The following is a 57,671-nucleotide window of genomic DNA, read 5'->3' as shown; positions in this document are numbered from 1 at the left end:
GCAATAGCGGCAGGCGTTGCAGATCTGCATGACGCGGGCGACTTCGGTTTCATCGCCCGTCAGCAGATCCGTCTGGAGTTCGGCCTGTTTGGCATGCCAGCGCACGGGCTGCTCTGCCATGACGGATGCTGCCTCGCCGTGCTGCGTGGAAAAGGACTGGGCCTCGCGGGCCAGGGCTTCAAGCTGCTTCATGTCGTGCTTCCGCGTTGTGCCGGGCGCGCGCGGCTGCCGCGGCCCGGGTGCCGGCGATGCGGCCGAAGGCCGTGCCGATGGACATGCCCACCCCGGCCGTATAGCCTTTGCCCAGCACGTTGCCGGCCATCATTTCGCCCGCGACGAACAGGTTGTCGCTAGGCACGTCGTTGAACCGGACCGCGGCGGTGTCGTCCACCTTCAGGCCCAGGTAGGTAAAGGTGATGCCGGGCCGCAAGGCATAGCCATAGAACGGCGCCGTGTCGATGGGCCTCGCCCAGTGCGTCTTGGCCGGCGCCAGGCCCTCGGTATGGCAGTCGTCCAGCGCCGTATGGTCGAACTTGCCGACACGGCAGGCCGCGTTGTAGTCGCTCAGGGTTTGCTCGAAGACCACCGGATCCAGGCCCAGCTTCACGGCCAGTTCGGGCAAGGTGTCGGCCTGCACACCGGGAAACACCGGCGGCATGAAGCGGCCCACGGCCTTGGCGTCGATGATGGAATAGGCGATCTGGCCCGGCTGCATGGCCGTCAGGCGGCCCCAAATGGCATAGCGCTTGGGCCAGAAGTCCTCGCCCTCGTCGTAGAAGCGCCGCGCCTCGCGGTTGACCACCACGCCCAGGGACACGCAATCGATGCGCGTGCAGATGCCGCCGTCGTACAGCGGCGCGCGCGCGTCGATGGCCACGCAATGCGACTGCGACGGATCGCCGATGCTGTCCGCGCCGGCGTCCAGCATGAACTTCAGCAGCACACCCATGTTGTAGCGCGTGCCGCGGATCAGGAAATTGTCGGCCGGCCATTCGCCGCGCTCGTTCTGGCCCCAGGCCTCGCGCAGCCACTCGCGGTTGGACTCGAAGCCGCCGGCCGCCAGCACACAGGCGCGCGCCTCGATGCGCTCATCGCCGATGCGCGCCGCCACGAAACGCCCGCCATCCAGCTCCAGCGAGTCGACCGGCGCGTCGTAGCGGATCCGTACGCCCAGCGCCTCGGCGCTGCGGTAGTAGGCGTTGACCAGGGCCTTGCCGCCGCCCATGAAGAACGCGTTGGTGCGCGCCACGTGCAGCGCGCCCGACAGCGGCGGCTGGAAGTTCACGCCATGGCGGCGCATCCAGTCGCGACAGGTGGAGGACTCGCGGATGACCAGCCGCGCCAGATGCTCGTTGGTCAGCCCGCCCGTCACCTTGAGCAGGTCCTGCCAGTATTCTTCCTCGGGATAGGCCTCGACCAGCACGTCCTGCGGCGCATCGTGCATGCAGCGCAGATTGCGCGTGTGCTGCGAATTGCCGCCGCGCCATTCGCGCGGCGCCGCTTCCAGCAGCAGCACGCTGGCGCCGGCCTCGCGCGCCATCAGGGCCGCGCACAGCGCCGCGTTACCCCCTCCCACCACCAAGACGTCGACCATGCCATCGTTCCTCTTCCAAGGAACGAACTGTAGCGAGCGCGAGCGCCCGCCGATATCAGCCAGCCGTCAACAGGTCTTCATGAATCGTGAAGGGCCACCACCGGCCATTTGCCCTCGCGCGCCAGCCTGCGCGACACATCGGCCAGCACCAGGCGCGCGGCCAGCGCCGCGGGCGACAGCTCGTCCTCGGACAGGCTGGCCAAAAGATTGGGGCGGTACAGGTGCGCGTCGTCGATGCGCGCCATGTGCAGTTGGCCCGGCGCGATCCGCGCCATGGCGGAACTGGGCTGGATGGTGGCCACGTGCCCCAGCTGCACCACGTCCATCAGCACCGGCAGACCGTCCACTTCCACCGCCACCAGCGGCGTGCGGCCCGACTGCTGATACGCGTTGTTGACCAGCGCCCGCAGCCCGTGGCGTCCGCTGGGCAGCACCAGCGGCAAATGCGCGATGGCCTCGATCCGCGTGCTCTCGCCCGCAGGCAAACCCGCCATGTCCGGCCGCGCCAGCAGGAACAGCGGCTCGTCCAGCAAGGGCGTCACGCGCAAGCGGCGCGCGGATTCGGCCTGGAACACGATGGCCAGGTCCAGCATGCGGCCATTGAGCATGTCGCTCAGATGGCCCGACAGCGCCTCGACCAGATGCAGGCGGATGTCGGGATAGCGCTCGTTCATGGCCTGCACGAAGGGCGCGCCGAGGATGGCGGCGGTGGTGGAAGGCAGGCCCACGCTGACGTGGCCCGCCAGCCTGGCCTGCTGCGCCGCGTGCACGGCATCGTCGGCGTGGCGCAGCGCCAGTTGCGCCTGGCGGAAGAACGCCAGGCCCGCATCGGTGGGCTCCACGCCGCTGGCGCTGCGCCGCAGCAGCCGCGTCGACAGCTCGCCCTCCAGCCGGCTGATCTGCTGGCTGAGCGCCGACGTCACCATGCCGATGGACTGGGCGGCGCGGCCGATGCTGCCCGCCTCCACGACGCGGACGAAGTAACGCAGTTGGCGCAGTTCCATGGGCGGCCCCGGCTTTCCGTAAGGGATGACAGGGCCGATTGTAGAGGCTGGGCCGCAACGCTTCAGTAGCGCGCGTCCTTCGGCTTCTTGCCCTGCGGCCAGTCCTTGTCCTTGCCGGCGAAGTCGGGGCGCGGCATGTGCGTGAAGTACTCTGCCACGTCCACCGCATCCTGGTCGGACAGCACGCCGCCTTCGCCCCAGCTGCCATGCGTATTCACGCCCATCGGCATGCTGTTGCGGATGAAGGCAGCCGCCTTGTAGGTGCGCGCCAGGCCCGCGCCGATGTTGAAGGACTCTTCGCCCCACAGGGGCGGGAACGCAATGTCGCCGGAACGGTCGCGCTTGCCTTCGCCGTTGGCGCCGTGGCAAGACGCGCATTGGGCCGCGTACAGGCTCTTGCCGCGCACCGGGTCGGGCACCAGCTTGGTGTCTATCGGCCAGGCGTTCTCGATCTGCACCTTTGCGCCGTGCGGCACATCCTGGGCCAGCCACTTCATGTAGGCGATCATGGCCTTCATCTCGGCCGAGTCCTTTTCCAGCGGCTTGCCGTTCATCGAACGCATGAAGCAGCCGTTGATGCGGTCCTCCAGCGTCACCACCCGGTTGGCGCGCGGATTGAACTGCGGGAACGAATTGACCGTGTTGATGTAAGGCGCGCCCAGGGGCTTCTTGCCGCCCTGCACATGGCAGCTGTTGCAGTTCAGGCTGGCGCCCGTGTTCTGCGGCAACAGCCGGCGCGTCTCGGTCAGCAGGCGCTTGCCGTAGTTGATCTGCTCGGCGTTGGGCTGCGCGGCGATCTGGGTGTCGGGCGGGATGGTGTAGTCCGGCAGTCGCTTGCCGTCCTTGTCGAGCACCGGAAAGGTACTGCGCGCGCCTGGTGCCGCGGCCTCGGGTTCGGCCGTGGCGGCCGTCCAGCCGCCCACGGCGACCGCTGCCGCCAGCAGGGCGGCGATCCTGATGTGCTTACTCATGCTTGCCTCCGCCGATGTTCGGCTTCTTGCTGGCCAGGAATTCGCGGATATGCGCGACATCCTTCTCGCCGATCGCGGGCGCCTGGTTGGTCCAACCGGTGCGGATGAAATTGATCACGTCCGTGATATCGCGGTCGCTCAGATGCTTGAAGCCCGGCATCGCGAACGTCATGGCGTCCATGTCGTTGGACGGCATTCTGCCGCCCTCCAGCGTGATCTGGATGATGGATTGCGGGTTCTGCGCGAACACCGCCGAATTGCCGGCCAGCGCCGGGAAGATGCGCGGCATGCCCTGCCCGTCGGCGCGATGGCACACGACGCATTGCTCCATGTAGATGACCGCGCCGCGCGAGTCGTAGCGGCCGTCGCGCAGGGACGCGGTGGTGCCGTCGGCCTTGGGCGGGAAGGCGGCGAGCTTGCCGCCGGCCGCGGGCAATTGCTTCAGGTAGGCCGCGATGCTGGCGAGGTCGCCATCAGTGAAATGGCGGGTGCTGTGCTCGACCACATCGGCCATCGCGCCGAATGCCGCCACCTTGTCGGTGCGGCCGGTCTTCAGGAACAGCTCGATGTCCTGCGCGCTCCAAGATTGCAGGCCCTGGGCCTCGCCGCGCAGGCTCTTGGCGCGCCAGCCGTCGATCACGGCGCCCGACAGGAAGGCGTCGCCGTCCGCCAGGGACAGCGCCTGCTCCTGGTAGGCCAGGCCGCGCGGCGTGTGGCAGGCGCCGCAATGGCCGGGGCCTTCGACCAGATAGGCGCCGCGCACCAGCCTTTCATCGGCGCCGGCCGGGGCCGCGAACTCGCGCTTGCCCGCGAACAGCAGTTGCCACCAGGCCATGGGCCAACGCATGTTCAGCGGCCACGGAATCGTGGAATCCGCGCTAGGTTGGTTGACCGGTTCGACCTGCGACATGAAGTAGGCGTAGAGCGCCTGGACGTCCGCGTCCGGCATGATGGCGTACGAGGGATACGGCATGGCCGGATACAGGGGCGTGCCGTCCTTGCGGATGCCGTGCTGCACCGCGTTCTTGAAATCCGCGTAGCTATAGCCGCCGATGCCCGTCTGCTTGTCGGGCGTGATGTTCGACGAATAGATGGTGCCCACCGGCGTCTGCATCGCCAGGCCGCCCGCGAAGGGCTTGCCATTGGGCACGCTGTGACAGGCCACGCAATCGCCCGTGCGCGCAATGTAGGCGCCGGCTTCGGCCAGCCGCCTGTCGTTGATGTCGACGGACGCCGCCACGTCGGCCTTGCGATTTGCCGTCAGCAGCTGCGCGCCGCCGATGGCCAGGCCCGCAGCCGCCAGCAGACCCACCGCGACCTTGATCCCGATCCTCTTCATTACTGCCCTCCGTTGCACGCTGGGCAGCATGCACGTCGGGGTGTTCGTACGGCCTGTCCAGCTTATGGAGGAAGCTTACGCCTTTCAGTAATAAGTTAATGACCGAAAAGCATATAACTTGCGGGCTTGTTTGATTTGCCGCAAGCCCGCCGGCTGCGGGCTTGCCGAGGCCCGCAGCCGCCCTGACGGCGGCCGCGCGGCCTGCATCGCCTACGCCGGTATCGTCAGGCCCCGGGCCACCGCCGGACGGGCCACGAAGGCTTCCAGCACCCGGGCGACATTCTTGAAGCGCGAGAACTCCACCAGGTCGCCCGCGCCGTAGAAACCCACCAGGTTGCGCACCCAGGGCAGGATAGCGATGTCGGCGATGGTGTACTCGTCGCCCATCACCCAGTCGCGGCCTTCCAGGCGCTGGTCCAGCACGTTCAAGAGGCGCTTGGACTCCTCCGCGTAGCGGTCGCGCGGACGCTTGTCTTCGTAGTCCTTGCCCGCAAACTTGTGGAAGAAGCCCAGCTGGCCGAACATCGGGCCGATGCCGCCCATCTGGAACATGACCCATTGCAGCGTCTCGTAGCGCCCCGCCGTGTCCGCCGGCAGGAACTTGCCCGCCTTGCTGGCCAGGTAGATCAGGATGGCGCCGGACTCGAACAGGCCCAGCGGCTTACCTTCGGGGCCGTTGGGATCGAGGATGGCCGGGATCTTGTTGTTCGGGCTGAGCGACAGGAATTCGGGCGAAAACTGGTCTTTGGCGTCGAAGCTGACCCGGTGGACCTCGTAGGGCAGCCCGGTTTCCTCCAGCAGGATCGACACCTTCACGCCGTTGGGCGTGGGCAGCGAATACAACTGGATGCGGTCGGGGTGCCGGGCGGGCCACTTCTTGGTGATGGGAAAGGCGCTGAGGTCGGTCATGCGGGGGGCTCCAGGGGGAGGGGCGGAAAGGTCGGGGTAATCCTAGCGCAAATCCGGGCGGCCGCGCCGCCCGATGAAATCCCCTAGCGCGAGTACGCGGGATTCGTCGAGGCATCTTGCACATACTCGTCCTCCGGCTCTGGCTGCAGCGTGGCCTCGATTTCCGGCGGAAACGTCGGCACCTTGCTGGTGTGCATCACCGCCCAGCGCATGATGGCGTGTAGAAAATTGAACGGCATCATCAGCAGGGACAGGATGCCAGGACCTTGCGCATCCTCGGCAAAGGCGCGCTGCCTGGATAGGGCGAAGGTCTCCGGCTTGCCGTCGGCCGGCACGCAATGCAAGACCGCGTCCTGCACGGCTTGCGGCCCGTCCTCCATGTAGCGGCGCAGAAACTCCCAATGGGAATAGGCATCTTCGGCCCGGTACGTGACCGAGCTGAACGCGAATGTCTCCCTGACCGTCACGCCATCCGCGTCCAGGATCAGGCCGCGGACATCCCAGGTCCGGTGCTGAAACCCGTCGACCCCTCCTCCAAGCGTGAAGTAGAGCTTGTTCCACTTCGCCGTCAGCACCGTTCCGTCCAGCCGGAACACGTGTACCAGCTTGTGCTTGCGGTCCAAGGCGATGGGATAGTAGGTCCACCGGAACATCTCCTTGCCCGCGACCCATGCGCCCGCCGCCGCCAACGCAGCGCCCATCGCCATGCTGATGAAAGCCGCCGTCCAAAGCCCGTTCTCATTGGGCAGCCCGTCCACCAGGGCCCAAGCCAACTCCCGGATCATGCCCACGCCGAAGGCCACGCCGACAAGCCCCATCAGCGCCAGCATGCCCCGGTAGGCGTACCAGCGGTCCACCAAGACCAGGCCGTTGGAGTTCATCCTCACCACGCAGGAATCGGCCGCCAGCGGCACGTCCAGCCGTTTCTTCTGCTGCAAGCGGTGTTCGCGGTCGAAGTCCCCAAGCGGCCGGTCGTTGGGGAATTTGCGCATCAACCCCGTGTAATCCATTCAACGCTCCAGAACTCGCCGGCTCGGTTGCGGCGCGACCGGTATCAGCCCGTGGATAGGCCTGCGCAATTTCTTCAGGGCATTTCCCTCGTCAGTATCTGAAATAGCGCAGGCCGTAGTCCTTGCCATCGCCCTGCCGCCGCTTTGTTTTGGATATTGCGCGCAGATTGATCCCAGTGGGATTGCTCCAACCGAATCCCTTGAAGATCATTTCCGCGACATGCGCGAAGCCTTCCGTCTTGCGCCCCGCCCGCCAGGCCAGGAAGCCGAACACGACGAGCAAGGCCGGCAACAGGTACATGGCATAAATGCCATAGGCCTCAAGCTGCCCCGCGATGCTGAACTTGCCTTTGAACAAGGCAAACACCGCATCCAGGCACATCATGAATCCAAAAATCACCGCGACGATGATGCCCCAGAACCGGAACGTGGACAGATAGTGGGATCTGCGCCCTTCAAAGCAGTGGGGATACACCGCCACCAAGGAATCCGATTCGCGCCTGACGCCATAGGCGCTCCAGGCGCCCTCGCCACGTTCGGCGACCAGCTCCACGTCGTCCCCTTCTTGAAAGGGGAAGCGCCAGAACCAACCCTGAACGGGTTCGCCGTTCAGTGAAAACTCCACGAAGTCGGCGCTCTCCGAACTATCGATCGAGGCAATCGCGATACCCGCCCCTCCCATGCCTGCCAGCGCGGCGGATACCGCGGACGCTCCGACGTCACCGCCAATCTGGCTCAGGACAAAGTCCCGATTACGACGGGACTTCTTCAGCTCCGTGATCTTTCCAGAGATCTTTCGGACATTTCCATTGAGCTCATTGGTCATTCCATTCCTCACATCAAATCACGTCACATCAGCAAGAGCAGCGACGAAGCCTTCCTCCTGCTTCTTCGGTTCGTCCTGAGGTTTGCCGAAAGTACGACGGCCAAACGCGCTGGTTTCACACCACTCTTCCAGTGCATTCGGCGTGAAGTACCAGACCAGCAGCTGAATACCCACCAACACTATCGCGATCTCCCAGCCCACCAGGATACCAAGCACACGAGCGAATGAAGCTATCGCCATCCGCGACGCAACCACATCCACAGCCACCACCATCACATTCATACCTGCGCGCCGTCCCACGATCTTCAGCAACGAGGCAGAAGTCGATATTGCCGTGATCACCGCGGCCCCGCCTGCGACAAAGCCTATGGCCGACTTGATGCCGACCAGCACCATTAGCGTGTACTGCTTCTTTTCCCTGCGCTCCATGGCTTCGTTGAAATCTATGGATGCACCGATAAAACTCGCGCCGGCGCCCAACATCCCCCCGACCAATTTCCATTTCTGGAATCCGTATGCTTTTTTCCCCGCCAATTGATACGGCACGATAGCGATATCAATCACGGCGGCGCTCAAGGTGGCCGTAGACGCGACCAGCTTTGCATAGGTCGTAGCCGTCTTGTCGGTCGCCGAAATGAGCTTCTTGAAGTTCCAAATTTCAATCAATCCCACCACCACCGTAATGCGCATGGTGGTAGCCCCGTTGCGCCCAGTAGCCGGCCGCATCTTGCCCCACATGTCCCGCAGCACTTTGTGGCTGGGTTCCTTGGCGATGGCCTCGTTGGCTTCCAGGAAAGTGCGCGCAGTCCGCAATCGCTGTAGCGCGACCTGACGCGCCACGCCTTCGGACCGGGCCTGTTCTCTCACCAGCGCCAAGGCGTCGGCGTCGCTGATGCCCGTGGACAACAAAAAGAGATTCTGGACGATCTTCTCACCGACGAAATCGCTTACGCGGTTCAGCTGCAACCAGCGGAAAGCCGTATCGCCCACCGTCATCATCAGCTTGTCGATGCCGGCATTTTTCAAAGCGCGCGGCAATGGCCCCAGCTTTTCCACCTTGCTTTCACCAACCAGGGACACCGCCCTCTTGTAATACCCCGAGAAGGTTTTCAGGTTGCTGAGCACTCGTTCGACGACACCGAGACCCGTAGGCAATGGCGTTTCCTTGCCCTTCACGGCTTCATCGAGGGCGCTCGTCACCGCAGGCTTGAGCTGCTTCTGGTTTGCGGCGATTGCGCGCCAGAACAGGGACTTCCTGTCCCCTGCGTCACGCCGTTCTTCCACCAAGGTTTTGAGATACTGGGCTCCCGCCGCGCTGGATCCGATGCCTTCGATCAGGTCGCCGACCACTTCAATGAACTCGTGGCCGTCATCCTCGACTTCCTCGCTATAGTCCTCCAGCGTATCGAACAGAAGGCCCCATTCCAGCCATTTGATGAGTTCCACTGTCCTGGTATTTGCCAGCGTAGTCGCCATCTCCTGGAACTTCTCGTAGTTGCTCTTGAAGCGATTCAGCTTGTCCCAATCGACATTGTCGGTGTAGCGATCCCAGGCATGCGCGACCTGGTCCTTGCGGTAATTCTCCAGATTCCGAGCGCGCGTCTCGTCCGCCTGCACGATCTCCGCGTCATAGGCGTTGAAATCCGCCTCTGCCTGCGCCCTATTGGCCGCCGGGACATACTGGTCCAGCAGCACGCGACGGCGGCTGTGGTACTCGGCGTCCGTTATCACGCCATTGGACCGCTCGTTCTCCAGCCCGGCGAATGCCTGCTTGCCCTTCATGTCCGGCACGTGCTGACTGATGACCTGGTTGCGGCGCATCACCTCGTAGTGCCGGTTGCCGCCCCGCTGCCCCAGTTGCACGGCCTCGGCCGTGCGCCTTGCGGCGTCGTCGGCCTTATTCTCCAGCGCCGCCTTGGCGCCTTCGATGTTGCTGGCCGCGGTAATCTGCAACGCGCGTTCCTCGCCATACCGCGCCATCGCGCCCAGCGCGTCATTGCAGTATCCGTTGAGCTCGTCGGCGATGCCGATGGCGTCCCACAGCGCCAAGCTCATCGGCCAATAGCTGACGCCCATCGTGGGATCGCCGCATTTATCCAGCATCTGCGCCAGCAAAAGCTCAAGCGTCTTATCCACAAGGCCGCCGAGCGGCCGGTTGCGCGGATACCAGGGCGTCTTCGTGAATTGCTCTTTCAGCGTTGTTTCGTCGAAAGACCCGTCGACATTGCTCAACTTGCGCTGGCGATCGAGGCCGGTGTACGGAAGCCAGGGCGGCTCGCCCGTCAATCCGCTGAACTGGTGGTCGCCGTATTCCAGGATCTTCTTGAAGTTCGACTCGACGGCCAGTATGGATTGGTGATTCTTGGCCTCGCAGCGGCCCTGCGCCCAGACGGCGGGCTCGATCGCCTGCATCCGCGATGCGCGGTGCTCCTGCTTTTCATAGCGAGCGCGGGTCTGCGGGCTCCATTTATGTTCGCTATAGGCCAGCCACACCTTGCCGCACTGTTCCGGCTTCTCTATGACGATGTAATGCATACGCAGCCCATTGTGCCCCTGGTTCGCGCATTTCATCGCGGGCTGCAACCGGGCGCTGTCCGCGTCGTCGCAACGCCAGAGCATGCCGTCGGCCGTCACGGAATAGACTTCCCAGTAGTTGGCGCCCTGCGGGCCTTTCTCGTAGAACAGGTAGAGAAAGCCCATGCGCAGCGTGCGGGTCACGTACTTGTACTGTTCGCTGTCCAGCGGCACATCCTTCACGCGTTCGCCACTTACGCCGTCCAGCGCATGCGCCGGAAACCCCGCCGGCACCACGGCGTAACGCGTCGGCAGTATCGGCAGGCCGCCTGCCTTGCACACATTGCAAGCCGTACTCATTCTTCTTCCCTAACTTGGTGATGCGCCGGGCGCGACTGCCGGCAATCGCGGGCGATCGCCGTCCAGTCCGCCTCGGTCAAATCCATGACGAGCCTGGCAAAGCCGACATCCGGCTCGCGGGCATCCAGTAGCGCGGCCAGCCTGGGATGCTGATCGAATGCAGGGTGCGCCGTAAGCGCGCGGATGGCCATGGCCTCCCAGTCGCGCGGATCCAGCAATCCCCTGGCCGCCCCGCGCCGCACGCATGCCGCCGCCTGCGCCAATGTTTCGTCTGAAATGGCCGCAGCCTGTCCAGCCACCACGCGCCACGCGCGGTTGATGGCGGCAGAGGTCTCAATGCGGCTCCATTGGTCTGAGTCGAACTGAAGCGGACCGATATCCCGAAGGCCGGGCACCGGCTCAGCGCCATTGCCATAGCTTGCCAGGCGCGCCCACCGGTCGACCGTCACCCACAGGTGCATCGGCCCCAGCAATGCCTGGCGCTGCCCTGGAGTCGCCAGGTTCCATACCAGATCCAGCACAGCGGGATCCTGCAAGCGCAACAGGGAGCGGCCTCCGTCCGGCCGCGATTGCAGCATGGCCCGGCCCAGGTGGTGCGCCAAGGCCGCAGCATCCGTTGCGCCAAACATCCAGCCGCCGATGCGGCGCCCCAGGCCCAGCCGCAGGGATTCCGGCGTCCAATCCCGGATCGCCATGCCTGCCGCCACCCGGCTGATATCGGCGTCGCAGGCGCGCGCCAGATCCAGCGAGACGAGCCGAGGCCAAGCCTTGGAATCGACATTCCGATGCGCAAGCCGGACCGAAGTGGTCCGCGCATCGAGTTCATCGGCCAGGCCCAGCCATTCGGAATCTTCCTCAGGCGGCCGCAACAGCGGATCAAGCAGCAAGCAGCAGCGCGACTCCCCATGGGACGCCGCCAGCCGTTGCAGCGCCTCTCCCAGTTGAATGTCCGATGTGAATGGCCCCATATCTGTCCGCCCCTGGCCGCTACAGTTCAACCGCCGCCGCGCCCGAAGCCGCCGCGCTCTGCATTCTCAGCTGGCATCCTTCGAAGTCGCCCTCCGGCAGCCCCAGCTGCAAGGGCGCGCTTTGCGGCCCCGCCCAGTTATGCACACCCGCCTTCAACTCAACCTTCCCCGGCGCGTGCAGCTGGATCCCGCCGCCTTCCACCCGCAAATAGGCGCCGCCCGCGGTCGCCAAGACGCGTTTGGCGGCCTGCACCTTCACGGCAGCTTGCGCCGAGGCAAAGGTCACCGCCTTTTCAGCGGACAGCGTCATCTTGGCGTCCTGGCTATGCAAGCGCAGCTTGCCGCCCGCCGCATGCAGCAGCAGTCCCTGGCCTTGCACCGGGCTGTCGCCAGACGCCTTGCGGCCCAGCGTGAACAACACCGCGCCGCCGACTACCCCTACCGCCAGGTTGGCGCTGCTGATCCAGTTGACGTCCGGCGCCACCTGCGACAGCGTCGCGCCGGCCGCCAGGAATGCGTCGGCGGGTGTGTATTGGCCGATGCCGCTGGGCGCGCTCACCTGGAGCTGCGGTTCGCTGTAGGCGGCAACTGGCTTGCCCTCGGGCGCGTCCTGCTTGGCGTCGATCACCTCCAGGACGTGCTTCAGGGCGTCCTGCGCCGGCAGCGTTTGCGGATCGCCTTCCAACACGGCCTTCTGGCGCGTTGCCGCCTGCGCCAGTTCCTCCGCTGAACGCGTCGCCCGCTCAATCTGCTTGGCCGCTTCCGAGCTGTCCAGCAGCGCGCCCTCGGCGTTCCCGCGCAGGTCGGCGCTGATCAATAGCCCGGAACCGCCGCGCACCGCCACGGCCTCGCGAGTCGACAGTTCCGCACCGTGACCCAGGTCCTGCAGTCTTTCGTTGTCGCGCTGCTGCTTGATATGGCCCAGGTTCAGGCGGCTTTCGGCCTGCGTGGTCGACGCCGTCAGGCGCGACTGTCCGGGCGTGTCGTCATGCACCAGCTGGTTGTAGCCGCCGGTACCCTGGCCGCTGCTGGCCAGCGCCTGCGTCTTGAAGCCGGACATCACCACATTGTGCGCATGGCCGTCGGCGCCGCCCGCGAACCAGGCGGGCGCGTTGCCGGTGGCGTTGGCGGCGCCGCCCTGCACCTGGTTGTGCGCGGCGTCCTCGGCGCCTGCGCCGTTGTAGAGCGCGCCCACCACCACGGGGCGGTCGATGTCGCCGTGCAGGAACTCGACCAGCACTTCCTGGCCGACGCGCGGCACGAAATTCCCGCCCCAGTCGCCGCCCGCCACGGACTCCGCCACCCGCACCCACGTGCCAAGTTCGTCCTTGGCGGGCGCGTTCTCGTCACCCGAAGGATGTTCCAGGCGGCTGCTGGAGGCCTTGCCGCGCTGCCAATGGAACTGGACCTTGACGCGGTGGTCGCGGTCGGTATGCACCGGCGCCTCGGCGCCCACCACCAGCGCGGTCTGCGCGCCGTACACGGTGGGCCGCGGATGCAGGCGCTCGCCGTGCCCGTCGCGCGTGGCCTTGCGGAATTCCGTGTCGATGCCGATGCAGGTAAAGGTATTGCGGTAGAAGTCGGCGTCGGCTGCCTGCGGACCGGTCTCGCCCAGCGCTTCGCGCACGGCGCGGCCCAGGTCCTCGTCGAAGTTGTTGCGGGCCTCGTGCCGCACGGCGATCGCCACATAGGCGGCCCCGCCCTGCTGGTAGTGCCCGGTCAGCTCGAAGCGCTGGCCCGGCGCCAGCGTGCGCACGGTGCCCGCGCCTTCGCAGCTATCCTGACCCGCGCGCAGCGCGGCCAGCGCGATGTGCGCCAGGCGCTCGCCCTGCGCGCTATCCTCGTAGGCGTACTGCCCGGGATAGTCGTTGACGACCAGATCCATTGCGCCCTTCGCGGCGCCGCCATCGACCTGCGCCGCCACCGGCCTGGCCTGGGCGCTGCGGTAGTCCCAGCTGGCCATGCGCACCGCATTGGTCTGCCAGCGCGCGCGCCGGCTCCATTGCTGGATGCTGTCCTCGGTCTCCGTGACGTCGGCGCGCGCAAAGCGCACGCTGGCCTGCGGGCCGGGTTGGAAGGCGCCGTTGTGGTCGGCAATGATCAACGTATGGCTGCCGTCGCCTTCGCCGGCCTCGTGCTCCACCCAGTAGAACAGGCCCTCTTCAGCCAGCAGGCGCTCGACGAAGGCATGATCGGTTTCGCGGTACTGCACGGTGAAGCTGCGCTTGGGGTAGGCGGCGCGGTCCTTCACGACCCAACGCCATTGCGGCGCCAGCCCCTCCTGGTCCTTGTAGTCGCCGAAGATGCTGTCGACGATTTCAATGACCGTCTTGTCCTGATAGGCGAAGCTGTCGCGGCGCGCGCGCAGAAAGGCGAGCCAGGGCTCCAGCGTCAGCCCATAGCGCGCCAGGCCGCCGTTGGCGCCCTGGAACTCGGCCGCCATGATGTAGCCATTCCAGACACGGGGCTGTTCGCGGCCCAGCGCGGTCTGCAGACGCAGCGTCGCCGGCTTGCCCAGCAGTTCAGACAAGGGGATGCCGGCATCGTCCGACAGCGCCGTCAGTTCCAGCCGGAACGCGCCGTCCGACAGGGTTTCCGTGGCGGACAGCGTTTCCGCGACGAGCCGGTTCGCGCCCAGCGGCGTGCGCAGGTCCAGCAAACGGTTGGCCTGGTCTACCGACGCGATCGACATTCGGGAAAGGCCGGCATTATCCATGGGCATGTCGGGCTCCGGCGTCAGGCAAGGCGATAACGGAAATCGCCGTTCTTGCCGGCGGTCACGCGGATGCGGGCGATGGCCTCGCCCTGCGCCATGCGGCCCAGCACCTGTTCAGCGATCTGCGGCAACAGCGTGCCGTTCAGGATGTGGTCGACGTTGCGCGCGCCGGTATCCACCTCGGTGCAGCGCGCCAGCACGGCCTCCACCAGCGCCTCGTCCCATTCGAACACGGCGCGGTGGTTGGCCTGGACGCGCTGCGCGATGCGGCCGAGCTTCAGTGCGATGATGCGGGCCAGCGCGTCGTCGTCCACCGGGTAGTAGGCGATGGTCTTCATGCGGCCCAGGAAGGCGGGCTTGAAGGCCTTGTACAGCTGCGGCGCCAACAGTTCCTGCAAGGCCTCGGGGTCGGGCCGTTCCTCGGCGCTCTTGTTCAGGCAGGCCTGCATGATGGCCGACGATCCGACGTTGGAGGTCAGGATGATGAGCGTGTTGCGGAAATCGATCTCGCGGCCTTCCGCGTCGTCCATCACGCCCTTGTCGAACACCTGGAAGAACAGCTCCAGCACGTCGGGATGGGCTTTTTCGATCTCGTCCAGGAGCACCACGCTGTAGGGCTGGCGGCGCACCGCCTCGGTCAGCACGCCACCCTCGCCGTAGCCCACGTAGCCCGGCGGCGAGCCCTTCAGGCCCGATACGCTGTGGGCCTCCTGGTACTCGCTCATGTTGATGGTGACCAGCTTGCGTTCGCCGCCATACAGCACGTCGGCCACGGCCAGCGCGGTTTCGGTCTTGCCCACGCCCGACGGACCAATGAAGAGGAACACGCCCTTGGGCTTGTTTGGGTCTTCCAGGCCGGCGCGCGCGGTGCGCACGCGTTGCGCAATGGCGTGCAAGGCATGGTCCTGGCCGATGACGCGTTCGGCCAGCAAGGGCTGCAGTTCCAGCACCGTACGGATTTCGTCATTGACCATGCGGCCCAGCGGGATGCCGGTCCAGGCCGACACGATCTCGGCGATGACCTGCGCATCCACGAAGGCCGGCACCAGCGGCGCTTCGCCCTGCAAGGCGCGTAGTTGCTGTTGCAGTTCGGCCAATTGCGCCTGTCCTGGCGTGGCGGCTGGCTCGGCCGCCTTGCCCGAGCGGCGCTTGCCGGCGGGCTCCGGCGCGGCTTCCACGCCCGCCGCCTCCAATTCCTCGCGCAGCGCGTGGATCTGCCTGACCAGCTCGCTTTCCTGCGCCAGCCGCGATTCCGCTTCCGTCAATGCGGCACGCGTGGCGTCCATTTCCTGATCCAGCTCGCGCAGGCGCGCGGATTGCGCCGCGCCCGCCGCGGCTTCGCGGCGCAAGGCGGCGCGCTCGGTCTCAAGGCGCGCGAGGCGATGACGCGCGTCGTCGATCAGCGCCGGCGTAGCGCTGCGGCCCAGGGCCACGCGCGCGCAGGCCGTGTCCAGCACGCTGACGGCCTTGTCCGGCAGTTGGCGGCCGCTGATGTAGCGGTGCGACAAGCGCGCCGCGGCCACGATGGCCTCGTCCAGCACGCGCACGCCAAAATGCTGTTCCATCAGCGGCGCCATGCCGCGCAGCATGCTCGCGGCCAGCTCCTCGCTGGGTTCTTCCACCTTCACGACCTGGAAGCGGCGGGCCAGCGCGGCGTCCTTCTCGAAGTACTTCTTGTACTCGCTCCAGGTGGTGGCGGCGATGGTGCGCAGCTCGCCGCGGGCCAATGCCGGCTTGAGCAGGTTGGCGGCATCGTTCTGCCCCGCCTGCCCGCCCGCGCCTATCATGGTGTGGGCTTCGTCGATGAACAGGATGATGGGCGTGGAGCTCTGCTTGACCTCGTCGATCACGTTCTTCAGGCGGTTCTCGAATTCGCCCTTGACGCTGGCGCCGGCCTGCAAGAGGCCCATATCCAGCGTGCGCAACGCCACGTCCGCCAGCGCCGGCGGCACGTCGCCCGCCACGATGCGCAGCGCCAGCCCCTCGACCACCGCGGTCTTGCCCACGCCAGCCTCGCCGGTCAGGATGGGATTGTTCTGGCGGCGGCGCGTCAGGATGTCGATCATCTGGCGGATCTCGGCATCGCGGCCGATCACCGGATCGATCTTGCCTTCGCGCGCGCGCTCGGTCAGGTTGGCGGTGTATTGGTCCAGCGCCGGCGTCTTGGAGAGGCCGGCAGCGGGAGCCGCGCCATCCTGCCCTGCGTCGCCCGCCGGACTGTCGCCCAACGCCACCGACTGGCCCGCCTCTTCCGAGCCGGCCGTCAACGCGGTGAAATCATGCTTCAGTTCATCCAGCCTGAACGATTCGAACAGACGCGACCCGCGGCGCGCCAACTGGGCCAGGTCGGGCTCGGTCAGCAAGGCTAGCAGCAGATGGCCGGAGCGGATGCGCGTGGTCTGCGTGTCCAGCGAAGCGATCAGCCAGGCATGTTCGAACAACCGCGGCAGATGCGGCGAGAACACCGGCGTGCGCGTGTTGCCATTCTTGAAGCCGCGGATCTCGGCATTCAGGTCCGCTTCCAGCACCGAAGCCTCGATACCGCTGCGCCGCGCCACGATGCTGAAATCGCTGGCGGGCTTTTCCAGCAGCGCCAGGAACAGGTGCTCCAGGTCCACCTCATAGTGCCCCTGGGCCATGCACAGGCTGGCGGCGCGCTCGGCCGCCTGGCGGCAGGTCTGGTTGAGCTTTCCAATCAGGGTCTTCAAGGGTGTGGCCATATTCCAGGTCGTCTAGTCTCAATGGATGGTGTGCAATTCGTAGCTGGCGTCATCGCGGTCCGACGCCACCGGCTCGGTGCAAAGAAAGGAGTTCCAGCCCAGGCGCGCGCCGCCGCCTTCGCCCAGCACGCTGCCGCCCACGTCTTCCTTGGCCATCACCAGCCGCACTTCGTACTCGAAGCTCATGCCGCCGAACATGGTCAGGAGTTTCTCCAGCGCCTGGGCGCGCGCGCCGCCGGGCAGGAAATCGGTGAAAGCGTCCTTGGACAAGGGGCCGATCCACAGCCGGATGCGCATGTCGCGCTGCCAGATGCGGTCGCCGGCCATGGCCGACACGCCCAGCACCGCGCCGGGCATGCCCAGCTGCGTGCGGTTCTGCGGCGGCACGTGATACCAACGCCCGACGAACTGCTCCACCCGCAGCGGCACCTGGAAGTAATCCGCCAGCACGCGCTGCAGGTAGGCCGCCGATACCGGCCGCTGGCGCGCGGCCGCGGCATAGTGCGCCAGCGATTCGTCGAACACCCGGCCCTGCCCTGACTGCAGGCGGTCGCGCAGCGCCGGATGGCCGATGCCGCCCAGCGCCAGCAGCAGCGGCAGATAGTGATGGTCCTGTTCGGTCTCGTGCCGCACGGGCATGCGGTACTTCTTCCAGGCCGCGTAGAACAGCGCCGCCGCCCGGTTTGAGAAGATGTCGAAGAAGGCGCGGGCGCCACGGTCGCGCCGCGAGCTCTCGCGCGTGCTCAGGATCTCGGTGTAGTGCAGCGGCATGGCGCCCTGCGCGCCCAACAGGCCGAAGAAGGCCGGCTCGATCTCCACCCGTCCCAGGTTGCCCGCGGCCAGCGCCGCCAGCCGCGCTTCGGTGTCTTCCAGCGCCTGGCCCTGTTTGTCATAGGCCGTCAGCGCGGCGATCTCGCTGGCGGGAAAGCCCAGCGAAGACGAGTTCAGGAAGCGCAGGTGCGCAGGCACCGCATTGCGCGCGCGGCTGCCTTCCTGCCGCGCGAACCACGATTCCAGCACCCGCACGGCCTGGAAGAACTTGAAGCGCTGCGGCTCGGCCAGCAGCGATTCGATTACGCTAGGATCGCGTCGCCGTTGCATGGAGCGCACCGTAGGATTTCTTCCGCGCCGCGGCGCGACAGCACGACCAGCTGCACGAAGCTGTTGGCATGCACGTATAGGCCAAAAAAGCGGTTGATCACCGCCACGAAGGCATGCAGGCTGGTGCCGACGAAGTTGTCTTCGTTGATGGTCAGCCGGATCTCGATGCCGCGCACGAAGGTTGCGAATGGTTCGCCGGGCATCCAGTGCGTGGCAGGCTTGTAGTCCAGGCCGACCAGCCCTTCTATCTGGCGCGCCGCCACCGCGGAATGCGACAGGTCATACAGCCGCAGCGTCTCTTTCAACGCCGGCAGGCCGCTGTGGACCAGCGACAGGTGGTTCAGCGCCAGATGCGAAATAAGGCGCCAATGCGCCGCCCGCCCCTGCTGGAAGCGATGGGTGTGCGTCGGCCGGCGCAGCATGCGGATCTCGCGCGCGATCGAGCCGCCTTCCAGGAACAAGTCCCCGCCCGGCTGCCCCACCGCCAGATGCGAAGGCAGATCGCGATTGGTGCAGGTCAGTTCCAGGCTCAAGGTCTCGGTCTGCGGCAGCGAGGGATCGAAATCGATGTCGACGATGGACAGTTCCATCTCGTAGCCCGGACTGCGCTCGGCCACCATCGCATTGCGGCGCGCCGTCCAGTAGTGGCCAGCCCCTTCCGGCGTCTCGCCATGGTGCAGCGAATAGAACGGCCGGAACTCCACCACCGAATCGCCCTGCGCGTTCTGCCGCACCTGGCGCACGCGGTCGATCGAATAGATCTCGTAGCCATAGGCGCGGCGCGCGTCGGCCACCACCGGATAGGACGCCTGCGCATGGGTGACGCGGATGGGATCGGCGCGCTGCGCGAACAGGTTGACCACGGGCGTGCAGCCCAACCGGAAATTGTCCGCGGAGGCCGACTCCAGCAGGCGCGCCGTGTTCGAATCCGCGCGCACGCCCTTCAAGGCCAGATGCAAGGTGATTTCACGCACCGGACCCGCCGCGCGCCTGAGCGCCGCGAGATCGATGTCCACGAAATTGAATTTCTCGGAGAACGCGAAGTACTCGGCCAACAGCCGGTAGGCAGGGTGCGAGCTGGCCGGAAAGTCGATCAGGGCTTCGTCCTCGGACAGCCCCACCTCTGCCAGCGGCACGTCCTGCATGCGATTCCAGCGGCCCGGCTGCGTTTCCAGGTAGGCCGCCGCGGTGCGCAGGAACAGGCAATCCCGCAGCGCAGCCACGAACGAGGGCTCGCCGTGCAGGTAGACGCGCAAGCGGTCCACCGCCAGGGTGGAAAAATTCTGGGTTTCAGCCAGGCAGGCCAATGTCAGCGACAGCCGGCCCGTCACGCCCGCAGGCAGGCTGGCCGCGGATGGCGCGTTGGCCGTGGCCGCAAATACGGCCTGGCGGATGCTCACCGGCGCCAAAGTCACGTCGTACGCCGTACGGAAACGGCAGGCCACGCCGCGCACGGGATGCGATTTCAGTTCCGTGCCGCGCGCCATGCGCACCGGCGCGGTCAGCTGCGAGGCCATGCCGCCCATGTCGAACTGCGCCACCGAGCACGACGGGAACGGGCGCAAGTAATGCGGGTACATGACCTCGAACAGCGCTTCCGTGAATTCCGGATAGTCGTCGTCCAGTTTCTTGTTGATGCGCGCGCCCAGCAGCGCGAACGATTCGATCATCCGCTCGACATGCGGATCCTCGCAGGTTTCGCCAGACAGCCCGAGCCGCGCGGCGATCTTGGGATAGCGCTGCGCAAAATCGCGCGACGAACCGCGCAGAAAGCCCAGTTCGCGTTCGTAGTAAGGCAGCAGTTCTTCCATCTTTCCCTTCTTCGCCGGCGGCGTGCCGCCGGCGCCCGCGTGCATGGTTTGTTATCAGGCGGCCGCCGCGGCCTTGGCCCGACCCTTGCTTACCGAGTACTGCAAGGTGGACGGCTGCAGCGTCGCGTCGAACGTGACCGGCTCATGCGCAGGCCCCACGTCCAGCATCGCGGTAATCGCGAAATACAGCACCGAGGTCGCGCGGCTGTCCACCTGCAGCAACACCCGCACGTGCGTCAGGCGCGGCTCATGGCGGGCGATCGCCTGCTCCAGCGACCGGCAGATGAACTCGCGGTCGTAGTGACTGGCCAGGCTCAGGCCGGAAAAATCCGACAAACCGTAGGTCAGGATGGACCGCTGGCAGTTCGGAAAACGCTTGAGCGAGTCTTCGGTGAAGACCATGCGCGTGTTGAGCAGGGCCTCGATGTCGCGCGCGACCGTTTCCTTGATTTCTTCCACCGACAGGCGTCGCAACGCATGCGGTGTCTGCCCGTCGCCGTCGAACAACTTGTCGAACAGGCTGGGTTCGAATCCCTTCATCGCGGCCTCATTGAGCAAAGGCGCCGGACCAGCCGGGAGCCTTTGCCGTTCATGCGGTCAGGTTCAGACCGAGTACGTCTTGTCGTTCTTGGTGAGGCTCCACGCGCCCTGGGCATTCCCGCCCTGGTTGCCGCCCACCTTCTGCTGCGTGTACTTCCACTGCACGGCGGCGTACTTCAGCGAGAACGACTCGTGCGGCAGGCCTTCGCTGACGACTTCCGGCGCCACGCGCGAGATGATCACGTACTTGAGCTTGATTTCCAGGTACTTGACGCGGTTGCCTTCGCCGTCGGCGCGCAGGAAATCGATGGTCACTTCGTCGAACGTCGTGCCGCCGGATGCGTGCTGGTACAGCAGCGGGCTGACCACGTCCAGGTCCTTGGTGAAGACCATCTCGCCATGTTCGGTGCGTTCGGCGGTGTGGCCACCGGAGGTGGAGGCGGTAGCCGAACGCGGCTGGATGATTTCATGGCGCCACGATCCGACTTCGATCCAGTCCGGATGGTCCTTGTCCTGCGACTCGCCCTTGAGCGCGGGGTTGCCGAATTTGACGTAGATGTCCTTCATTAATAGCCTCTCTGGTTAAAAATCGTCGAATCCGACGGTGGTCACGATTTCTGGGCTTGGGCCGGGAGTTCCGCAACCAGGCGCAACGAAATCGAAAGCTCATCGAGCTGAAAATGAGGCCGCAAAAACGCCACGGCCCGGAACACGCCGGGACGTCCCGGCACCTCGGCAACCTGCACCGATGCTTCCCGCAAGGGGAACTGCGCCTTCTGCTCCTGGCTCGCGTTGTCGTCCAGCAGCACGTACTGCGAGACCCAGCGGTTCAGGAAGCTCTCGACAGATTGCGCGGAGGCAAAGCTGCCGATCTTGTCTCGCATCATGGCTTTCAGGTAGTGCGCCACGCGCGATACCGAAAAGATGTACTGCAGCTGCGCCGACAGCACCGCGTTGGCGTTGGCGCTGTCGGTGTTGTACTTCTTGGCCTTTTGCACCGATTGCGCGCCGAAGAACGCGGCGTAGTCCGAGTTCTTGCAATGCACCAGCGGGATCAGGCCGAGGTCGCTCAGTTCCTTTTCGCGCCGGTCGGTGATGGCGATTTCCGTCGGGCACTTCAGGGCGATTTCGCCGTCGTCGGTCTTGAAGGTGTGGGTCGGCAGGTTTTCGACCAGGCCGCCGCCTTCCACGCCGCGGATCGCCGCGCACCAGCCGAAGTCGGCAAAGGCCGCGGTCAGGCGCGCGCCAAAGGCCCAGGCGGCGTTGCACCACAGGTACTTGGCATGGTCGGTGCCGTCCACTTCCTCGACGAAGTTGAAGCCTTCCACCGAGGTGCCTTCCTTCGGGTCATAGGGCAGGCGGCCCAGGAAGCGCGGCATGGTCAGGCCCACGTAACGCGAATCTTCCGAATCGCGGAAGCTGCGCCACTTGGTGTATTCCACGGTGTCGAACACCTTGGCCAGGTCGCGCGGACGGCCCAGGTCGGCAAAGCTGTCCAGGCCCAGCAATTCGGGCGAGGCCGACGCGATGAAAGGCGCGTGCGAGGCCGCGGCCACGTGCGACATCTGCTCGATGAAGTACATGTCCTCGGGTTGGCGCGTGATCTCGAAGTTGCCCAGCAGCGCGCCGAACGGCGAGCCGCCAAACGTGCCGAACTCTTCCTCGTAGACCTTCTTGAACATCAGGCTCTGGTCGAAGTCGATGGCGGTCTGGAAGTCGCGCACCAGATCGCGTTTGGTGACGTTGAGCACCTTGATCTTCAGCATCGGGCCGGTGTTGCTCTCCTGGCACAGGTAATGCAGGCCGCGCCAGGTGCTTTCCAGCTTCTGGAACTCGGCGCCATGCATCACTTCGCTCAGCTGGGCCGAGATCAGGCGGTCCAGCTCGGCCACGCGGGCGTCTAGCATCGCGGACAGGTTGTCCGAGACCACGACGGTGCCCTTCATGACTTCGCGGGCCAGCTCGCCGATGAGGTCCTTGGCGCGGTCGTGTTCCGCCGTGGACTTGGCCACGCGGCTCTGTTCGACGATCTGGTCCAGCAGGCCCGAGTCGGCCTCGGCGGCGGGCGCGGATACGTTCTGCGCGGCGGCGGAATTACTCATTGCTGCCTCCCTTGCCGTTCTTGCCGGCTTCGCTGGTCAGTTGCTGCAGTTTTTCCGTGCTGCTGAGCACTTCGCCCAACAGGTCTTCCAGCTTGTCGTTGCCCGCCAGCTTGTTGCGCAGGTCGGCCAGCTTGGTGCGGATGTCCAGGAGTTCCTTGAGCGGCTCGATCTGCTGCACCACGGCTTCGGGACGGAAGTCTTCAACCGAGCGGAACTTGAGATCCACGCCGAAGGTGCCGCCTTCGTCGGTCAGGCGGTTCTTCACGCGGTAGGCTGCGCGCGGCTCCAGGCCACGCATCACGTCGTCGAAGTTGTCGACGTCGATGTTGACGAACTTGCGGTCCTTCAGGCGCGGCAGCTCGGCTTCGGACTGCGCGCTGAAGTCGCCGACCACGCCCACGACAAACGGCAGTTCCTTCTGCTCGATCGCGTCGCCCTTCTCGACGTCATAGGTCAGCTGCACGCGCGGCGGACGTACTTTCTGGAGTCTTTTCTGAACGCTTTCTTTCTTAGCCATGGGGGCTCCAAGCGAAGTGCATTGTGAAGAGGCCGTGGGCCCGATCAGGGTTTGAGGAGGTTGCCGAACGGATCCGGCGCGCGGCCGGCCGGCGCGGCGCCGGAAGCCGCGGGGGCCGTGGCCGGCGTGGCGGCAGGAGCCGTCGCAGCGTTCGCCGCGGGGTTTGCAGCGGGCGTTGCGGGCGTCGCAGCCTGCGTCGCTGCCGTGTTGGCGGCGGGCTTGGCTTGCTGCGCGGCCGCGCCCTGCGCGTCGTTGCGCCGCGGCTGGCGCGGGCGCGGCGGCTTGTAGCCCTCGGGGAACAGCACGTCCTGGCCCAGGGTTTCACGCATGGCGGCGGCCAGCGCCACCGCATCGGTACGGGCGTTGCCGGCGAGCAGCGCATTGGCGCGCAGGTCGGCCAGCGACTGCATGGCCACGCGCAGGCCGCCCACCGCGCGCACGGTCTTGGCGGTGAAGTCTTCGGGGTCGCGGTTCAGCGCTTCGTCGGCCGCCACGATGGCCTCGCCATACTTCTGCTCGTCGAAGCGGATCTTCGCGATGTAAGACCACGGTTCACCGCGTGCGGGATTGAGCAAAGCGATTTCCTGGAACTCGGCGACCGCCTGATCATTGCCCTTGGCAGCCAAGGTCTGCGTGGCGTGCGTCATCGACTGCTTGTATTCGGCGTCGGTCTGCGGCTTGGGGGACGTGGCGCAGCCCGCGAGGAAGGCCATCATTGCGCCGATGAGGAGAACCCGGGATATGTGCATATTTTTGGTATGTAGGAGGGTGTAACCAAGGCCGCGTATTTCAACAACCTTTTGTTAGCGCAGCACTACAGTGCATTACTTCATGTAACTCCACGCCAAACTTCGCTCATCGTGCCGTGATCTGTATGTTGTCGCAGGCTTCCGGTATAAAGAGCCATGTCAAAACATCTCTATTTTTCTCGGTGCATGGCAGCGGCGGCCATCATCGCGGCAAGCCCCGTAATCAGCGGTTGCGCAGCGGTTTCAGCGATTGGAGCGGTGGCTGGAATGACTGGCGGCGTGATGGATATGACGGGCCTGAAGAAGGACCCGAATGCGCCTGTGGATGTGAAACTGGCGATACACGCAGGAGAAAATTTGAATGCGAGTAGCGGCCAGCCCATGGCTGTGGTTACGAAAATATACTATTTGAAGAATGCCGAGGCATTTCAGCGCGCACCGCTCACGCAATTGGTTGATACTGACGCCGAAAAGGCGGCGTTGGGTGACAGCATCATCGCTGCACGCGAAGTCACACTGACGCCGGGACAGCGCTACGAGCACCTGGAAAAAGTGCCGAAAACCGCTGCCTACATCGCTGTCGCGGGCTTGTTCTACGCGCCCGCGCCGCAGCGCTGGAAATACGTTTTCGAAGTAAAGACCGCCGAGGACAGCGGCATCGTCATGGGCGCCCATGCCTGCGCGATGACCGTGGTCACCGGACAAATAGTGTTGCCGCCGGGCGTGCCCGGCTTCGACCCGGCCCGCCTCGGCTCGGTGCAATGCCCGAACTGAACGCGAGCCAACTGCGTCTAGCCGACCGCGTCTCGCCGACCACGTCTCGCCGCAGTCATGCACGCCCTATCCATATAAGAAGCAAGAGCCAGCAAACGTGAGCCATTCAGCGAAGATACTGTGGGGAGAGGGGCTGTTTCTGCGGCCCCAGCATTTCCAACGCCAAGACGCCTACCACGAGGCCCGCCTCGCGGAAATGAGCCGCGCGCTGCATCCCTACGCATGGGGCCTGCGCGCGGCGCGCTTCGACGCCGCGGCGCTTGCCAACGGCATGCTGCGCGCCACCGAGCTATCCGCGATCTTCCCCGACGGCGAGATCTACAGCGCCCCCCATAACGACGACCTGCCGCCCGCGGTCGCGCTGGACGGACTGGACGGCGCCAGCACGGCGGTGTTCTACCTGGCGCTGCATCCGATGAAGGACATCGGCGGCAACTATCGCGACACGCGCCAGGAACAGGGTTTCGATGCGCGCTATGCGCACCAGGACAGCCCCGCGCCCGATCTCTATACCAACGCCAGCACGGCCGAGCTTGCCTTCCTGCGCAAGAACGTGCGCCTGCTGTCGGAGCACGAGCCGCGCGACGCGCTGCTGACCATTCCTGTAGCGCGCGTGCGCCGCACCGCCAGCGCCGGCTACGAACTGGACACCAGTTTCGTTGCCCCCAGCGTCACGGTGCAGGCGTGCAGCGCGCTGTTCGAGCAGCTGCGCCGGCTGCTGGACGCCCTGCAGGCCAAGGTCAACGCGCTCTATGGATTCCATCGCGAACCGAACAAGAACATCATCGAGTTCCGTTCGGGCGACGTGGCCTCGTTCTGGCTGCTGCACACCTGCAACGAAGCCTATTCGGCGCTCTCGCACCTGTTCCACAACCCGCAGCTGCATCCCGAGCGCCTGTTCCAGGAAATGCTGCGGCTGGCCGGCGCGCTCATGACGTTCTCCAAGGTGCATACGCTGGCGGACCTGCCGGCCTATCAGCACGACGCGCCGGGCGCGGCCTTCGCGCAGTTGGACGAGATCCTGCGCGACCTGCTCGACACCGTCATCTCCACCCGGTACTTCTCCATCGTGCTGGAAGAGCTGCGCCCCTCGTTCCACGTCGGCCGGCTGGATTCCGGCAAGCTCGACGAAACCACCGCGCTCTACCTGTCGGTGTCCGCCGCCACGCCAGCCAGCGAACTGGCCGAGACCGTGCCGCTGCGCTTCAAGGTCGGCGCGCCCGACGACGTGGAAAAGCTGGTGCTCTCTGCCATGCCTGGCGTGCAGCTCGTCTACACGCCGCAGGTTCCGCCCGCCGTGCCCGTCAAGCCGGGCGCCTGCTACTTCACCCTGCAGACCCGCGGCTCGCTGTACGACCGCATGCTGCAGGCGCGCAGCATCGCCATCTATGCCCCCTCGGGCATACCCGACCTGAAACTGGACCTCATCGCCGTCACCCGCTAGAGCCTGCCCATGACCGCCGCCGCGCCCACCCTGATGCCCGGAGCCTCGCTCCCTCCCCGAGCCGCAGATTTCTATGGCTCGCGCCCCGCGAAGTCCCTGCTGGACCTGCTGTACGACGGCTTCCTGATGCTGTTCCTGCTGAAAAGCGGCCAAGAGCCCGTCGACGCCGCCTCGTTCTCGGCGCGCGTGCAGCAGTTCCTGGCGGACTTCGAGCGCAGCGCGAAGAAGATGGACATCCCGGCCGAGGACGTCTACGCCACCAAATACGCGTTCTGCGCCGCGGTGGACGAGACCGTGCTGAACTCCGGCTTTTCCATCCGCGATGCCTGGATGCTGCAGCCGCTGCAACTGACCCTGTTCGGCGAGCAGCTCGCCGGCGAGAACTTCTTTGCGCGCCTGGAAGACCTGCGCGCGCAGGGCGCGCCGCGCCTGCAATCGCTGGAAGTGTTCTATATGTGCCTGCTGCTGGGTTTCCAGGGCAAGTACATGATCGAGGGCCAGGAAAAGCTGGGCTATCTCACGGCGCGGCTGGGCGATGAAATCACGCTGCTGCGCGGCAAGCGCGCGGGCTTCGCGCCGCACTGGCCCCTGCCCGACAAGATCGCCCACACGCTCAAGCGCGACGTGCCGCTGTGGAGCATCGGCGCGTTGTTCGCGCTGCTGGGGCTGCTGGCCTATCTGGGCATGAGCCACTTCCTTAACCGCGACATGCAGACCGCCATGGCTCCGTACCATGACATCGTCAAGATCGGCCCGCGCGCCGCGCACCTGACCATCTCGCTACCCTGACGGCCTCAGGCCGCCCCTCAGCACCATGACCGACCGTTCCCAAGCGCCCGCCGGGTTCAGCAGCCTGGATGTAGCCGCCCTCTCCCAGAACGCCCGCATGCTGCAGGTGCGCACGCCCCTGGATGCGGCGCTCGCGGTAGAGCGCATGAATCTGCGCGAAGGCGTCTCCGAACTGTTTGCCCTGACGCTGGACTGCCTGGCGTCCTCCGCCGAACTGGATGTGCAAGCCCTGCTGGGCCGCGAGATCAGCGTCAGCCTGCTGCTGGCCGACGGCAACAGGCGCCAATGGCATGCGGTGGTGGAAGGCGTGGACGCGCTGGGCGCGGACGGCGGCCTGGCGCGCTACCGGCTGCACGCCGCGCCCTGGCTGGCGGCCCTGGGCCTGCGCCGCGACAGCTTTCTGTACCAGGACAAGTCGGTCACCGACATCCTGAGCGAGATCTTCGCCGACTATCCGCAGGCGGCCTACTCGTTCGACATCGCCGAACCGCCCGCTCCGCGCGCGCTGCGCACGCAGTACCGCGAAACCGACCTGGCCTTCGTGCTACGCCTGCTGGCCGAAGCCGGCTTGAGCTTCCGCTTCGACCACCAGCAGGGCGAACAACAAGACGAGGCCTCGGGCGGCGCGCGGCACCGGCTGGTCGTGTTCGACACGCGCGCGGCGCGGCCGGCCTGCCCCGATGCCGCGCTGCACTTTCACCGCAGCGACGCCACCGAAACCGAGGACAGCATCACGCGCTTCGGCGCGTCCCGCGCGGTACGGCCCAACGCCGTGACGCGCCTGGCCTGGGACGATCGCAAGCTGCTCGCGCACGCAGCGCATGCGCAGTCCGACGTCGCAGCCGGCGCGGTGCCCCGCCTTGAAGACTACGACTACGACGGCCACGGCCGCCATGCCGACGGCGACAGCGCGGAACTGGCGGCCGCGCGCAGCCTGCAGGCGCACGAAGCCCGCATGGTGCGCTTTGACGGCGGCGGCACGGCCCGCCAGATGATGCCCGGCCATGACTTCACGCTGACGCAGCACAGCCGCTACGCCGCGGGCTCTGGCCAGGCCGTCGACGAGATGGGCGGCAACCGCTACACGCTGCTGCACGTCGAACACGAAGCCGCCAACAACCTGGGCAGCCAGGCTGCCCAGGCGCTGGGCGATTCCGATCTGGAACACGGCTCATACCGCAATACCTTCGGCGCCCTGCCCGCGGCCGCGCCGCTTGCGCCCGGCTGGCGCGCCAAGCCCACTGCGCCCGAAGGCCTGGCGGCCGTGGTGGTGGCCGCGCGGGACGCGCCCATTTCCTCGGGCCGCGATCTACGCATCAAGGTGCAATTCCCCTGGCAGCGCGGCGCGCGTCCGCTGCCGGGCGGCCTGGCGCACCGCAGCCATGGCGACGACACCGGCAATGCCCCGGGCGACGACAGTTCCGGCACCTGGCTGCGCGTCGCAGGCGCGCAGGCCGGCCCCAACTGGGGCGCGCACCATCTGCCGCGCAAAGGCACCGAGGTCCTGGTCGAGTTCCTGGACGGCGACATCGACCAGCCCGTGGCCTCGGCGCAGCTGTACAACGACGCCGACCTGCCGCCCTGGTCCGCCGGAGAGGACGCCGACGCCAATCATCCCGGCAGGCTCAGCGGCTGGCACAGCAAGGGCCTGGACGGCGAGGGCCACAGCCAATGGCTGTTCGACGACACGCCCCGGCAGATGCGCACGCGCCTGTCGAGCTCCATCGGCGCCACGCAGCTGGGCCTGGGCTATCTGGTCGAACAGGGCGCGGATGAATCCAATCGCGGCGCATGGCGCGGCACCGGCTTCGAACTGCGTTCGGACGCCTGGACCGTGGTGCGCTCCGGGCAAGGCATGCTGCTGTCCGCCAACGCACGCAAGGATGCACGCTCTACCCAGGCCGACTCGCAGGAAGCGCTGGCGCTGCTGCGCGGCGCGCAGAATGCGGCGCAGCGCCTGGATACCGCCGGCACGCAGCGCCAGGCGCGCGCGCTCGCGGCCACCAGCCAATACGATGCGCTGACCCGCGCCATCGACCCCAAGGGCGACGGCCGCTATCCGGGCAGCGTAGGCGGCCAGCAGGCGATCAAGGCCAGCGGCGGCGAGCGCACCGGCACGGACGCAGTGGAGCGCATCGACGGCGCCCGCATGCTGATCGACGCGCCGTCCTCACTGAACTTCGCCACGCCCGCCTCGGCCATCCTGCACGCCAGCGAAAACCTGCACGTCACGGCGCAAGCCGACGGCCACGTGGCCGCGCGCCAGACCTTTGCCACGGCCTCCGGCCGCTCCACCAGCCTGTTCGTGCAGGACGGCGGCATCCGCGCCGTCGCGGCCGAATCGCCGGTGTCGATCCACGCGCATACCGACATGCTGGAGATGCTGGCCGGCCAGGACATCACCGTCACCTCCACCACCGACAGCATCGAGATCCTGGCGAACCAAAGCATCACCCTGCAGGCCGCTGGCGCCAGCATCGTCATGAATGGCGGCGACATCGTGTTCAAGGGGCCGGGGATGTTCTCGGTCAAGGGCGCATCCCACAACCTGATCGGGCCTGCCAGCGACGCGGCCGCGCTGCCGGCGCTGCCGTCCTCGCAAGTGGGCGATCCCATGCTGGTCACTGCCGAACTGGTGCACCGGCCCAAGGCCAAGCTACAGGCGCAAGCCGGCTCCGGCCAGGCGTTGAATGCGGCTGGCGCGACGGGCGCCGTGGCCGCGGCTCCCGCGACTGCAACCCCCACGGCAGCCGCGGCCGCTGGATCGCAAGGCTCCCTGCTGGGCAGCGCGGGCGCGGCGCTTGCCAGCGGCGCGACTGCCGTATCCAAGAGTCTGTCCGCGGCGGCCGATGGCGCGTCCGGCATGCTGGACCAGGCCAAGAGCATGGCCGGCGAAGCGCTCAAGCCCGTCCAGGAATTGGGCGCGATGGCCGGCAAGACCATGCAGGCAGCGGGCAAGGCGGGCTCGGAGCTGATGTCGGGCGCCATGTCCAAGGCCGGCGGCATGGCGAAGACCGCCATGCAGAATGTGGCTCCGTCGCTGACTGGCGGCGCCACGCCTTCACTGGCGACCGGCGCCACGCAATCCTTGGCCAGCATGGCAACGCCGTCACTGATGGATGGCGGCCTCTCCACCATGAACATGGCACAGGGCGCTGGCGACGCGCTGGCCGGCGCGGTATCCATGCCCCAGGCGCTGACTGACGCGGCGGGCGCCGTGTCCAAGGCCGGCGGCATGGCATCGCAAGCGTCAGACGTGGCCTCGCAGGCATCCAGCCTGACCGCCGACGGCAGCGGCGGCGTGGGGTCCGCCATCGGCCCGGTCATGACCCAGGCGATGGGCGCCATGGGCGGCCGCCCCGCCGCGCTGAGCTCGGCGGTGAATTCGCTGCTGACCATGCCGGACGTCAACCAGGGCAATCTGCCCGCGGTCGCGGGCGCGATACTCAGCACGCCGGGCCTGACCGACTCCGCGATTCCGTCCGTGGTCGGCGCCATCCTGCAATCGCCCACGATATCCAACGTCACGCTGCCCAAGGTGGCGGAGGCGATCATGAACATACCCGCGGTGGCCAACTCGCCCTATCCCGCGATGGCCAAGCGGGTCATGGAAATGGCCGGCGTCGGCCTGCCCGGCCCTGTGGCGAGGCCCGCGGGCGCGCCTGGCGGCCAGGACGCGGGCGGCTCCGCGGCGGCTGGGACGCCAGATGCCGGCGCGCCCACGCCGTCCGCCTACCGGGCCAGAAGCGGCGCCAAGCTCCAGTACGTCAACCTGAAGGAAGAGGACGAGGTCTGGAACGATGGCCAGGCGCTGGACAGCCTGGACCGCCAGACCAACAAGCCCAGGATCCGCGTGCGCTTCAACAAGGCCGGCCAGCATCGCTTCAGCGTCAAGGTCAGCCCGCGTCCGGGCAATGCGGTGTACTCCGCGCGCGAGCAAAGCCGCCAACCGCTGTACCGCGAGCCCAACCAGCGCTCCTACAGCTACGTGACCGACGCCGACGGCACCAAGGTGGTCGACAACATCACCCTGCCGGCCGCGGGCCTGAACACCTATATGTTCGAGGTGGTGAACGACAAGAACCAGATCATCTCCACGGAGCAAGTCGAGACCGCAAGGCGGCTGTATCTCCAGGAGATCATGCTGCCCGGCCCCGAGACGCTGGCGCGCCGCCACGGCTTCCAGCCGACCGCGACGGAATACGCGCGGCATGGCGTGGACGTGGTGCAATTGCCGCCGGTCAGCACGCGCGGCGACGCCAACATGGACGTGTTCACGGACGACGGCTATGAACGCCTGCGCCGGCTGGCTGCGTCCGTCTACCCCGGGTCGCAGGGCCCGGACCACGAGCCCTATACGCTCGTCGTCTGCCACATCGACCGGCTGGCCACGATGCTGCCCGTCCAGCCCATTTACGTGCAAGCCTCGGCCGGTCCCGGCGCGGCCGACAAGCAGGTGCAGTTCGTCAACGCCGACGGCACCCTCAGCTTCCTGTGGTATCACATCGAGCCTGGCGTGGACTGGTACGTCGAATGCCTGTTCGAGTACACCGACCCTGCGGCCGGCATCAGGCAGGTCCCCATCCCCAAGGATCGCATGACCCCGGTGCCTTACGACCCAGCGAATCCCAAGGCCTGCGACAGCCTGAACATCCGCATGGCGGGCCTGGTGCCCGTGCCGACCTCGGGCAAGATCATCCTGAAGGTCCGGTTGCTGGAAAGCTCCGCAGGCGGCGTGGCGTTCCCTGGCACCAACCTGCTTGGCGTGGCGGCGATGAGCCCCTGGGAGCCCAACACGCTGGATTATCTGCAGCAGACGCTGGTGCACGAGATCGGCCACCTGATCGGCATGACGCCCAGCGGCCCCGAGTGGGCGCGGGCCCATCCGGACGAAGCCGACATGGACTCGTCCAAACTCGACAAGGGGCCGTATTTCTATTCCCAGTTCGGCAACCACTGCCACTTCGGCCTGCCCGTCAGCCAGGCCGATCCCAGCCACGTGGGTTCCTGCGTCATGTTCGGCGGCGATTGCGTCAGCATCCGCTTCTGCGCCAGCTGCGCCCAGGCCGTACGCAAGACGGACATGTCCAATGGCTGGCCCTCGTTCTGACGCGCGGCGCCGCCTGGCGCCGGCGCTGGCCCTGCTGCTCGCGGCCGCGCTCGCCATGGCCGCGCCTGGCGCCGCCAGCGCCGCGCGCCCCACCCCTCATCCCCAGAAGACCACGATGAACACCGACTGGATCGACCCGCCTTCGTTCGCCACCGCCCCCATCGGCACGGTGCGCGACCACGCCTGCATTCCGCCCAACCATGGCAGCGACGACCAGCTCAACATCGCCGCGCCGGCGCGCGTGCGCCCGCAGGCTTCCGGCGCGCTGGTCATTCCGGTCTGCGCGCAAGGCATCATCCCCGTATCGCAGAACCAGAAGCTGCCGCGCTTCGTCGCCGTCAATACGCAGACCAAGGCGGTCTATGAAGGCGTGGCCTACGAATACAAGCCGCGCAAGCGCCCCGGCATGGAAGTGGACGAGATCCCCGGCTCGCGTCCGCCCAAGGGCATTCCCATCAGCCCGGGCATCAGCGTCGGCACGCAGTTCAGCACCGACCTTGCAGCGCAGGTGCAGCTGCCCAAGGATCCGGCGGTCTACGAGGTGTATATCGAATCGAACGGCGTGCGCTCGAATACGGTGAAGATCGAAGTGCAGGCGGCCCAGTAAGCGCCCTGCTTGCAGCGGCCGCCTCAGCCGCCAAGCCGGCGCTTCCAGATCGCGCCGCCCCATATCCAGCCCGCCAGGGCCAGCGCCAGCATCGCGATCATGAATTCAACCCGGTGCTCCTGCGGCACTGGATTAAGGTGGGACAAGGTCGGGAAGGGTTCCACGGACAGCAGTTCGGTAGCCGCAAGCGAACTGAAAAACATCGCCAGGACCAGCCCCGTAAAGCGCGGACGCGCGCCGCGCGTCTCCTTGTCGCCCGTAATGAACCACAGCAGACGGATCAGCTGTACCGCCGTCGCGGCGAACGGCAGGCAGATGGCCAATGTCAGGGCGCCCAACGCAAGAAGACCGTAGATCGACATCATGCGTCCACCCTGGCGGCCGCTAAGAGGCGCGGGCCCCGATCATGCGCAGCACCCGGTCCCGGATCGACCGCCCATAGGCCCAGCACCAGACGGCCAGCGCCAGCATCGCAACGGTGAAGTAAGCCCTGGCCTCGATCGGCACCGGATTCATCGCCGAGATCGTCAGAAAAGGTTCATAGCCCACGAAATCGCTGGCGGCCAGGGTGCTGAAGATCAGCGCCAGCACCGGCCCCGTGAAATGCGGCCGCTCGCCGCGCGTGGTCTTGTCGGCCCAGAAGGACCAATGGATGAAACGGCTTAGCTGGATCGTCACCGCAAACAGCGGGATGACGACGGCGAGCATCAGGACGATAAGGGCGACGAGGACTTGAGGCGGAAGCATCGGGGGATTTTAGCGGCACATCAGGCATTGTCCTTTACCCCCTTGCACAACCGGTACCGGACCCACAGGCCGATCACGGACAAAATCAGCGCCGGTCCCAGATAGTAGGGAAGAAAGAACAGGAAATACCCATACCCGCGGTCATAGTTCCGGGCGACGTAGTAGGCGAGCAGAGCAGCCACGGCCGCAAACGCCCAGACGGCTACCATGGCCACGGCAAACCACTTGCGCGACGCCGCGGATCCCAAGGCTCCGAAACGGTTTGGCCGCACATGGGCTGCGATCCCGAGGAGATAGAGTAGGGGCAGCGCAAAACCCAGGGCTTTTGCGGCGTACAGGAACATGTCGGTGGACCACATGACGAATTCACGCAAAACCGTCTCCTACGGATCGAACTTTCCGATGACCCGCTACATCAAGGTTTATCTCTATCCGGGCATCTGACGTGATCATCGATTCGACACCCAATCGTTCCCAGGGAGTTCAGGATCTACGTTGCCAGACGCAAGTCCAAGTGGCGTCGTGGCATAACGCGCCGCGACTTTTCCGTCCGGATAGAAACGCAACTCCAGAACCACCTGTCCAGAGGGGCGCCTAGGTTGCGGCAACGTCACCTGAAACGGATACACACCCTCAGGCGTGGAATCCGGACCCGACGCATAGCGCCACAGCACATTCAAAGGCGCATCTGGCGACTCCGGCTTATATCCAAATGTCTGGGCTTCGGTACCCGCGGCGGCATTCGCGTCGACGATCATACGAAGACCTGTTGTCGTGGAATAAGCCACGTCATAGCGAGTAAAGTTGTACGGATAGACCGTCACAGCGCCTTCAAACGCGCCCCGCTGAACATTCGCCGTGTAACGCCGCTCCACACAGGCGTAAGCCGCCGCTGCCACGGCTATCACCGCCGCGACGCCCAGTGCGACCCATCGGCCGAGTTTCGAACGCCCCGTCTTCACTACGCCCCGATCAGAGATTCCCCGCATTCCTCTATCTCTCGTTGATCAATGAGGTTGCTTTGGCCGCCTTCTTAGGCGTTTCCGTAAACGTGGGCTGTCGCGTATCGTTGCCGTCATCGATGTAGCGGGAGCGGAAAAGCTGCGCATTGTTGGGCAGGCGTTGAATCGCCCAACCATCATCAGGCGGTTCCACCCGATCACACACACAGCCTGCAAAAATCCGCATGGCCTATTTCCTTCCTGCTGTCGCGACTCGTCATTGGCCTGTCACCCAATCATTCCCCGGAAGAGCGGGATCCACATTACTGAATTCCGATACCAGCGGGCGCGTGACATAGCGCGCGGCGGCCTTGCCATCAGGATAGATACGCAATTCCAGCACCACCGCGCCCGGTGGCCGCCGAGGCTGCGGCAGCGTCACAACAAAGGGGTAATCTCCCTCTGCTGTTTCCTGAGGGCCGGAGTCATAGCGCCACGATATCTGCATCGGAGCATCAGGCGCGGCAGGCTTGTAGCCGAATGACTGCAGATTGTTTCCCGTGGCGGAATTCGCTCGTGCGAACCAGCGAAGGCCGGGCATCAACGAATACGCCACGTCGTACTGCGTAAAGTTGTACGAGTAAACGGCCACCGATCCTTCCAACGCACTTCGTTGAATATCTTTTAGCTGGCTTCGCTCTATGTAGACATAAGCCCCTGCGGCCACGGCTATCGCGGCCACGACGCCCAGTGCGACCCACCGCCCGAACTTCGAACGCCTCGCCTTCATGCCGCTTCGTTCAGACATTCCTGATGTCCCGTTTGCTTCACCAAAACCCGCATTAGCGCCAATGACTAGAACGGCAATCCCAATAGCAGCGGATTCGGTGTTGCCATGTTGGAGAAGGTTGCGTCGGCCGCCTTCTTCAGCTTTTCCGTAAACGTGGGCTGCCGCGTATCGTTGCCGTCGTCGATGTAGCGGGAGCGGAAAAGCCGTGCATTGTTGGGCAGGCGTTGAATCGCCCAATCGTCATCGGGCGGGTCCACTGGATCGTGCATGTAACCCGAGAAAATTCGTCTCATCGCCGGCCCTAGACGAGGACGCTCCTCATCCGCCAACGACGATACCTCCATGCAGGCACGCTGATAGTCGTCCGGCGGCGCAATTCGGGCCCGTCCGTAGAACGTTTCCCATCCAGGGTGCTTGTGCATTATTTCAAGACGCGCAAAATCGATCGCGGCTTGCATCGCGGTGATATACAAGTACCCTGGAGCGGAGCCAGTTCTGGCATCATTGAGCAGCGTTCGCAACCAGACCACGTACACCATCCGATGAAGATAGAGTTGCCGCGCAAGCGTCTTGTCGCCTTCCATGCCATTGATCGCGTCCTGCGCATGGCGCATCTCAAGCAGTTGTTGGGATGGATGCACCAACTGTTGCTGATAGCTGCGCAGGTCATTACGCGCTCTTGCGGTCGCGGCGATATCGAAATCGGCGCCGAGGGCCCTGGCATTGACCTTCGTCTGTTCCAGCCCGTCGAATGGCACGCCAGCAAGCCGAGCGATCCTCCACATTTCCTGCAGCGTAACGCGGCCTATTCCTGGATCCCGCTGCTGAAACCCGGGTGGATAGCATCCGGACACATCTGCTCCCAAACCGGGGTACACGCGTTCCTGGCGAGCGGGAGGCGACATCGGCGTATCCATCAAGGGAAGCAATGTCGCGCCGCCCAGCGTATGCACACGCCACCTCAGTTCATGCGCGGAGATGAAGTGTGCAGCCTTGGCCAGCACGCGCGGTAGCTCTTGGTCGTTGGCAGCAGTGTTGCGCAAGAAGCCAAAGTTAATCTTCGAAGCAACAAATCCGACAAAGGAGTTGTCACGATATCCCACCGCGTCGTAAAAGCCCGCGAACACCATTTTGAGCGGGACCTTTCGCTTATCGGCAAGCTGCCACTCCAGCTTGTCACTATTGGCATCGCCGTCACACTCCTTGCACAGTTCGTTAAGAAATGCTCGTGCCAGCGCCGCCCCCCAATCGCAACCGAATACCGATATCTGAATCTCCTCTATCCTGATCGTCTGTCTGGAAATCTCCTGCTTGAAGTAGGTAACCGCATCACTAATACGTGGTTCCACACCAGTGTTGATTGCCTCGAACATAAATCTGGAGTCGCGTACCGGATCGACCTGATCCAGAATGGCTCGCGCAATGTTCCCCGCGGCGTCCTTGACTACCTTGACACCAGTCTTCCCGGGATTGCGCAATGCGTCGGCCACTTCCTTCCGCGCCTTTCCAGGCAGACCTTTTAACGCGTCTCCGACCGCATCGCTTACCCGTTTCCCCCTCAGGATGTCGATGCCGATGTCCTTGGCAGCATCCTTTGGAAGCCCCTTAGCCGGGTCGATGGTCACGCTCTTGAGCATATCGCCTGCGATTGATCCCGCTTGTCTCTTCGCAAACTCGTATGCGCTCAGATTCATGTCCGTACCCAGACCCGGCACATAATATGCCTTGCGCAAAATCGCTCCCAAAGGGACATTTGCGGCCCCTTTGAAGAGCTTTCCGATGTTTGACGGTGGCAACGAAGCGTCGTCAACGTTCAAACCGATGCCATCAAAGAACAGTGAGACATGCAGCTTGCCATGACACTTGACGCCGTTTACAGGCTCGCACGCTAGCGCCCGCGTGGCTGCACGCTCTTCTTCAAGGGATATCTCTGTCCAGGTATCTGAAGTCGTCATCGATTCGTCACCCAATCACTTCCCTGAAGCTCTGAGGCTACGTTGCTGAAATCCGATACAAGCGGCGACTTGACATAGCGCACCGCTGCTTTTCCCTCGGGATAAATACGCAACTCCACTACCACCTCACCAGCAGGACGCTGAGGCTGGGGAAACGTCACCTGAAACGGAAAATTTCCCTCCTCGGCTGCCTGCGGCCCGGACTCATAGCGCCACGATATGCTCATCGGCTCGTCAGGCGCTGCCGGCCTGTAGCCGAATGCTTGAACGTCGTTTCCTCGAGCTGAATTTGCATGAACACTCCTTCGAATCCCGGGCCTCATGGAATATGCAACGTCGTACGGCGTGAAGTTGTACGCGTAGACGGTAAGCGCCCCTTCCAACGCACTGCGCTGAACATTTTGCGCCTGGCTTCGCTCTACGTAGACATAGGCCCCAGCCGCCACGGCGATCACCGCCAGCACGCCCAGCGCGACCCACCGCCCGAGTTTCGAACGCCCCGCCTTTCCCTGCTCCCGCTCAGACATCCCCGACATCCCTCTATCCCTTGTTGATCATTGACTGACCCAGTCGCCGCTATTCCACACCGATTCCGGCGCATCCATGGGCTCTGGCATTTCTTTCTCCGTCGCAAAGCGGGCCTGTACCCGGTCCGGCGCGGTAAAGCGCAGCAACAACACCGCGGCATTTCCCGGACGTGGCACCTTCAGTTCAGCGCTATGCGGATACTGCTTCTCGCTGCCGTTGATGGCCCCCCACACAACCTGCACAGGTTTGCTACGGCTGTCCGGACCATAAATGCACGCGCCCGAGAGCGGGCCGCCCGGAGCTCCCGATGCTCTCGCGACCCGATCTCCCGGGAACGCGCCGGACGAGTCTTCCAGGCGATAGCCGATATCGGTATCCGTGTCATTGCGGGCTTCGCAAATCAGCAGCGGCGGCAGGAGTGCGACATAGGCCCAGCGATAGACGGGCGGCCCCACGATGGCGCCAACAGCAACCAGGGCCAATATCAGCACCGTCCAGGGCCACAGACGTTTGGACTTCATGCAACTCTCCTATGTGCAAACTCTGTTGGCAGCGGCTCAATGGCATAGCCTGCCGGAGCTTCAAACTCCGTCGCGCCATTCTGCATCGCCAACTCCGCCCTGACGGCGGCGCGCTCCTCGGAGGCAAGGCGCTCCAACGCACTATCCAGTGCTTCTCCATTCCGTAAACGCGCCTGGACCACCGAGCTGCGGTGCGCCATCGGATGCAGATCCAGCGCATCCAGCGCGTAGCAGAACTGGCGCTCGAAGGTCGTCAGCCCATGCGCCGCCGCCACCCGCGAAAGATGGCAAGCCAAGGCGTACGGCGTGGGGCGCGTCCAGGGGGCCAGCATGGCCGGCACCCGCTGCATCAGCGCGTCGAGCAGAGGGCCGGGTTCGCACAAGCGCATCAGGGCTTCCGTCTGCGGCTGCGTCAGGATCCAGGGTGGAGCGCCTGGCTTCTCTACTGGCCCGTCCGACACCGGCATCAGGGAGCAGACCCGATTCCACGGGTCAACCCAGGACCAGCTTTCGCCCGGGTCCAACATGCCGCGCAGCACGTCTACTCCCATCAGCGTCAGCATGGGCTCCGCATGGCGGGGATCGTAGTAGCGCAGCAGGAAGTCCAGGCCATCGTCGGTCCGCGCATCCAGCCAAACCGCCAGATGCCGGGCCATCTCTTCCAGAGGCCGTTCGGTCCATATCCACGATACGGCATGATGCGCCTGTCCAACCCGCCACAGCCACTCCGCCTGCGGGAGATCGGGCTGCGCCAGCATCGGGCCGATCGACGCCGCCACGGCCTCGTGCCGCCGCGCGTAGAGCGAGGCATCGCCAGGCTCCCTGAAATGCCGCAACAATTCGGCGGGCGCGGGATCCCGGCAGCCATCCAGCATGCCGGGCTCGACCAGGGCAAAAAGATTGAGGTCCGATACCTGGACGCGAGCGCTGGCCTGGACCCTGGCGTGCAGGCCGTCGAGATCGGAATGCAGGACCAGCGGACGAACCTGATTGCTCATGTGCGAAACACCGCTGGCAATGCCTGCTTCATGGCGTTCTTCAGGCATTCGACGCAAACCTGCCCCGGCATGGAGGGAAACTGATAGGGCATCTGGTCCGGTCCGGCAAACTGCTTGTTCCCCGTCTTCACATCGATCCGCCCAGGCGCGGTGACCGTGATGTTGCCGCCTTCCAGCACGATGCTGGCGCCGGCCGCGGTGGCGATGCGGATGCGTTTGGGCGCGGCATACTCCACATTGGTCTGCGCGCTGCCGATGGTGATGTCCTTCTGCGCCTGCACGCGCAGGATGTCGTGCTGGGCCTGGACGTGCACGTCGCCAGTGGCGGAGATCAGGTCCAGGCCGGAGTCCGCGCCGCCCTGCTGCAAGCCGGCGACGATGCCCAGACCCTGCCCGGTGTGCACGCGCAGCGCGCCCATCACGGCCAGGTTCTGGTCCTTGCCGGCCGACCAGTGCACGGTCTCGCCGGCGGTGTATTGCATGTGTTGCCCGGCGACCTGCGCCAGCCCCGCGCGCGCGGCCATGAACACGACGGGATCGGTCAGGTGCGGCACCTTGCCCTCGGCCGCCTGGGTGTGCTTGGCCGAAGCATCGCCGCGCGCGCCGTCCAGGCTTTCACCTGCCACGGTGCCGGACACGGCGCGATGCATGGCGGCCAAGGGCGCCTTGCCGTCGTCCAGCACGCTCGCCTCTGCTCCCTTGGAGCCCAGCGCGCTCGCCAGACGCAGACCCTGGTGCGCGCCGACCACGCCATCCAGCGAACGCGCCATCTGGTCGGCCTGGCTGGCCAGCGCCTGCAAGCCCGCGGCCTCGCCTGCGGGGCCGGCGCTGGCGCCGGTGCCGGCGTAGGTGCTGAGCAGCACGCCCGCGCCGCCGCGCACGGCGCCGTAGGCGTCGGTGCGCAGCTCGGCGCCCAGGCCGCGCAGTCCGCCGCGGTAGTTGTCGGCCTGATGGATCAGGTGACCCAGGTTCAGTTCGCTGGCGTCCTGGCTGCTCTTGATCTGCAAGCGCAATTGTCCGTCGCTGTCGTCGAACACGATCTGGTTGTAGCCCGAGCCGCCGAACTCCTTGCTCTTGAAGCCGCTCAGCGCGGCGGCGTTGCGGTGATTCTCGTCGCCGCCCGCGGCGCCATGCCAGGCGGGCGCGTTGCCTGCCGCCAGGTTGGCCTGGGCGCTGGGCGCGGCATCGCGCGCGGCGGCGTAGACCTGGGTGTCGGCTTTGCCGCCGTCACGTCCGCCCGGCGTGGCGGGCGTACCGCCCTCGCCGCGGCCGTTGTACAGCGCGCCCACGACGATGGGCTGGTCCACGTCGTCGTCCAGGAAGCGCACCAGCACCTCCTGGCCAATGCGCGGCACGAAGCTCATGCCCATGCCTGCGCCCGACTGGCGCTGCGCTACGCGGGCCCAGCGGCTCTTGGCCACGCCCTCGGCATCGTCTGCCTGCCAATGGAACCGGATGCGCACGTCGCCGCGCTTGTTGCGCAGGATCTCGTCCTCGCCCTGCGCCTGCACCGCGCCATCGGCACCCGTGACGATGGCCGTGTGCACGCCATGGACCGAAGGCGCGCCGCTCAGGCGCGCACCGCGCGTCTGCGGCAGCGCCGGCCGCCACGGACGGTCGCAACGCACTGCCTGGAAGCGGTTGGCGTAGCCGACCTCGCGCGCTTTCGCCAACACGGCGGCGCCGGGCCGCGACGGATCGGTATTCGGACGCGCCGCGCCTGGCGCATCGGGAGCCTCGGTATCCAAGGCCAGATGCGCGTCCAGTCCGCCCAAGCGCTGCGACAGAGAGGCGCGGGTTTCAGGCGGCAGATTGTTGATGCCTACATGCTCGACCCGGTCCAGCGCGAAGGCGGGCTCGAAGCCCTCTTCGCCTGCGGGTCCCAGTGGAGACATGTTCTGCAGTGTGAAGCGCGTGCCGGAACGGAAAGTGCGCACGCCGCTCTGGCCGACAAAGGTCTCCGCGCCGGCCTGCACCGCTTCCATCGCCAGCGTAGCCTGGCGCCGTGCCTCGGCCTCATCGGCAAAGCTGCCGTGGCCCGCCACTTCGTACCATTCCAGGCCGGTGTCGTCAGTGCCGTCGGACGGACGCGCCAGCGCCTCGGCCGCCACCGCGCGTTTGCCGCCGCCATGCCAGCCCAGGACGGTAACGCGGTCCGGACCGCGCCGCCACTGGCGCGACATGGCCTGCACGGTGTCACGCGACTCGGTCGCGCCGGCGCGGTGAAAGCGCACGCCGCCGCCTGCGGACTCGGCATCTTCGGCCAGGCCGCGGCTGTCGGCGAAGATCAGCGCAACGTGCCGCGCAGGGACCTCCGGGTCTTCGACCACTGTCCAGCCCAGGCCCGCTTCGGCCAGCAGGCGGCTGATGAAGTCATAGTCGGTCTCGCGGTATTGCGTGGTGTAGGGGCGCGGCGCCGCGCCAGCCTGCGCGTCGGCTGCGTCGGGAGCCACGCGATGCACATAGCCTTCGTAGCCGCCCAGCACATGGCCGACGATGTCCAGCACCGAACGCGCTTCGAATACACGGCTGTTGCGCTGCTGCGTGGCCAGCCACAGCCAGGGCGCGACCGTCAGGCGGTAGCGCGCCAGGCCCGCGTCGCCCGACAGCAGCTCGGCTTCGCGGACCAGGCCGCTGCGGCCCGCGCGGCTGCCGTCGGCGCGCGTGGTCCACAAGGTCACGGGGCGTCCGATCATGTCGCGCAGGTCCAGGCCGGCGCTGTCGGACAGCGCGACCACGCGCGTCTGCGCAATGCCGGACAAGGCTTCGCGCGCGATCCATCCCTCGACCTGCAGCGAGGCGAGCGCGCCCTCGCCTTCCAGGCTGTAGAGGCGGGCGTCGGAACTGAACAGGCCGGGCGTTGCAGTCGGATCCATTGCGGGAAAAAACCTTCTCTGAAGACTCAGGGTTCGACCTGGGCTTGCGGGTTGGGGCATTCGGGCGCGGTACCCCAATAGCCCGAACACACCCGCAAGCGGCATTGCTCGCTTTCCAGGAAGCCCAACTTGCGGCATTGCTCCAGGCGCGCCGCCAGGGGCGAGCCCGGCAGTTCGCGGACGAAGACGCCGTCGTTCTTGTAGACCTTGGTACCGGGCGGCGACGCCGGCGGCAGGCCATAGGACATCAGCGCGGCCAGCAATGCGGCGTCGGAATCGTTGCGCGGCGTCTTGGCGCGCTGCGGCGCGGCCTGGGGCGACGCTTTGGGCGAGGCTTGCGAGGTGTTCGCGCGAGGTACTGTGGGCCCGGCTGCCTTGGGCGCGGCGGCCTGCGCCTGCAACGCAGCGCGAGGCTGCGGCGGCGTAGCGGTGACGGCCAGCGCAGACAAGGGGTTCTCGGGCGCGCGGTCCTCATCGGCATTGGGAAGTCCCAATTGCGCCAGGGGGTGGTCTTCGATGACCGCCGCGGAAGAAGGCGGCGTATCGGGATCGGCCGCGGCCACGCGCGCACCCGCTGTCGGAGCGGCTGGCGCGGCGACGGGCTGCGCCGGCGGCGCGGCCGGGGGAGTCGATTCAGCAACCACGGGCAGCGGCGGCGTATCGAACACGCTATAGAACACCGCCCCCGCGGCGCCCGTCAGCAACAGCAGCAGCAAGGCCAGCGGCAAGCGGGAACGGCGCTTGGGCGCCAGGTGTTTGACCTCGGCGTCCGGCACTCGGCCCTCGAGCGCGGCGAGGATGCGCGATGCCGCGCGTTCATCCGGTGACGGTGCGCGTCCTGCGAGCAAGCTGGGAACAGAGGTCGGTGATCGCGATCTTTTTTCGTCTTCTGCCATGCGAAGTCCCGTGTCTGCAGAGGTCGTCTAAACCCCTGTAACCAAGGGGTTCGAGAATACCTGATGACTTCTTTCGCATCACCGTTTCTTGTTACGAGTTCTAAGCCACAGACGCGTTTTGCAACGTCCAAGCGCTTGCCTGAATCCCGAATAGAACAAAAGATTACGCCTTCGTAACTGAGGGACCTCCTTGCTTCTCCTGCTGCCTCTCTACTTTCTGCTCGCCATCGGCGTTTCCGCGTTGCTTGTATTCCCGTCCTTGCGGGAGGCCACGGCACGGGGAGCGCGCGCGCTTGCGCAGGGGATACGCCAGGGCATGGCGCGCGGCGCGGGGCATGCCGGAGGGGCGGTCGGCGACTCCGCGCAGGCGCTGCGCACGGGCTTTGGAAAGGCCGGCGGCGCGTTTTCGGCGTACCGCTGGCACATCGCCGCGGGCCTGCTGGTTGTGTTGCTTCCGTCACTTTTTGCTTTCGTCATGCGACACAATCACACATTTGTTTACGAGGATCGGACAGCGGGTCCGGACCCTCGCATCCAGGCTTTGCTGACCGGCGAAAGACTGGTCCCGCCGCCTCCGCTGCCGCCCGAAGCGTTCACCACGCGCGAAGTGGAATTGGTGCGCCCCAACCTGGGCGGCGCCAGCCGCGACTGGAACCTGCTGGACGCCGATTACCGCCAGCGCCTGCTGGCCGCGTACCGCGTGATGCGCGAAGAACACGGCTATGAGATGGTGCTGATCGAAGGCTATCGCAGCCCGGACCGCCAGGCTGAGCTTGCCAAGATGGGCTCGCACGTGACCAATGCCGGCGCCTACCAGAGCTATCACCAGTTTGGCCTGGCTGCGGACAGCGCCTTCCTGCGCGACGGCAAGGTGGTCGTATCGGAGAAGGATCCCTGGGCCATGCGCGGCTACGAACTGTTCGGCGAAACCGCCGAGCGCGTCGGCCTGACCTGGGGCGGCCGCTGGAAGATGATGGACTTCGGCCACACCGAGCTGCGCCGTCCCGGCGTCATGCGGCGCAATGGCGGAGCCGCGCAATGATCAACTCCGCAAACGTCGGATCGCATCGATGACCCGCATACTCAAAACCGGGCTGCTGCTGGCCCTCGTCTTCGGCGTGGTCTGGCTCGCCGTCATCATCTGGTGGCAGGAGTCGCGCACGCTGCCCACGGGCGTGGACATCGGCCTCTATCTGTTCGCGCTGCCGCTGGCGCTGATCGCCGCCGCCTGGAGCGGCGCGCGCATCGTGCGTGCGCGCCGCGAAGCGCGCGCCGCGCCGGCGCAACCCGTGCAAGACGACGCCGTTGAGACCGCCGAGGCCGCACCCCAGGCCGCGCGCCTGCGCGTGCTGGGCAGCGCGGCCAGCGCCGCAGTCGGCAGCGAGCCCGCCGCGATCCACGCGGCGCTGGCCGCGCAGCAGCGCCCGGATCTGGATCCCTCCTTCAAGAACACGCAAGGCTTTCCGATCTTCAGCGCGCGGGCGCCGCAGCTCGATACCGATGCGCTGCGCGCCGCAGCGCGCGAGGCGCATGCTCCGGCCGCCGCGCTCGAGGAAGAACGCGTACGCGCAAGCTCCCTGCTGGCAGAGGTGGTGGAAGCGCTGTCGCTGGAGGCACGGGCCATCGTACTGAAGCAAGGCGAACCGCAACGCGACGAAGCCTGGCCGCTGCTGCAGCTGGAACTGCTGCTGCCAGCCGAATGGCCTGACGCCGTGCGCGACCACGCAGCCGACCAGGCGAGCGCGGCCGCGGCGTGGCCAGCCAGCCGCATCGCGCAGCGCCTGCACGCCGCGCCAAACGCGCTCGCCTGCGACGGCCTGCTGCGTCAACTGGCGCAGGAACCCCTGACCGCGCGCAGCGCCACGCTGCGCCTGGTCGCCGTCGCCGACTCTTACATCGATGCCGCGCGCATCGAGCAATGGGACGCCGCCGGCCGCCTCATGTCGAACGCCAATCCTCAAGGCCAGGTGCCAGGCGAAGCCGCGGCGGGCCTGTTGCTGGACCTGGCCGCCCATGCGCCTAGCGGCGAGTCCGCACGCGCCGATTCCGCGCTGACCCTGATCCTGTCTGCACAAACACGGCGCGCGATCGACGCCGACGCGCGCGGCGCGTTGCATGAACCCCGAGTGACCGAGTTGGCCACGCAGTTCCTGGCCGAACAAGGCCAGCCCGCCGATGGCGTGGCCGCGCTGATCAGCGACGCCGACCATCGCGGCAGCCGCCCGCTGGAAAGCGCTGGCCTGGCTACCGCGCTGTTCCCGGCGCTGGACCCGAACCTGGACTGCCTTGCGGTAGGTTCCGGCTGCGGCCACACCGGCGCGGCCGCGCATCTGCTGACCGTGGCCGTCGCGGGCGTCGCCTGCGCCCAGGCCGGCGCGCCCGTGCTCGCCCTCATGACCCAGGACCCGGCGCTGCGGACGCTGGCGCTGGTGTCGCCTTCCGAAACCCTTCCCGCCTGACCCACAAGAACATAGCTCAAACCATGCGCAGCCCCTCCGATCTCCTATCCGGCGCCTCCCGCGCCATCAGCGAAGGCCGACATTGGTCCTCGCGCGCGCTGGCCAATCCGCGCACCTTCATGGCGCTCGGACTGGTGGCCCTGGTGGTATTCCTGTTCCTGTTCGCCGACACGGTGGAGATCGGCCTGGTCTGGGCGGGCATCGCGCTGGGCGTATGCGTGCTGCTGTGGCTGTGCGCCTATCTGTGGCGCCGGCGGCGCGCACGCAGCGCCAACAGGAACCTGGGCGACATGCTGGAGCAGCAGGTGCAGACCGGCGCCGCCGCCAACCGCAACGACGTGGAAGCGCTGCGCACGCGGCTCACCCAGGCGGTGCGCACCATCAAGACCTCGAAGATCGGCCAGACCTCGGGCAACGAGGCCCTGTACGAGCTGCCCTGGTACATCGTCATCGGCAACCCCGCGGCCGGCAAGAGCAGCGCCGTGATCAATTCCGGCCTGCAGTTCCCCTTTGCGGATAAGAACGGCGCGGCGGTGCGCGGCGTAGGCGGCACGCGCAACTGCGACTGGTTCTTCACCACCGAAGGCATCCTGCTGGACACCGCCGGACGCTACTCGGTGCATGAAGAGGACCGCAACGAATGGATGGGTTTCCTGGACCTGCTCAAGCGGCATCGTCCCAAGGCGCCCATCAACGGCATCATCGTGGCCGCCAGCATCGATGAGCTGACGGGCGCGGGCCCGGAATTCGCGATCAACCTGGCCAAGAACCTGCGCCAGCGCGTGCAGGAGCTGACCGACCGCCTGGAAGTGTTCGCGCCGGTCTACATCATCTTCACCAAGGCCGACCTGATCTCGGGCTTCAGCGAGTTCTTCTCCGACAGCGACCAGAGCGAGCGCGACCGCGTCTGGGGCGCGACCCTGCCCTACGGCGCCGAGGAAAACCGCGACGTGCTGGCGCTGTTCGACAGCCGCTTCGACGAACTGTATGAAGGCCTGAAGGAAATGGGCACGGCGCAGATCTCGTTGCGCAACAGCCGCGACTTGCCGCCCGGCCTGCTGACCTTCCCGCTGGAATTCGCCGGCATCAAGCCGGCGCTGCGCACGTTCCTGTCCACGCTGTTCGAGACCAATCCGTTCCAGTACAAGCCGGTGTTCCGCGGCTTCTACTTCACCAGCGCGCTGCAGGAGGGCGTGACGCAAAGCACTTCCACCGAACGGCTGGCCGAACGCTTCGAGCTGCGTCCCGCCGCGCGCGCGCAGTCGCGCAGCGTCACCTCCAACAACGGCTTCTTCCTGCGCGACCTGTTCTCCAGCGTGATCTTCGCGGACAAGAAACTGGTGCGCCAGCACGCCAGCCCCGCCAAGACGCGCATGCGCTACCTGGCCTTCTTCGGCCTGGTGCTGGCGCTGGGACTGGTGCTGGGCGGCTGGAGCTGGTCCTATCTGGGCAACCGCCAACTGGCGCAGAACGTGCAGGCCGACCTGGACAAGGTGGTGCGCCTGCAAAGCGAGCGCACCGACCTGCAAAGCAGGCTGGAAGCGATGGAGATCCTGCAGGACCGCATCGAGCAGCTGGACCGTTATTCCTCCAGCCGCCCGTGGTCGCTGGGGTTGGGCCTGTACCAGGGCGACGTGCTGAAGGAGCGGCTGCTGGCCGAGTACTACAACGGCGCGCGCCAGTTCATGCTGACGCCGGTGAAGGCCAGCCTGGAAGACTTCCTGGCCAAGGTCGACACCTCTGCCGCCGCAGCCAGCGGCAGCGCGCCGCAACCGGCGCCGCAGCAAGCCCGCGCCGCGCACGCGGCCAATGGCGACACCCTGTTCCAGGACGCCTCGCCCACCAACGCCGACGACGCCTACAACGCGCTCAAGACCTACCTGATGATGGCCAACCATCAGCACGTGGACCCCACGCACCTGTCCGACCAGATCACGCGCTTCTGGCGCGGCTGGCTGGAAACCAACCGCGGCGCCATGCCGCGCGACCAGTTGATCCGCAGCGCCGAGCGGCTGATCTCGTTCTATGTCGGCCGCGCGCAGGACGAAGGCTGGCCGCAGATCGACACCAATCTGGCGCTGGTCGAAAAGACCCGCGGCAGCCTGCGCGCCGTGATGCAGGGCATGCCGGCGCGCGAACGCGCCTATGCCACGCTCAAGGCCCGCGCCGCGACGCGCTTCCAGGCCATGACGGTGGCGCGCATCGTGGGCGAGAACGACGCGGGCGTGGTCGCTGGCAGCTATGCCATTCCGGGCACGTTCACGCGCGAAGCCTGGGAGCAGTACATCCAGCCCGCCATCGGCGAGGCCGCCAAGAAGGAAGTGCAGACCAGCGACTGGGTGCTGGGCGTGAACGCGCGCGACGACCTGACGCTGGAAGGCAGCCCGGAGCAGATCCAGAAAAGCCTGGCGACGATGTACAAGACCGAGTACGCCGAGGAGTGGCAGAAGTTCCTGCGCGGCGTGACGATCAAGCCCTTCACCAGCTTCGAGCAATCGGTGGGCGCGATGAACCGCCTGGGCGATCCGCAGACCTCGCCCATCGCCAAGCTCATCAACACCACCTATGAGCAGACCTCCTGGGACAATCCCTCGCTGATCAACGCCGGGCTGCAGCAGGCCCAGAGCGGCGTGGTCGGCTGGTTCAAGCGCGTCATCCTGCGCCAGACGCCGCCGTCCGCCGCGCCCGCCACCGCCGCCAACGGCGAAGCGATTCCGATGGGGCCGGTGGGACGCGAATTCTCCGATGTGGCGCGCCTGGTGGTCACGCGCGACAACCAGTCGCTGCTGGGCAACTACATGGGCGCGCTGTCGAAGATACGCACCCGCTTCAACCTGCTGAACAACCAGGGCGACCCCGGCCCCGGCGCGCTGACGCTGATGCGCCAGACGCTGGAAGGCAAGGACTCGGAACTGGCCGACGCGCTGAAGCTGGTGGACGAGCAGATGCTGGCGGGCATGTCGGCGACGCAGCGCGAGACCCTGCGCCCGCTGCTGGTGCGCCCGCTGATCCAGGCCTACGCCGTGACCATGCAGCCGGCGGAATCCGAGCTGAACAAGGTCTGGAACGCGCAGGTCTACCGCCCGTTCAACCAGACCCTGGCGGAGAAGTACCCCTTCGCCAGCCGCGCCAGCGTCGAAGCCAGCAGCGATGAGATCGGCCAGGTATTCGGCCCCCAGGGCAGCATCGCCAAGTACGTCAACGACACGCTGGGCCCGCTGACCGTGCGTCGCGGCGACATCCTCACGGCGCGCACCTGGGGCGACATGGGCGTAAGCCTGCAACCCACCTTTACGGCCAACTTCGCGCAGTGGGTGGCGCCGCTCTCGGGTGGCGCGGCCGGCAGCGGCGCGGCCAGCCAGCCGCAGACGCTGTTCCAGATCCAGCCCAAGCCCGCGGCCGGCGTGACCGAGTACACCATCGAGATCGACGGCCAGCAGCTGCGCTACCGCAATACCCCGCCGCAGTGGGTCAATTTCGTGTGGCCCAACGCCCAGGGCGCCCCCGGCGCACGCATCACCGCCACCACCTTCGACGGCAGCGTGGTCGAGATCGTCAACGAACCGGGCCGCTTCGGCCTGGAACGCCTGATCTCCACGGCCCAGCGCACCGCCAACGCCGACGGCAGCTTCAATATGAGCTGGGGCAAATCCAACGTGACGGTGCCGGTGAAGCTGCGCATCATCAGCAACGCCCAGGCGCCCGGCGCCGGCGGCAGCGAGCCCGGCGGCAGCCAGGGCCTGCGCAACCTGCGCCTGCCCTCGTCCGTGATCGGCGCCTCTTCCGAATCCTCCGCCCAGACGCAACCCGGAGCGCCGCAATGAGCAACCCGCAGTCCCCCTTGTTCCGCACGGCCTACTTCGGCAAGATTCCCAGCCGCGGCGACTTCGTGAAGAACACCTCGCATCCGCAGTTGATGGCCACGCTGGATGCCTGGGTCGCCAGCACCATGGAGATGCTGGCGCAGGAGCCGCACTGGAAGGCGCTGTACGACGAGGCCGAGCCCATGCCGTTCGCCATCCTGGGGTCGCGCGGCAAGCTGGCCATCGCGGGGCATCTGCAGCCCAGCCAGGACCTGTCGGGCCGCCGCTACCCCTTCCTCTCGGCCACCTCGGTGGAAGTGCAGAAGCCGCTGGCCTTCATTGCCCGCAGCCCCATCGCCTTCAGCCGCATGTGGAACCGCATGAGCGGCGCCGCCGCCCTGCTGATGCAGGACGGCGATCCCGCCTCGGCGCTGCAGACGCTCAACGAACTGGAAGGCGAAATCCGCACGGCCGCCGACGACGGCTTCGATGCCTTCGTCGACCTGCAAACCGTGGAACGGCTGGAGGCGATGCTGCGCGGCAACGGCCACGCCGCGCGCGTGCACGACATCATCCTGGCGCTGGGCATCCTGCTGGAGCCGGTGATGTCCAGCGGCTCTTCGCAGCTGGACAAGGGACTGTCGCTGCCGCTGCCGGACGATCCGCTCTACATCAACCTGGTGGCCGCCTACTGGATGACGCTGATCTCGCCCTTCCTGTCGCGCGCGGACTTCGAGATCACCCTCTTCATCGGCCGCATCGCCGGCAAGCACCGGCTGGCCGTGGATTTCCGCGGCGCCTCGCCTCAGACGCTGGCCAGCCTGCTGTCCACGCCCCAGGCGTATGCCGAACAGCACATCGTGCTGGAGGACGCGCCCTGGGTCCGCAACCACGTGTCCGCCAGCCATGGCCTGGCCAAGCTGTCCAGCTACCTGGACCAGCCGCGCCTGTCCCTGCGCCTGGCGCTGGATACCTTTCTTGAAGTCTTTACCGGAGCCTGACCATGCGCCTTTCCTTCATGCTCATGGCGGCGCTGTATGCCTGCACGGCCGCGGCCCAGGACGCGGCCACGGTAGTGCCCGCCAACGTCATCCCCCAGCCCGGCCAGGTCGTGGCCAGCGGCGCCGTGCCGGACGAAGCCGCCAAGGCCGACGTGCTGGCGCGGCTGCAGCAGGTGTACGGCGTGGGCAACGTGATCGACCAGATCGACGTGGGCGGCGTGGTCGCGCCGCCGAACTGGTCGGAACACGTCGGCAAACTGATCGGCCAGCCCTTGAAGCAGATCAACCGCGGCCAGCTGGAAATCGACGGCACCCAGATCCGGCTGCGCGGCGAAGTGCAGAACGAAGCCTCGCGCCAGCAAATCGCCAGCGCCTTCGCGACCTCGCTCAATCCCACCTACAAGATCGTCAACGGCCTGCGCGTATCCGCCAGCAAGGACGAACAGGGGCTGCTGGACCAGGTCCTGACCAACCGCGTGGTGGAATTCGAGACCGGCAGCGCCACGCTCACGCCGCGCGGCCGCGAACTGCTGGACAAGGTGGCGGACGTGGTGCCCAAGCTGCACAGCGACAAGGTGCAAATCATCGGCCACACCGACAGTTCCGGCAGCCGCAGCACCAACCTGGCGCTGAGCCAGGCGCGCGCCGATGCGGTCAGGACCTATCTGGTGGACAAGGGCCTGCCGCCAGCGCGCTTCGAGACGCTGGGCGCGGGGCCGGACCAGCCGGTCGCCACCAACGCCACCGCCGAAGGCCGCGCCAAGAACCGCCGCATCGAGTTCCGCGCCAGCCGCTAGGCGTCAGGTCGGCCCGCAAGGGCCGGCTCGCCAAGGGGACTTTTCGTTCAGCTGTTGTGGTCCGGCGGCTTGGGCACCCCCAACAGCTCTTCCAGGCCGGACAGCGCATCGCCGTTCTTGAGTACGGTGCGCAGCCATAGGTGCAGCGACATCTCGCCCCAGCTGGCGGCCTTGTCGGCCAGATAGGCCACGGGGCTGTGAGGCTCGGTTCGGCGGAAAAACTCCGCCACTTCGCGCAGCTGAGCCAGCGCCTGCTCGCGCGTTTGCAGCGGGCCGCGCGCGGCTGCGGGCGCGGCGGAATCAGGGGCGTCGGCGGACAAGGTCGGCTCCATCCGGGTGGCTGCGGGCGCAGCGGGGACAGCGGCCGGCGCCGCGGCATCCGCGCGCACCAGCAGCCCGGCGTCGCGAGCGAAGCGACGGGTCAGCTCGGTGACGTCGCGCAACGCATCGCGCACCGGCGAGAAGGCAGGGCCCTCGTCGCCCAGGCGCTGCGCCAACGTCTGTTCCAGCGTATCCAACGCCGCGAAGCAGCTTTGCAGATTGCCTTCCAGCTCGGAGTAGAAGGCCGGCGGCGTGTCGCGGCGCGCGGCGTCGAACTGGTCCAGCGTAAGCTTGCCGCGCGTGATCTCGGCCGCGTTCTGCGGCGCGCGCTTGACCGCGTTGGCCAATTGCGAGGCGCTGTCCCACAGGGCCGCGCCATAGCGCCCGCCCTCGGACTGCGTCAGCGGCAGCTCGCGGATCAGCTGTTGCGAGCGTGCCAGCAGCCAGGCCAGATTGCCCACGCGCTGCTGCACGTCGCCTTCGTCCGGCACGGGATGCAGGCCGTCCCAGTAATGGCGGCACAGGCCGTCCACCAACAGATAGCCGTCGCGCAGTCCAACGAAGCCGCGCGTCTTGGCCCAGGCTTCGGCCAGCCAGGCCGCCACGCGCACATCCTTGCTCTGTTCTCGCAGCACGGTGGTGCAGATGCGGATGACTTCCGGCCAGTCGGCCTCCTTGATGTCGATGACCCAGTCGCCCTGGTCCAGGTTCGGATCATCGTGGCGGCGCGCTTCGCGGATGGCGTCGAATTCGGCGGAAAACACCATGTCGACGCCGCAGGGCGCCTCGCCCGCAATGGGCTGCAGCAATGTGTCGATATCGCTCATATATATCTGGTCGGATGGCAGGATCGCGGCCGCCGGGCCAGCGGCGGGCGGCGATAAGAGGACCGATCCTCCCATATCTGTAACGACGTTGCGTTTGAAGATGACACGTCCTATTACAAAACGCATCACGGACCCTGGATATCATGCGGGTTCCCCAGGACAAGGATGCGCGATGAACAAGTCATTCCACATGATGCCCGACGGCCGCTTCATCAATGGCAAGCCGCGCCGCTGCCCCGACGGCACCTACGTCGGCGACGGCGGGCCCATCACGCGCGCGCCGGACGGCACTTACGTTGCCGGCAAGCCGCAGCGCGCGCCTGACGGCCGCTACCTGGGCGGCGACGGCCCGGTCCGCATGGCGCCCGACGGCACCTTCGTCACCGGCACGCCGCGGCAGGCCCCGGACGGCACCTATCTGTAAGCACACATAACCAAACTGACAGGGCAACAGGCAGCCATGGCGCAGCTATCGGTGATACGCAAGGGCGACCGCACCTCGCATGGCGGAGTGGTCGTCACGGGCGACGAAACAGTCATGATCTTCGGCCAGCCCATGGCCCGGCTGGGCGATCGCGTCACCTGCCCCAAGTGCAGCGGCACGCATACCATCGTCGAAGGCGCGGCCGCCGTCAGTTCGGACCGCCGCACCGCGCTGGAAGGCATGAAGACATCCTGCGGCGCGACGCTGATCGCAAGCCAGCAGTTCTACCGGCTGGAGCAGGGCTAGGCCGCGGACCGCGCAAGCACGCGCCGCAATCCCAGGCGCAACCCCAGCACGGCGAACGCAATCGGCAGCACCATGCGCCACTGCGCCACGAACAGTTCCATCGTGGCCTCGCCCGGCGCCCAGGTGTTGCCGAACACCTGAGGCTCGGGCGGCGCCAGATACAGCGCGACCAACGCGGCGGCCAGCGTCGCCGCGGTCCGCCATGCGGCCGAGCGGCGCACCCGCGCCGCGCGCTCGGCCAGCGCCAGCGTCAGCAGGCCCGCCAGCCCCGCCAAGGCGGCATCGACATAGAACTCGAATGGCCCGTACAGGTACGGCGCGTCGGGAATCATCCAGCCGTAGGCATCGGTCTTCAGCACCGAAGTCAGGCAAGCGCCGAACAGCGCCGCCGCGGCGGACAGCAGCAGGAAATCACAGAACCGCAGGAAGACTCTCGGCATCATGGAACAGGAATGCGCCGCATGCGGCGGCGGGGTGCGGGCGCAAGAATGCCACAGGACCGCGTCCGCCGCATCCGATCCTTCGCTGCCGCCGTGTTTGCGCGCGAACCAGCGGCACAACGCGTTCTCTGAGAGAATGCCGCCTGTCTCTCAGGCTCTCTCGCTCAGACCTCAAGCAGCACCCATGACGCTTCCGCAATCCAGGCTGTACCCGTTGCTGTTGTCCGGCGCGCTCGCGCTTGCCCAGGCGGCTCTGCCGGCCTATGCCGCCGCCGGCTCGTCCTCCCGGAAACCCGCCACCCGCAGCACGCCCGCGGCCCCGCCCCAGGGCATGCCGCAGTATGGCAAGGGGGAACATGGCCGCTACCTGATCCTGAGGCTGGACAACAGCCGCGGCGGCGCCATTGCTCCCAATACGCCATACCGCCTGTTCCTGACAGATAATGACCAGTCCATCGAGGGTACGCCCGACCACGACGGCATCGTGCACGGCGTCACCGACGCGCTGGGCCGCAGCGCCTGGATCTGGACCCGCGAGGCGCATTCCGCCGATGACTTCACCCTGATCCGGCGCATAGGCAGCGGCGCCTGGGGCAGTGTGTTCCAGCTGCAGCGCGGCGGGGATAAGGAGCCGCTGGGAGGTTGGCCTTACGTCACGACCATGCATGTGCGCTGGGGCGAGCAATGGGTGGACCTTGGGTACACCACCGCCCAGGGCAATACCGCCTATTTCACCCACGACCAGCCCGCCGCCACGCTGTCGATATCCACCGAAGCGAGCGCGGCGGAAAACCGCCAGTGCTTCGACGAGCTGGACGCCATCAACCGCAAGTTCAGCCAGGACGATGCCGCGGGCGCATTGCAGCTGGTGGATGCCACCGCCTGCGGCGCAGAGCCGCAGCAACAGCTGGACATGGCCAACCTGCTGCTGATGGCCGGCCGCGCCGACCTGGCGCGCCTATGGCTGGAACGCGCCCGCTCAGGATCCGCGCCCGTGGATCGCGATGTGCTGCGCGCACGGTTCAAGCTGGAACGCCTGCTGGGCATGCCCGCCCTGGCGCTGGAGGACGCGCTGGAATTGCAGCGCCGCCAGGCCGAGACGCCGCTGCGCGACGAACCCGACTGGGCCAACAGCATCGCCTATTACCTGGCGGATTTTCCCGATCACCTGGCGCAAGCCGAAACCCAAGCGCGCCAATCGATAGCCACCGCCGGCCCGCTCCCCTACAACTTGGGAACCCTGGGCTGGATCCTGGCCCTGAAGGGCGACATCGACGGCGGGCTGGACCTGCTGAAGCAGTCCTACAGCGAGATTCCGCGCGACGAGGAAATCGTGGCCGACTACGGCCTGGCGCTGTGGCGCCACGGCCAGCAAGGCTTGGCCACCCGGCTCTGGAACCAGGCCGAGGCGCAATGCGTGTGGGGCGGGCGCATGCACGACGCGCTGCGCGAAGCCCGCCATCCGCACCCCTACTTCCAGGCGGCGAGTTCCCGCGAGGTGCAGGCCTATCAGCAGCGCTGCGCGGCGCCGCAGACCAAACGCAAGACCAGGTCCGCCACTGGCGCCGAGGCGTAAAATAACCAAGACAGATCAGCAGCGCCCCGCAACAGCGGTACGCGCAGGAGACCATCATGAAATCCGCCCTGACCCGCTTGCTTACTCTCATGGCCACGGCCCTGGTCCTGGCCGGTTGCGCGCAAGGCAATGGCGGCCCGCCCCATCCCGGCGCGGTCAATCCCTACAGCGAGGGCGGCTTCCACGACGCCGGCCCCAACTACCCCGACACCGGCCGCTGACAAGCGCCGGCTTTAGGCATCCCGCAGCGCGCCCGACTTCAGCAGGGGCGCCAGGATGCCGGCGGTGTAGACCCGCGCCAGGTTCACCAGGAAGTCAGTGAAGTCGGCCTTCGCGGCGTGATCGGCCTGATCCGAAATCACCCGCAGCACCGCGAAGGGCACGCCAAATTCGTAGCAGACCTGCGCCATCGCTCCGCCTTCCATTTCCAGGCAGAGCGCATCGGGCAGGCGCTGGCGTAGCTGGTGCGCATAGTCATTGCTGTTGACGAAGACGTCGCCGGTGGCGATGAGTCCATGATGCACCCGCGGCGGCCGTGCGCCCTGCTCCGCCGGCAAGCCGGCATGGCCGCGCACGAACTGTCCTGCGCTTTCCAGCAACCGCCCGCTCAGAACCGGATCCGCATCGAAGCGTTCGCGCCCCAACAAGGGAATCTCATGCCGCCCGAACAGCGGCCGCGCATCCATGTCGTGCTGCATCAGCCCGCTGGCCACGACCACGTCGCCCACCGCCACATCCTCATGCAAGCCGCCGGCCAGCCCGGTGAAGATCACCCGCGACGCCTGGAACTCCTGGATCACGATGGAGGCGGTCGCAGCCGCGGCCACCTTGCCGATCCGGCTCAACGCAATCACGCAAGGCGTGCCCCACAAGGTGCCGACGTGGAAGTCGCGCATGGCAATGCGATGGATGGCGGCGCCCGGGTCCATCGCCGCCAGCAGGTCGGCGATCTCTTCGTGCAAGGCGCCCAATATGGCTAAACGTCCCATGTACATCTACTCAGGTAATGCGCGGCCCGCGGCCGCCCTGCCCGCAACATACTCCATGCGCGCCGAGGCCGCCAACGCATGTGGGCCTAGCCATGCTTGTCATGAGGATTGCAACTTTTGATGTAGTGAAACTTTCCTGCTGCACCCGCGCCGCCCTGCAAACCTGACCGGGGCGATGGATTGCTACCAATTAGCTAGTCAAAAAAGCGGTGTATGTCCGTTCAGCAGGGAAACCACGCACCCGGCGGCGTCTGAACGCCGTGCTAGCTTACCGTCGCGCACGACGCGGGCCATGCCAGCAAGCAGATTCATTGCAAGACTCAATCTGTGGAGAACGATCATGGTGAAGAATCTAGCCGTATTCTTCGACGGGACCTGGAACGAACCCAATGACCGCACCAACGTCTACGAACTCTACAAGGCGGCGCCCGAGACCTCCACGCAGGAGACGTTCTACATCGAAGGCGTGGGCACGCAGGGCCAGGGCCTGTGGGCGGCCATCGACAAGTTCGCCGGCGGCGCCTTTGGCGCGGGACTGTCGGCCAACATCCGCGCGGGCTACCGTTGGCTTTGCCAACGCTACGAACCGCGCGACCGCATCTTCCTGCTCGGCTTCAGCCGCGGCGCCTACTCCGCCCGCAGCCTGGCTGGCATGGTGCGCAAATGCGGCCTGCTGAACGATCCTTCCGACAGCAACGTGGAACAAGCCTATGCGCTCTACCGCGACGACTGCATCCCCTCCTCGCTGGAAGCCGCGACCTTCCGCTTGAATTTTTCGCGCGAGACCGACGTGCATTTCGTCGGCGTCTGGGACACGGTCGGCAGCCTGGGCATACCGGTGGGCGGCATTCCTTTTCCGGGCTTCTCCAGGTTCTACAACTTCCACGACACCGAACTCAGCAACCACGTCCATCACGCCTATCACGCCATCGCCACCAACGAATTCCGCGAACCGTATGCGCCGACCCTGTGGACCCGTCTGGCCAACTCCGAGCCGCGCCCGCCCGACCATCCGGTCGAGCAGCGCTGGTTCATCGGCGCCCATTCGGACGTCGGCGGCGGCTACCGCGACGGCAGTCTGCAGACGCTGCCCGCCTCGTGGCTGCAGGAGAAGGCGCGCCAGGCAGGCCTGGAGGCCGGACTGGCGCAACGCGTCGCCACGGACTACGACCAATGCGAGCCGCACGATTCCTACCGCGAGTTCACGGAGAAGGTGCTGATCCATGTGAAAAAGCGGCCCAGACTGTGGGACGGCGCAACCGTGCTCAATCTGACGGTGGACGAACAGCTGCTCAAGCGGTTCGGGCGCAGCCTGGATTTCCTGAAGGAGTACCCCGACTTCAAGGACGCGCTGGAAAAGCTGCCCGTGGCGCGGCCGTGACCCGCCCGCCGCGCGCGGGCGGCGAACGCAATGTGAGGACTCGCAATAGAGTGATGCAATGCGCTCGGAAATGAGACTATGCGATTTAATGCGATACAAACTTCCACCTGTCGGAATGTGGAGGGGAAACAATGCTTATGCGTAGCGCATTTCAAGTAACCTCCGGCCACCAGTCATTGTTCCGAGCCGATGTTTACGCATGTTCCGCAATGTCTTTGCTCTCAAATCCCTTGAAAGGTATTTCCTGACACTGGCTGCAGGCGTAGCGCTGCCGGTTTCCATGCTGACCGTGATCGTGGTGCAGCAGAACTGGCGGTCGCTGGCCGCCACCGACGACGCCCTGAGAGGCTTCGTCGTGGTCCGCACGACCCTGATGACGATGGAGGCCGTATCCGCCGAACGCGGCCCCATGAACTCGGCGCTGGGTTCCGACCTGCCGGTCCCTGAAAACATCCTGCACGCGCTGGACCAAGCCCGCCAGCACACCAATGCGCAGATCGCCGACCTGCTTGCGCTCTACCGCGCGCCCCTCAATCCCAACGGCGCCCGCGAATTCACCAACATCCAGCGCATCCGCGAGTCCCTGTTGAACGCCCGCGCCAGCGCCGACGCAGCCATCG

Annotated in this window: 50 protein-coding genes (2 of these 50 running past the window's edge); 16 read left to right on the top strand and 34 right to left on the bottom strand. The window is 66.3% G+C overall.

The window, feature by feature from the left end:
* The 19 genes from tcuB to IAG39_RS04090 form a co-directional block, all read right to left on the bottom strand.
* Positions 1-192, bottom strand: partial view of a tricarballylate utilization 4Fe-4S protein TcuB gene (gene tcuB, locus IAG39_RS04180; protein WP_118931405.1) — the beginning only. Its footprint begins 1,038 nt before the window's first position; the window shows 192 of its 1,230 coding nt (coding positions 1-192); its start codon is at positions 190-192; the stop codon falls past the left edge of the window.
* Positions 179-1,594, bottom strand: a complete 1,416-nt coding sequence (gene tcuA / locus IAG39_RS04175; protein WP_118931406.1) for an FAD-dependent tricarballylate dehydrogenase TcuA — start codon at positions 1,592-1,594, stop codon at positions 179-181. The genes tcuB and tcuA overlap by 14 nt, the downstream gene beginning before the upstream one ends.
* A 77-nt stretch (positions 1,595-1,671) precedes the next feature.
* Positions 1,672-2,598 carry a LysR family transcriptional regulator gene (locus IAG39_RS04170; RefSeq protein WP_059371274.1) on the bottom strand — a complete coding sequence of 309 codons (927 nt, stop codon included), beginning with the start codon at positions 2,596-2,598 and terminating at the stop codon, positions 1,672-1,674.
* Between the two features lie 62 nt (positions 2,599-2,660).
* A complete protein-coding gene (locus IAG39_RS04165) occupies positions 2,661-3,569 on the bottom strand; it encodes a c-type cytochrome (RefSeq protein WP_118931407.1) in 909 nt (302 codons plus the stop codon).
* Positions 3,562-4,908, bottom strand: coding sequence for a c-type cytochrome (locus IAG39_RS04160; RefSeq protein WP_059371272.1), 1,347 nt, complete (start codon positions 4,906-4,908; stop codon positions 3,562-3,564). The genes IAG39_RS04165 and IAG39_RS04160 overlap by 8 nt, the downstream gene beginning before the upstream one ends.
* A 210-nt stretch (positions 4,909-5,118) precedes the next feature.
* Positions 5,119-5,817 carry a glutathione S-transferase N-terminal domain-containing protein gene (locus IAG39_RS04155; protein WP_118931408.1) on the bottom strand — a complete coding sequence of 233 codons (699 nt, stop codon included), beginning with the start codon at positions 5,815-5,817 and terminating at the stop codon, positions 5,119-5,121.
* An 83-nt stretch (positions 5,818-5,900) separates the two neighbouring features.
* Positions 5,901-6,827 carry a DUF6708 domain-containing protein gene (locus IAG39_RS04150; protein ID WP_118931409.1) on the bottom strand — a complete coding sequence of 309 codons (927 nt, stop codon included), beginning with the start codon at positions 6,825-6,827 and terminating at the stop codon, positions 5,901-5,903.
* 91 nt (positions 6,828-6,918) lie between these two features.
* A complete protein-coding gene (locus tag IAG39_RS04145) occupies positions 6,919-7,653 on the bottom strand; it encodes a putative type VI secretion system effector (RefSeq protein ID WP_124260332.1) in 735 nt (244 codons plus the stop codon).
* Positions 7,654-7,671: 18 nt separating this feature from the next.
* Entirely contained in the window at positions 7,672-10,527 is a 2,856-nt protein-coding gene (locus IAG39_RS04140) for a T6SS effector BTH_I2691 family protein (protein ID WP_124260333.1), read from the bottom strand.
* Positions 10,524-11,414 carry a DUF4123 domain-containing protein gene (locus IAG39_RS04135; RefSeq protein WP_165867758.1) on the bottom strand — a complete coding sequence of 297 codons (891 nt, stop codon included), beginning with the start codon at positions 11,412-11,414 and terminating at the stop codon, positions 10,524-10,526. Before IAG39_RS04135 ends, IAG39_RS04140 begins: the two co-directional genes overlap by 4 nt.
* 100 nt (positions 11,415-11,514) lie before the next feature.
* On the bottom strand, positions 11,515-14,217 hold the full coding sequence (locus tag IAG39_RS04130) for a type VI secretion system Vgr family protein (RefSeq protein WP_118931413.1): 2,703 nt from the start codon (positions 14,215-14,217) through the stop codon (positions 11,515-11,517).
* A 14-nt stretch (positions 14,218-14,231) separates the two neighbouring features.
* Entirely contained in the window at positions 14,232-16,931 is a 2,700-nt protein-coding gene (gene tssH, locus IAG39_RS04125; RefSeq protein ID WP_118931414.1) for a type VI secretion system ATPase TssH, read from the bottom strand.
* Between the two features lie 18 nt (positions 16,932-16,949).
* Entirely contained in the window at positions 16,950-18,041 is a 1,092-nt protein-coding gene (tssG, locus tag IAG39_RS04120) for a type VI secretion system baseplate subunit TssG (protein WP_165867759.1), read from the bottom strand.
* A complete protein-coding gene (gene tssF, locus IAG39_RS04115) occupies positions 18,005-19,843 on the bottom strand; it encodes a type VI secretion system baseplate subunit TssF (protein ID WP_059371481.1) in 1,839 nt (612 codons plus the stop codon). The genes tssG and tssF overlap by 37 nt, the downstream gene beginning before the upstream one ends.
* A 54-nt stretch (positions 19,844-19,897) precedes the next feature.
* Positions 19,898-20,383: a type VI secretion system baseplate subunit TssE gene (tssE, locus tag IAG39_RS04110; RefSeq protein WP_054452040.1), complete on the bottom strand. Its 486-nt coding sequence runs from the start codon at positions 20,381-20,383 to the stop codon at positions 19,898-19,900.
* 63 nt (positions 20,384-20,446) lie between these two features.
* On the bottom strand, positions 20,447-20,950 hold the full coding sequence (locus tag IAG39_RS04105) for an Hcp family type VI secretion system effector (RefSeq protein WP_006395404.1): 504 nt from the start codon (positions 20,948-20,950) through the stop codon (positions 20,447-20,449).
* A gap of 41 nt (positions 20,951-20,991) precedes the next feature.
* Positions 20,992-22,485: a type VI secretion system contractile sheath large subunit gene (gene tssC, locus IAG39_RS04100; protein ID WP_059371264.1), complete on the bottom strand. Its 1,494-nt coding sequence runs from the start codon at positions 22,483-22,485 to the stop codon at positions 20,992-20,994.
* Positions 22,478-23,002, bottom strand: a complete 525-nt coding sequence (gene tssB, locus IAG39_RS04095) for a type VI secretion system contractile sheath small subunit (RefSeq protein ID WP_013396290.1) — start codon at positions 23,000-23,002, stop codon at positions 22,478-22,480. The genes tssC and tssB overlap by 8 nt, the downstream gene beginning before the upstream one ends.
* Before the next feature lie 44 nt (positions 23,003-23,046).
* On the bottom strand, positions 23,047-23,718 hold the full coding sequence (locus IAG39_RS04090; protein ID WP_059371263.1) for a hypothetical protein: 672 nt from the start codon (positions 23,716-23,718) through the stop codon (positions 23,047-23,049).
* Between the two features lie 189 nt (positions 23,719-23,907).
* Here IAG39_RS04090 and tssJ point away from each other — a divergent pair, with 189 nt between their 5' ends.
* From tssJ to IAG39_RS04065, 5 genes are all read left to right on the top strand, one after another.
* The gene (gene tssJ, locus IAG39_RS04085) at positions 23,908-24,525 is read left to right on the top strand and encodes a type VI secretion system lipoprotein TssJ (RefSeq protein ID WP_223283521.1); all 618 of its coding nucleotides are present in this window, start codon (positions 23,908-23,910) and stop codon (positions 24,523-24,525) included.
* 97 nt (positions 24,526-24,622) lie between these two features.
* Positions 24,623-25,969: a type VI secretion system baseplate subunit TssK gene (gene tssK, locus IAG39_RS04080; RefSeq protein WP_059371262.1), complete on the top strand. Its 1,347-nt coding sequence runs from the start codon at positions 24,623-24,625 to the stop codon at positions 25,967-25,969.
* Positions 25,970-26,002: 33 nt separating this feature from the next.
* Positions 26,003-26,758, top strand: coding sequence for a type IVB secretion system protein IcmH/DotU (gene icmH / locus IAG39_RS04075; protein ID WP_223283522.1), 756 nt, complete (start codon positions 26,003-26,005; stop codon positions 26,756-26,758).
* Between the two features lie 25 nt (positions 26,759-26,783).
* Positions 26,784-31,868, top strand: a complete 5,085-nt coding sequence (gene tssI / locus IAG39_RS04070; protein WP_165867981.1) for a type VI secretion system tip protein TssI/VgrG — start codon at positions 26,784-26,786, stop codon at positions 31,866-31,868.
* Complete coding sequence (locus IAG39_RS04065; protein ID WP_187774080.1) at positions 31,849-32,475, top strand: hypothetical protein; 627 nt, start codon at positions 31,849-31,851, stop codon at positions 32,473-32,475. Before tssI ends, IAG39_RS04065 begins: the two co-directional genes overlap by 20 nt.
* 23 nt (positions 32,476-32,498) lie before the next feature.
* Here IAG39_RS04065 and IAG39_RS04060 read toward each other — a convergent pair whose 3' ends face one another.
* The 12 genes from IAG39_RS04060 to IAG39_RS04005 form a co-directional block, all read right to left on the bottom strand.
* Positions 32,499-32,840 carry a hypothetical protein gene (locus tag IAG39_RS04060; protein ID WP_118935050.1) on the bottom strand — a complete coding sequence of 114 codons (342 nt, stop codon included), beginning with the start codon at positions 32,838-32,840 and terminating at the stop codon, positions 32,499-32,501.
* 19 nt (positions 32,841-32,859) lie between these two features.
* Positions 32,860-33,222: a hypothetical protein gene (locus IAG39_RS04055; protein ID WP_118935048.1), complete on the bottom strand. Its 363-nt coding sequence runs from the start codon at positions 33,220-33,222 to the stop codon at positions 32,860-32,862.
* 20 nt (positions 33,223-33,242) lie between these two features.
* The gene (locus IAG39_RS04050) at positions 33,243-33,596 is read right to left on the bottom strand and encodes a hypothetical protein (protein WP_124260422.1); all 354 of its coding nucleotides are present in this window, start codon (positions 33,594-33,596) and stop codon (positions 33,243-33,245) included.
* A gap of 75 nt (positions 33,597-33,671) precedes the next feature.
* Positions 33,672-34,211 carry a hypothetical protein gene (locus tag IAG39_RS04045; RefSeq protein ID WP_124260421.1) on the bottom strand — a complete coding sequence of 180 codons (540 nt, stop codon included), beginning with the start codon at positions 34,209-34,211 and terminating at the stop codon, positions 33,672-33,674.
* A 4-nt stretch (positions 34,212-34,215) separates the two neighbouring features.
* Entirely contained in the window at positions 34,216-34,410 is a 195-nt protein-coding gene (locus IAG39_RS04040) for a hypothetical protein (RefSeq protein ID WP_124260420.1), read from the bottom strand.
* A gap of 30 nt (positions 34,411-34,440) precedes the next feature.
* Positions 34,441-34,971, bottom strand: coding sequence for a hypothetical protein (locus tag IAG39_RS04035; protein WP_124260419.1), 531 nt, complete (start codon positions 34,969-34,971; stop codon positions 34,441-34,443).
* A gap of 47 nt (positions 34,972-35,018) precedes the next feature.
* Complete coding sequence (locus tag IAG39_RS04030) at positions 35,019-36,923, bottom strand: hypothetical protein (protein ID WP_124260418.1); 1,905 nt, start codon at positions 36,921-36,923, stop codon at positions 35,019-35,021.
* Positions 36,905-37,435: a hypothetical protein gene (locus IAG39_RS04025; RefSeq protein WP_124260417.1), complete on the bottom strand. Its 531-nt coding sequence runs from the start codon at positions 37,433-37,435 to the stop codon at positions 36,905-36,907. The genes IAG39_RS04030 and IAG39_RS04025 overlap by 19 nt, the downstream gene beginning before the upstream one ends.
* Positions 37,436-37,462: 27 nt before the next feature.
* Positions 37,463-37,957: a hypothetical protein gene (locus IAG39_RS04020; protein WP_118935038.1), complete on the bottom strand. Its 495-nt coding sequence runs from the start codon at positions 37,955-37,957 to the stop codon at positions 37,463-37,465.
* Positions 37,954-39,003 (bottom strand): DUF4123 domain-containing protein, encoded by a 1,050-nt coding sequence (locus IAG39_RS04015; protein ID WP_118935035.1) that lies wholly within the window; start codon positions 39,001-39,003, stop codon positions 37,954-37,956. Before IAG39_RS04015 ends, IAG39_RS04020 begins: the two co-directional genes overlap by 4 nt.
* On the bottom strand, positions 38,952-41,831 hold the full coding sequence (locus IAG39_RS04010) for a type VI secretion system Vgr family protein (protein ID WP_118935033.1): 2,880 nt from the start codon (positions 41,829-41,831) through the stop codon (positions 38,952-38,954). The genes IAG39_RS04015 and IAG39_RS04010 overlap by 52 nt, the downstream gene beginning before the upstream one ends.
* A 26-nt stretch (positions 41,832-41,857) precedes the next feature.
* Positions 41,858-42,607 (bottom strand): hypothetical protein, encoded by a 750-nt coding sequence (locus IAG39_RS04005; protein ID WP_059371251.1) that lies wholly within the window; start codon positions 42,605-42,607, stop codon positions 41,858-41,860.
* Positions 42,608-42,917: 310 nt separating this feature from the next.
* On the opposite strand from IAG39_RS04005, the gene IAG39_RS04000 reads away from it, so the two are divergent.
* The 5 genes from IAG39_RS04000 to IAG39_RS03980 all read left to right on the top strand — a co-directional run bounded on the left by IAG39_RS04000 (position 42,918) and on the right by IAG39_RS03980 (position 50,787).
* On the top strand, positions 42,918-43,769 hold the full coding sequence (locus IAG39_RS04000; RefSeq protein ID WP_118935031.1) for a M15 family metallopeptidase: 852 nt from the start codon (positions 42,918-42,920) through the stop codon (positions 43,767-43,769).
* 28 nt (positions 43,770-43,797) lie between these two features.
* Positions 43,798-45,186 carry a hypothetical protein gene (locus tag IAG39_RS03995; protein WP_187774079.1) on the top strand — a complete coding sequence of 463 codons (1,389 nt, stop codon included), beginning with the start codon at positions 43,798-43,800 and terminating at the stop codon, positions 45,184-45,186.
* A gap of 119 nt (positions 45,187-45,305) precedes the next feature.
* Complete coding sequence (gene tssM / locus IAG39_RS03990; protein ID WP_118935190.1) at positions 45,306-49,010, top strand: type VI secretion system membrane subunit TssM; 3,705 nt, start codon at positions 45,306-45,308, stop codon at positions 49,008-49,010.
* The gene (gene tagF / locus IAG39_RS03985; protein WP_059371248.1) at positions 49,007-49,990 is read left to right on the top strand and encodes a type VI secretion system-associated protein TagF; all 984 of its coding nucleotides are present in this window, start codon (positions 49,007-49,009) and stop codon (positions 49,988-49,990) included. The genes tssM and tagF overlap by 4 nt, the downstream gene beginning before the upstream one ends.
* Before the next feature lie 2 nt (positions 49,991-49,992).
* Entirely contained in the window at positions 49,993-50,787 is a 795-nt protein-coding gene (locus IAG39_RS03980) for an OmpA family protein (protein ID WP_059371247.1), read from the top strand.
* Between the two features lie 47 nt (positions 50,788-50,834).
* Here the strand turns inward: IAG39_RS03980 and tssA are convergent, their stop codons facing one another.
* Positions 50,835-51,935 carry a type VI secretion system protein TssA gene (gene tssA / locus IAG39_RS03975; RefSeq protein WP_118935188.1) on the bottom strand — a complete coding sequence of 367 codons (1,101 nt, stop codon included), beginning with the start codon at positions 51,933-51,935 and terminating at the stop codon, positions 50,835-50,837.
* A 172-nt stretch (positions 51,936-52,107) separates the two neighbouring features.
* On the opposite strand from tssA, the gene IAG39_RS03970 reads away from it, so the two are divergent.
* Both IAG39_RS03970 and IAG39_RS03965 read left to right on the top strand, forming a co-directional pair.
* The gene (locus tag IAG39_RS03970) at positions 52,108-52,359 is read left to right on the top strand and encodes a hypothetical protein (RefSeq protein WP_059371245.1); all 252 of its coding nucleotides are present in this window, start codon (positions 52,108-52,110) and stop codon (positions 52,357-52,359) included.
* Between the two features lie 36 nt (positions 52,360-52,395).
* Positions 52,396-52,665: a PAAR domain-containing protein gene (locus tag IAG39_RS03965; protein ID WP_042795237.1), complete on the top strand. Its 270-nt coding sequence runs from the start codon at positions 52,396-52,398 to the stop codon at positions 52,663-52,665.
* Here IAG39_RS03965 and IAG39_RS03960 read toward each other — a convergent pair.
* Entirely contained in the window at positions 52,662-53,108 is a 447-nt protein-coding gene (locus IAG39_RS03960) for a hypothetical protein (protein ID WP_306635395.1), read from the bottom strand. The two genes, IAG39_RS03965 and IAG39_RS03960, sit on opposite strands and share 4 nt — an antisense overlap.
* Before the next feature lie 181 nt (positions 53,109-53,289).
* On the opposite strand from IAG39_RS03960, the gene IAG39_RS03955 reads away from it, so the two are divergent.
* Entirely contained in the window at positions 53,290-54,681 is a 1,392-nt protein-coding gene (locus IAG39_RS03955; protein WP_223283280.1) for a tetratricopeptide repeat protein, read from the top strand.
* A gap of 56 nt (positions 54,682-54,737) precedes the next feature.
* Positions 54,738-54,902 (top strand): hypothetical protein, encoded by a 165-nt coding sequence (locus IAG39_RS03950; protein ID WP_165867768.1) that lies wholly within the window; start codon positions 54,738-54,740, stop codon positions 54,900-54,902.
* Between the two features lie 12 nt (positions 54,903-54,914).
* Here IAG39_RS03950 and IAG39_RS03945 read toward each other — a convergent pair whose 3' ends face one another.
* Entirely contained in the window at positions 54,915-55,670 is a 756-nt protein-coding gene (locus IAG39_RS03945; RefSeq protein ID WP_118931590.1) for a 5'-methylthioadenosine/adenosylhomocysteine nucleosidase, read from the bottom strand.
* A gap of 340 nt (positions 55,671-56,010) precedes the next feature.
* Here IAG39_RS03945 and IAG39_RS03940 point away from each other — a divergent pair, with 340 nt between their 5' ends.
* Entirely contained in the window at positions 56,011-57,051 is a 1,041-nt protein-coding gene (locus IAG39_RS03940; RefSeq protein ID WP_059371243.1) for a DUF2235 domain-containing protein, read from the top strand.
* Between the two features lie 280 nt (positions 57,052-57,331).
* Positions 57,332-57,671: the beginning of a sensor domain-containing diguanylate cyclase gene (locus tag IAG39_RS03935; protein ID WP_223283279.1), read on the top strand. It continues 1,346 nt past the right edge of the window; 340 of the gene's 1,686 nt are visible here — the first part of the coding sequence; it begins with the start codon at positions 57,332-57,334; the stop codon falls past the right edge of the window.

This window comes from Achromobacter xylosoxidans (genome assembly GCF_014490035.1).
Classification (GTDB): domain Bacteria; phylum Pseudomonadota; class Gammaproteobacteria; order Burkholderiales; family Burkholderiaceae_B; genus Achromobacter; species Achromobacter bronchisepticus_A.
This window is presented reverse-complemented; position numbering and strand designations above follow the sequence as displayed.

What these genes read in the sequence shown, in the direction of transcription:
- IAG39_RS04090 (WP_059371263.1), bottom strand. Translation starts at nt 23,718, where the DNA reads ATGATGGCCTTCCTCGCGGGCTGCGCCACGTCCCCCAAGCCGCAGACC.
- IAG39_RS04150 (WP_118931409.1), bottom strand. Translation starts at nt 6,827, where the DNA reads ATGGATTACACGGGGTTGATGCGCAAATTCCCCAACGACCGGCCGCTT.
- IAG39_RS04170 (WP_059371274.1), bottom strand. Translation starts at nt 2,598, where the DNA reads ATGGAACTGCGCCAACTGCGTTACTTCGTCCGCGTCGTGGAGGCGGGC.
- tssE (WP_054452040.1), bottom strand. Translation starts at nt 20,383, where the DNA reads ATGAAGGGATTCGAACCCAGCCTGTTCGACAAGTTGTTCGACGGCGAC.
- IAG39_RS04160 (WP_059371272.1), bottom strand. Translation starts at nt 4,908, where the DNA reads ATGAAGAGGATCGGGATCAAGGTCGCGGTGGGTCTGCTGGCGGCTGCG.
- IAG39_RS03995 (WP_187774079.1), top strand. Translation starts at nt 43,798, where the DNA reads ATGACCCGCATACTCAAAACCGGGCTGCTGCTGGCCCTCGTCTTCGGC.
- tssF (WP_059371481.1), bottom strand. Translation starts at nt 19,843, where the DNA reads ATGGAAGAACTGCTGCCTTACTACGAACGCGAACTGGGCTTTCTGCGC.
- IAG39_RS04040 (WP_124260420.1), bottom strand. Translation starts at nt 34,410, where the DNA reads ATGCGGATTTTTGCAGGCTGTGTGTGTGATCGGGTGGAACCGCCTGAT.
- IAG39_RS04155 (WP_118931408.1), bottom strand. Translation starts at nt 5,817, where the DNA reads ATGACCGACCTCAGCGCCTTTCCCATCACCAAGAAGTGGCCCGCCCGG.
- IAG39_RS03955 (WP_223283280.1), top strand. Translation starts at nt 53,290, where the DNA reads ATGACGCTTCCGCAATCCAGGCTGTACCCGTTGCTGTTGTCCGGCGCG.
- IAG39_RS04105 (WP_006395404.1), bottom strand. Translation starts at nt 20,950, where the DNA reads ATGAAGGACATCTACGTCAAATTCGGCAACCCCGCGCTCAAGGGCGAG.
- tssA (WP_118935188.1), bottom strand. Translation starts at nt 51,935, where the DNA reads ATGAGCGATATCGACACATTGCTGCAGCCCATTGCGGGCGAGGCGCCC.
- tssH (WP_118931414.1), bottom strand. Translation starts at nt 16,931, where the DNA reads ATGGCCACACCCTTGAAGACCCTGATTGGAAAGCTCAACCAGACCTGC.
- tssB (WP_013396290.1), bottom strand. Translation starts at nt 23,002, where the DNA reads ATGGCTAAGAAAGAAAGCGTTCAGAAAAGACTCCAGAAAGTACGTCCG.
- icmH (WP_223283522.1), top strand. Translation starts at nt 26,003, where the DNA reads ATGCCCGGAGCCTCGCTCCCTCCCCGAGCCGCAGATTTCTATGGCTCG.
- IAG39_RS04065 (WP_187774080.1), top strand. Translation starts at nt 31,849, where the DNA reads ATGGCTGGCCCTCGTTCTGACGCGCGGCGCCGCCTGGCGCCGGCGCTG.
- IAG39_RS04145 (WP_124260332.1), bottom strand. Translation starts at nt 7,653, where the DNA reads ATGACCAATGAGCTCAATGGAAATGTCCGAAAGATCTCTGGAAAGATC.
- IAG39_RS03980 (WP_059371247.1), top strand. Translation starts at nt 49,993, where the DNA reads ATGCGCCTTTCCTTCATGCTCATGGCGGCGCTGTATGCCTGCACGGCC.
- IAG39_RS04025 (WP_124260417.1), bottom strand. Translation starts at nt 37,435, where the DNA reads ATGTCTGAGCGGGAGCAGGGAAAGGCGGGGCGTTCGAAACTCGGGCGG.
- IAG39_RS04035 (WP_124260419.1), bottom strand. Translation starts at nt 34,971, where the DNA reads ATGTCTGAACGAAGCGGCATGAAGGCGAGGCGTTCGAAGTTCGGGCGG.
- IAG39_RS03945 (WP_118931590.1), bottom strand. Translation starts at nt 55,670, where the DNA reads ATGGGACGTTTAGCCATATTGGGCGCCTTGCACGAAGAGATCGCCGAC.
- IAG39_RS03960 (WP_306635395.1), bottom strand. Translation starts at nt 53,108, where the DNA reads ATGATGCCGAGAGTCTTCCTGCGGTTCTGTGATTTCCTGCTGCTGTCC.
- IAG39_RS04060 (WP_118935050.1), bottom strand. Translation starts at nt 32,840, where the DNA reads ATGATGTCGATCTACGGTCTTCTTGCGTTGGGCGCCCTGACATTGGCC.
- IAG39_RS03950 (WP_165867768.1), top strand. Translation starts at nt 54,738, where the DNA reads ATGAAATCCGCCCTGACCCGCTTGCTTACTCTCATGGCCACGGCCCTG.
- IAG39_RS04055 (WP_118935048.1), bottom strand. Translation starts at nt 33,222, where the DNA reads ATGCTTCCGCCTCAAGTCCTCGTCGCCCTTATCGTCCTGATGCTCGCC.
- IAG39_RS03965 (WP_042795237.1), top strand. Translation starts at nt 52,396, where the DNA reads ATGGCGCAGCTATCGGTGATACGCAAGGGCGACCGCACCTCGCATGGC.
- IAG39_RS04140 (WP_124260333.1), bottom strand. Translation starts at nt 10,527, where the DNA reads ATGAGTACGGCTTGCAATGTGTGCAAGGCAGGCGGCCTGCCGATACTG.
- IAG39_RS04010 (WP_118935033.1), bottom strand. Translation starts at nt 41,831, where the DNA reads ATGGATCCGACTGCAACGCCCGGCCTGTTCAGTTCCGACGCCCGCCTC.
- IAG39_RS04020 (WP_118935038.1), bottom strand. Translation starts at nt 37,957, where the DNA reads ATGAAGTCCAAACGTCTGTGGCCCTGGACGGTGCTGATATTGGCCCTG.
- tssM (WP_118935190.1), top strand. Translation starts at nt 45,306, where the DNA reads ATGGCGCTCGGACTGGTGGCCCTGGTGGTATTCCTGTTCCTGTTCGCC.
- tssI (WP_165867981.1), top strand. Translation starts at nt 26,784, where the DNA reads ATGACCGACCGTTCCCAAGCGCCCGCCGGGTTCAGCAGCCTGGATGTA.
- tssC (WP_059371264.1), bottom strand. Translation starts at nt 22,485, where the DNA reads ATGAGTAATTCCGCCGCCGCGCAGAACGTATCCGCGCCCGCCGCCGAG.
- IAG39_RS04015 (WP_118935035.1), bottom strand. Translation starts at nt 39,003, where the DNA reads ATGCCTGAAGAACGCCATGAAGCAGGCATTGCCAGCGGTGTTTCGCAC.
- IAG39_RS04045 (WP_124260421.1), bottom strand. Translation starts at nt 34,211, where the DNA reads ATGCGGGGAATCTCTGATCGGGGCGTAGTGAAGACGGGGCGTTCGAAA.
- tagF (WP_059371248.1), top strand. Translation starts at nt 49,007, where the DNA reads ATGAGCAACCCGCAGTCCCCCTTGTTCCGCACGGCCTACTTCGGCAAG.
- tssJ (WP_223283521.1), top strand. Translation starts at nt 23,908, where the DNA reads ATGTCAAAACATCTCTATTTTTCTCGGTGCATGGCAGCGGCGGCCATC.
- IAG39_RS03940 (WP_059371243.1), top strand. Translation starts at nt 56,011, where the DNA reads ATGGTGAAGAATCTAGCCGTATTCTTCGACGGGACCTGGAACGAACCC.
- tcuA (WP_118931406.1), bottom strand. Translation starts at nt 1,594, where the DNA reads ATGGTCGACGTCTTGGTGGTGGGAGGGGGTAACGCGGCGCTGTGCGCG.
- IAG39_RS03970 (WP_059371245.1), top strand. Translation starts at nt 52,108, where the DNA reads ATGAACAAGTCATTCCACATGATGCCCGACGGCCGCTTCATCAATGGC.
- IAG39_RS04165 (WP_118931407.1), bottom strand. Translation starts at nt 3,569, where the DNA reads ATGAGTAAGCACATCAGGATCGCCGCCCTGCTGGCGGCAGCGGTCGCC.
- IAG39_RS04130 (WP_118931413.1), bottom strand. Translation starts at nt 14,217, where the DNA reads ATGCCCATGGATAATGCCGGCCTTTCCCGAATGTCGATCGCGTCGGTA.